Genomic DNA, 57671 nt, shown 5'->3' on the forward strand with positions numbered 1-57671 from the left:
TAGCCAACGCCGCGGCGGCGGCCACAATGGGAAGGACTTTTCGCTTTTTTCTGACCGCGGCTACCGGAATGCTCTGGGTTGGGCCTGGTTCCGGCTCCGCCCTGGGTACGGCGGTCGTCGCGATCGCGGCTTTCATTTCTTCTGCGCTCTGGAATCGGTCTTCCGGTTCGCGGCTGATGGATTTGAGAACTGCGTTTTGCAGACCCAGCGGGATGTCCCGGCAGATGCTTCGCGGCTCCGGAGGGTCAGTAAAGAGCTTGGCGTCGCGGATGGCGAACTCGTTTTCTCCCTTGAAAGGCAGCTCGCCGCACAGCATACAGAACAGAGTGGTGCCGACGGCGTAAATGTCGGCCAGTGCGTAGTTGGTGTCCTCGGACGAACTGAATTGCTCCGGCGCCATGTAGGCCGCCGTGCCGCAGGCCGTCCCGGCTATGGTCAGGTTGGGGTCCGCCTTCCCCTTCGCAATGCCGAAATCGATGACTTTCACGCGGCCGTTCTTGTCGACCATGATGTTACTGGGTTTGATATCGCGGTGATAAATACCCTTCTGATGGGCGAACTCGAGCGTGTCGAGAACCTCGACCATGATGCGTACCGCTTCGGCGACCGGCAGCCGACCGTGCTGGCTGAGCAGGTCGTCAAGAGCGACGCCGTCGATATACTCCATGGCGATTACGGTATCCTCGCCATGGCTGAAGAAATGTTTGATGCGGCACACGTTGGGGTGACCGTCCAGAAGGGCCAGCTTGTCCGCCTCCTGCTTGAAGCGCGCAACTAGCCGGGGATCGCTGAGTATCTTGAGGATGACCACGAGGTTGGGAACGTCCTTGTGAACGGCCAGGTATACTTTGGCCATCCCCCCTGCACCGACGGGCCTGAGAACCTTATAACTGCCGATGAACCGCTCTTCCATACCTTTTATATATTCAATTCCAAATCGCTATTCAAATAAAATCCCTGAGCACAAGCGGGCGCCCGAGGATGAGCTATCCTGCCGGACGACAACGGATTCAGCAATTCCCCGGGGACCGGGCCGTCCGGTCCCGGCAAATGACTCCGCAGCGATTGACCGGCCTGTCGGAATGACTTATAGTTATTGTTTCTGGCAAACACGGTTTAGCTGTGAGGGCAGTGATCATGCCGGAATTTCGTCAAAACCAGGCCACCAAGGAGTGGGTAATACTGGCCCCCGAGCGCGGCAAGCGGCCGTCGGATTTGAAAAAGGAGCAGGCTGAACGAGAATCTCCCGGGCCGTACAGCGAGGACTGTCCGTTCTGCGCCGGCAACGAAGACCGGACGGAAGAACCTGTCCTGGTCATCCCTGAAAAAGGGGACTGGCGGGTGCGAGTGGTTCCTAACAAGTACGCGGCGCTTCAGCCGGACCTGGCTCCCACGCGGACCCGGGTGGGGTCCTTCCTGGCCGCCAAGGGATTCGGGTTTGCGGAAGTCATCATTGAACATCCCAGGCATGATCAAACACCGGCCCTGATGTCCCCGCCGGAGGTGGCCGATTTCCTGTACGCCTACCGGCAACGCCAGCGCGAAATCAGCAGGCATGAGAAGATCAACCTGGTGACGGTTTTTCGGAACCATGGTCGGCGTGCCGGTACCTCTCTGGAACATCCTCACTCGCAGATTATCGCCACGCCGATAGTCCCGCCGCACGTTCGCTTTCCCATGGAGCAGGCCGTTCGGCACTACGACGAACATGGTACCTGCGTCTATTGCGACCTGGTCAGGGAGGAGTTGCGTCAGGAGGAGCGTGTTATCCTTGAGTCGGACAATTTTGTCGCCTTCTGTCCCTTCGCAGCCCGCTCGCCGTTCGAGATCAGGATCTATCCGAAGGAGCACCAGCCCAGCTTCATGCTCGTCGGAGACGATCAGGTGCGTGAACTGGCCGAAATCCTGCGCGATGTTCTCAACCGGCTCTATGTCGGCCTGAGCAACCCGGACTACAACTATATTCTCAGATCGTCACCGATCGGGGACGAGGATACCCGGTACTTGCACTGGTACATGGTCATTATCCCGAAGCTGTCTATACCGGCCGGCTTCGAGATCGGCTCCGGCATTTACATAAACACGATAGCCCCGGAAGAATCAGCGCGCTATCTGCGCGAGACAGAATGCGAGAGGTGAGCATGAAGAACAGACAGCGTCTTGCAGTGGTGTTGAGTTTGTGCGCTCTAGCCTTGATGAGCGCTACACCCGGACGGGCCTGCACCAGCCTGCTGGTAACCGGCGGGGCCTCGGCGGACGGATCGGTGATGATCACTTACACGTGCGACGGTGAGTTTCACCCGCACCTTGAGTATATGCCGCCGGCCGACTATGAACCGGGCGATTCTCTTGAAATCACTGACTGGCATGGCAACCAATTCGGCTGGATAGAGCAGGTGCCGCATACCTATGCCGTGGTCGGTATGATGAACGAACACCAGTTGACTATCGGTGAAACAACGTTCGACGGTCGCGAAGAGCTCCGCAATCGCGACGCTACGTTGAACTACTGGCACCTCATAAACCTGGCCCTGGCGCGAGCCAGGACGGCCCGGGAGGCGATCACGGTCATGACTGACCTGGTTGCAGCGTATGGTTACAGTTCTACCGGCGAATCGTTTTCACTGGCCGATCCCCGGGAAGCCTGGATACTCGAGATGATCGGGCCGGGTCCCGGTGGCACGGGGGCTGAGTGGGTGGCGGTCCGGGTTCCGGACGGCTATATCTCGGCCCACGCCAACCAGGCGAGAATCGGCGAGTTTCCCCTTGACGACCCGGACAACTGTCTGTACTCCGACAACGTCATCTCATTCGCCGTCGAGCGCGGCTACTATGACCCCGCGTCGGGCGAACCGTTTCGTTTCTGTGACGCGTACTGCCCCGCGATACCACGAAACCTGCGTTCGTGCGAAGCCCGCGTCTGGAGCCTTTTCCGCCGTGCCGCGCCTTCGATGAATCTCCCGCCCGACTACCATCGCGGCGTGCCGGATGCGGAACCGTACCCGCTGTGGATCAAGCCGGACCGGAAACTCTCCCTGGCGGACGTATTCAGTCTGATGCGTGATCATTACGAAGGCACCCCGTTTGACATGACGACCGGAATCGATGCCGGTCCCTACGGCTGCCCCTATCGCTGGCGCCCCCTGTCCTGGACTGTCGGCAGCGTTGAGTACAGGTGGGAACGCCCCATCTCGACGCAGCAGACCGGCTACTCGTTCGTTTCGCAGTCCCGCTCGTGGCTCGAGGATCCCGTGGGCGGCGTCTTCTGGTACGGCGTTGACGATACCTACATGACCTGCTATGTGCCGCTTTACTGCTGCATCGATGCCGTGCCGGAATCGTTCACCGTCGGAAGCCTTACGTCGTTTTCGTGGGAGTCAGCCTGGTGGGTCTTTAACTTCGTGGCCAACATCGCCAACCTCAAGTACTCGTACATGGCGCCTGAGGTCCTGGCTGTTCAGAATGAGCTTGAGGGCACGTTCCTGGCTCTGCAGCCGGCGGTCGAGAAAACGGCCCTTCAGCTCGTGGAAACGGATCGGGACCTGGCCAGGCGCTACCTGACCGATTATTCCGTGTCGCATGCCGAGATGGTCGTCAAACAGTGGCGTGCGCTGGGTGAACATTTGCTCACCACGTACAATGACGGATACGTCAAGGACGAAGAGGGAGACCCTGAAGAGAAAGGGTATCCGGAGACGTGGCTGCGCCGGGTTCTGAAATCCCGGCCGGATCAGTATCGAGTGCCGGTGCAGCGCACGGTGCAGGCTGATGAAGCGGCATCGGATTAGGTTCACGCCGGCGCTCGCATGGTTAGTCGTTTCCGGTACGCTTACGCGGTGGTCGTTTTTAAATGTGACAACACTGTGGGCACTCTCTAAATTAGAACCTGTGCGGCCAGTTCAGGAGGGCCTCAGGGATGGGTAGGTCGATAAGAGGGTATTTCCGTTTCGACGAGTTGGGAACCGGCTACAGGCACGAGATTCTGGGCGGCATCACAACGTTCGTCACGATGTCGTACATCGTCATTGTCAACCCCAAGATACTCGAGGCTGCGGGAATCCCCGTCGGGCCGTCAATGGTCGCGACTGCCCTGACCGCGTTTTTCGGAACGCTGGCGATGGGTCTCTTTGCCCGGCGTCCGTTCGCGATCGCGCCGTACATGGGGGAAAACGCTTTCATCGCCTATACCGTGGTGCAGGTGCTCGGGTACAGTTGGCAGACCGCGCTCGGCGCTATCTTCGTCGGCGGCGTGTTATTCACCGCCATCAGCGTTTTCGGGGTCCGGCGCTGGCTTGCCGATGCCATTCCCTCGTCCCTCAAGATTGCGTTTGCAGTTGGCATCGGCCTGTTCCTGACTTTCATCGGTCTGAACTCGACCGGGATCATTACTCTTGGTGTCGAGAGCGCCCCGGTGCACGTGGGGAACCTCCATGATACGGCCGTGATTCTGGCCGTGGTCTGCTTCCTGCTGGTGGCTCTGCTCCTGGTAAGAAAGGTGAGCGCCGCCATCCTTATAGGCATGCTCAGCGTTACTATCCTCGCTTTTGTCCTGAATGTCGCTGAAGTGCCGGAAGAGTGGGTCAGCATGCCTCCCAGCCTGGCTCCGATTCTGCTGAAGCTCGACATTCTCGGGGCGCTGAACTGGGGGTTCTTTTCGGTGATTCTGACCGTTCTGGTCATGGACTTCGTCGACACCACCGGAACTCTTATCGGCCTGTCGTACAAAGCCGGTCTGCTTGACGAACGGGGAAATCTGCCGGAGATCGAGAAGCCGATGATCTGTGATTCCGTGACGACGGTAGTGGGCGCGCTGCTGGGAACAACTACCGCCGGGACGTTCATCGAGTCGGCCACCGGCATCCAGGCCGGCGGTAGGTCCGGGTTTGCGTCGGTTGTGACGGCGGTGTTGTTTCTGTTGACGCTCTTTTTCGCGCCCTTCCTGACCGCTGTCCCTGCCTGTGCGTACGGTCCGGCCCTGATTGTGGTCGGCCTGCTTATGCTCTCGCCGATTACGCACCTCAATTACGAGGATTTGACGGAGGCCGTACCGGCTTTCTGCGTGATTGTCCTGATGAGTTTCACGTATAATCTCGGTATCGGCATCACGGGCGGGTTTCTCGTCTACCCGTTGATGAAGGTATTCGCCGGGCGCATCCGCGAAGTGCGTGCCGGGATGTGGCTTCTGGCCGCGCTCTCGGCTCTCTTTTTCATCTTCTACCCGTATTAGCGGCCGGCACGTCGGCTCCATATTGGGGCCGTCAGGGGACCGGCGCTTGACAAACCGGCCGTCGCGTCGCTTGTTTTGGTGATATGATGACCAAATGCAGACATGGCGCGGCCTGGCTGGCGCTTGTGGCCGTGCTGGCCGTTGTGCCGCAGGGATGCACGAACGCATCCGATGCCGACTCGGCCTATGCGAAGGCCCGGAAGGCGATGATTGACCGGCAGATCGCGTCCCGAGGAATCACCGACGAGCGCCTGCTTGCAGCTTTTGACCGGGTCGAACGTCATCGGTTTGTCGACAAGTCCCTGGCGCCCCTGGCTTACGCCGATCACCCCCTGCCGATTGGCCAGGGGCAGACGATCTCGCAACCGTACATCGTGGCGCTCATGACGCAGCTCCTGGACCTGAAGGAAACCGACACGGTCCTCGAAGTAGGTACCGGCAGCGGGTACCAGGCGGCCATCCTCGCCGAACTCTGTGCGCACGTGTTCACTATCGAAATAGTCGAGAGCCTCGGCCGGAGCGCGCGGACTCGGCTGGACGATCTCGGGTATACCAACGTAACTGTCCGCATCGGCGATGGATACCGAGGCTGGCCCGAAAACGCGCCGTTCGACGCCGTCGTTGTCACCTGTGCGCCGCCGGAGATACCGCAGCCGCTGCTCGATCAACTGGCCGAGGGCGGCAGGCTGGTCATCCCCGTGGGCACGAACTGGCAGGAGTTGATTCTCATTGTGAAGAAGGACGGCAAACTGACGAGGAAAAGCGTCACTGCGGTCAGGTTTGTGCCGATGACGGGGGAGAGCCAGGAAAAGAAGTAGTTATCGGGCGCCCGCACGCCGGGTCCCCGATTCGCCGGCTAAAAGTACACCCTGAACGAAACGTAGTACAGATCGGCATAAGTGCCGAATTCGGAATTGAACTCCATCGGAATGCCGCCCGAACCGGCACCGGGCAGGTGCTCCGGTTCCTTGCCGAACCCCACAAAGGCGCCGATCGCAAGGTAAACGTCTTTGGCGACGTTATACTCGGCGGCCGGGCCGATCAGGACGGACCAATCGGTCAGATTCACGAGCGCCTCACCGCTGGCGGTCACCAGGGGTGTGATCTGGTAGCTGACCCCCGGGATGGCGTAATGTCTCCCGAGCAGGTACACGGCCCCGTCAGTATAGGCAGGCGTGGAAGAAACGGCGTAGTAGTCTCCGGCGTCGAGCGCGCCTGCGGTGCTCAGGTGGTATTCGAGAAACGCATACGTATTCGGGCCGAGACTGTAGTCGAGTCCGACCGAAGCACGGAGGTAATCGTGACCGGAGTCACGGCCGGAGTCGGCCAGGGCGTCCGTGATAACGTACGCGCCCTCTACCCAGGCTCCGGCGCCGCCAACGGCGCGAGTGACATCCACACCGACCAACAAGTGTTCGCGAAACCCGACAAGGAGTGCGGCGAAGTCGGTGCGAAAGGCGTAATACCGACCCCGCAGGAAGAAGGCGCTTTTCTCAAACGCCAGGTCCTCGCCGCCCACGTAACCGATGTCAAGCTCTCCCATGAAGCCGAGCGGATAGCGCAGGCGCACGGCATCGACACCCACGCGGTCTTCGGTGTCAAGCTCGTTGAACGTGTAAGGTGCTATCACGTCGGTAGGGTTGACCGCGTGAGCGGAACCCCATGCGATGGGCTGCCGCCCGACTGTCAGGTCGAACCTCGGCATCGTGACGGTCAGCAGCAGCCGGTCAAGATCCTGGTAGACGGCAAAGCTCGCAACGTCGCCTTTGTCCTTCGGATACAAGCGGGCACGAAGGTCCGTAACGCGGTACCGTCCGGGGTCAATGCCGGTCGCGAACAGGTCGGTGTCGAAAAGTCGCCGGTCCTGAACGCGCGGCACCAGGTTGTACGCGGCGGTGAGGGTCAGCCGGTCGAGAGGTCTCCAGCGTGCCTGAAGCCGCAGTCGATTGCTGACCGCGCCCAGCAGCGGTACGTCGGTGTTCGAGGGAGGCGGCAGGACGAGGTCGGGGAAATCAAGGACGGTAGAGAAATTCTTGTAGTATCCGCCGAGGCTGAAAGTCTCCGAGGCTCCCGCCGGGCCGCAGATCGCAAGCAGCCCCCCTGCCGCAACTGCTGCGAGCGCCAACGTACCTGCAGCGCCGCGTCGAACGGCTTTCAAGTCGCGGATGTTCACGTTTCTGCTACTCCCTGGCTTCGTCGCTGTCGACCTGTCCATCCTTAAGGACAATGAGACGCCTGGCGCGCTTCATGATTCTCACGTCGTGCGTGGAGAATATGAAGGTAGTCCCGTTGGATTCGTTCAGGGATCGCATCATTTCAATCAGCTCAACGGCGGTTTTGGAGTCAAGATTCGCAGTCGGTTCGTCGGCCAGAACCAGCGCCGGTTGCGACACAATCGCCCGGGCCACGGCCACCCTCTGTTGCTGGCCGCCGGATAGCCTGGTCGGCAGGCGGTCGGCAAACCCCTCCAGCCCGAGTGTGTTCAGCACCCTGGCCACGCGCTCGTGTCGTTCCTTCTTGGGAACGTCCTGGAGCAGCATGATGTATTCAACGTTCTCCTCAACCGTCAGAACCGGAACCAGGTTGTAGGCCTGGAAAACAAAGCCGATGCGGTCGCGGCGAAAATCAGAGAGCTTCCTGCCACTCATGCTCGAGAGCAGCTGTCCGGCCAGCCATATCTGACCCGACGTCAGCGTGTCAAGCCCCGACATTACGTTGAGCAGCGTCGTCTTGCCCGAACCGGATGGTCCGACGATGGCCGTGAATTCGCCCCGGCGTATGGTAAGGTCGACGCCGCGCAGCGCCAGCACCGGTACGCCGTTATCGGAATACTCCTTGGTAACCTGCTCGGTGACGACGACCTCGTTGTTGACACGTGTATTCATAGCTACTCTCCTTACAGGCTCTTGCGCATGGCGGCGGCCGGTATGATTCTTGCGGCGAACGAAGCCGGGTACAGACTCACCAGGGCGGTGAACAAAAAGACGGCGATGGGATAGTATATGAATTGACTTACCTGCATCACGGGGTAGAGAAGCTCCGTGAACGTGACACCGGCAAAGTCAATCCCGCCGTAATCGAAACCAATCCGCATACTGATATAGGTGGCAACAAATCCGAGGATCACTCCCAGAACGATGCTGACCACCGCCAGGGCGCCCGCTTCGAGGACAATCAGTCGGCCGATGGCGAACGGGCTCGTGCCCACGGCCCGCATGACGCCGAACTCGTACATCCGTTCATAAAGGGACATGAACAGGGTATTGACAATGCCGAGCGCAACGACGCCGAACAGTATCAGGCCGACGAGCACCGTGCTGAAGCGTGATAGCTCGAAGGCCGCTTTCAGCTCGGGCAGGATCTCGGGCCAGCCGAGCGCCTGGTTGCCATCGGTGGAATAAGCATCCCAGAACGGCAGGGCGGTGTTCCGGCTGTACTTCGGATCGACGAAGGTGATGGCTATCTCGTGCACTTCCGTGCCCAGGTCGAGCATGCTCTGCGCCTTGCCCAGCCGGACGAACGCCATGCTCTGATCCATCTCGGCGATATTCAGGAAAAAGATGCCCGAGATACGGAACATCTCCTGAGCCAGGTCGCCCGTGTGCGCCTGGGCCGCGGTCACCACCACCCGATCACCCAACCGGACTTCGAGAAGCTCCGCGAGCTTGTTGCCGATGAGGATATCGCGCTCGCCGCCGCCGTCCAGGAAGTTGCCCTCAATGATTGCCTCGTCCACCTGCGACAGGTCAGGTTCGCGCCGGGGGTCGACCCCGACCATTGTCACGGCCGTCATGTTGGCCGGTGACGATATCATGGCGAAGGCCAGGGTGCGGGTTGTGAAGCTCTGAACCAGGGTGTCAGATTCGAGGCCTGCGACCACCCGGCCCGAGTTGTTGACGGTCTGATCGATAGCGAATGTCTCGCGAAACGCGGCGCTGTGAATCTGACCCTCACCCAGGAACGAGGCCGTCGCCGCCCTGATCATGTTGCGCTCCATCCCGACGACCAGGGCGTCGGTATAGATGAGCGCGGCCAGGCCGATGCCGATAGCGGTGCCGGCTATGAAAGTGCGCCGTTTGTTGCGCAACACGTTCCGCCAGGCCAGTTTGATGTACAGTCGCACGATGCATGCCTCCTAATGCGTCCGCATGGCCCTGGCCGGAGCTACGCGGGCGGCTTTAGTCGCCGGCAACATGGAAATGAGAATAGCCGACAGCACCACACTCACGCCCGGTATATAGAAACTCCGCGCGTTTATCTCGGTGAACATCTTCGTGAACACCACGCCGCCGTACGTGAAGGACACCGGCAGGGTGATCCCATGAATCGACAGGGCGTAATTGACGCCATAGCTGAGCGCGGCGCCGAGCACGACGGCGATTGCAGCCATAATCAGAACTTCCAGCAGTACCAGCCGGAAGATCTGCGCCGGGGCCGTGCCGATGGCGCGCAGCACCCCGTACTCCCGGGTCCGCTCCAGCACCGTCATCAGCACCGTATTGAGGACTCCGACGGCCACGACCAGAACGATGATGACCACCATTATCCAGCTGCCCTGCTGGTCGACCTTCATGGCGTGGTAAAACGACTTTGCAAACTCCTTCCACGTTTCGACCGCAAGGCCGTTGTCGCCCAGTGCGGCTTTAATGTCGGAAGCCAGGTCGGGCACGTCGTCCAGGTCATCGCCGATGACGGCGATCTCGTGAACGCGACCCTCGAGAACCAGCAGTTCCTGGGCATCGTGCAGGTGCAGGTAAAGGGCACTCTGGTCGCTTATGTTGCTGCCGGTGGCGACCAGGCCGACGATCGTGTACAGATCGTTGGCGATGGAACCGTCGGCGGCCTGAGACACGACAACGACCTCGTCGCCGATAGCCGCGTGCAGGGTTTTTGCCAGGCCCTCGCCCAGCACGGCCTCGCCGGCGGCCGACGGCGAAAAGCTCCGGCCCGATGTCACCTTCCTGTCAAAGCGCGTAGCAGCGCTTTCCCTCTCCGGATCGATGCCGATAATCCTCACTCCGGCACTCTTGTTGCCCACTGCCGCAAGACCGGCACAGAAGACCCGCGGCGCCCAGAATTCGACTCCGGGAACCCTCTCTATTGCGGCGCCAACCTCGTCATAGTCGCCGATCACCTTGTACAGCGACGGCCGGTCGAGGTACCCCTGGCCGTGCACCTGGATATGACCCAGCTGGTTTCGTGCAAACATGTCGATGATATACGAATACGAGCCGTCGGACCAGGCTATGGCTATGGCCGAAAGCGCAAACCCACCGAGCATGGTGAGCACGGTCAGAACGGTGCGCCGCTTCTGCCTGAATACGTTGCGGAGGGCGATTGTGAATATCATGAGCCGCGCCGTCCTTCACCGCTGCGATCTGAGGTGGCGCAGCGAAAAGATCTCTTCCTCAAACTGCGCGTCAAACTCGACCCTGGTGTACCGGATGAGCGTCCTGTGCCCCTCCTTGCGCTGCGGAACCATCTCCATGACCGCGGGCAACGTGCGTCCCCCCATCTCTCGTATGTCCCGGTAATGCAGCACGCGCACAAGGGCGCCCTTTTCGTCATAGTATTTCTGCCAGACGGGAAGGTGATCCCCCCGCCGCGCCGCAATGACGACGTTGCCCCAGACCACCGGCAAGTCCTCGCGCGGTATGCAGTTTATGTAAATCAGGTTATCGTCCGGGGCTTCAACCGTGACGAACTCGTACGTGTAGTCCTCGAACAACGAGAATTCCTTGACCAGGTCGTCGTTGGTGAAATCGGACCCCATCCACGAGCTCATCATCATGGACGGCGGGATTTTGATCACTTTGTCCGTCTTGGGCAGGTAGTTCCACATCTCGCTCTCGACGCGCAGGGTGGCCACGCCCCTCTCCTTCTTCGGGGACGTAATCCGAATGAACGTCCTGTCCAGGCCGAGGCTCCAGGCCTCCATGGCGAGCGTCCGCTGCCAGTGAGGGGTGACCACCTCCATCTCCAGTTCCGAGTAGCTCGACTCACTCCGGTACAACTGGTCGATTTCTTCGATAATGGCCCTGATCTCGGTCTCGTCGTTAGTCTGTGCCCCGGGCGTCAGGGCCAGGGCCGGGCAAACCAGAAGCACCAGGGCCAGGTGTTGTGACGGTCTCATGTCAGTATACCACTTACAAAAGTGTCATCGGTCTCTGCCGGTGGCAGCTCTCTATCCATTCATACACGTACAACGACAAACCTGACCCAAAGGCCGCCCGGCGCCGCAACCCGTCAGCGCGGAGTCGGCGGATCGGGCAGCGGCGGCAACGTCTTGGGATCTTCCTTCAGTTTCGCCTTCACGTACTCAATGGCCCTGTCGAGCTGATCGTCGTAATCTCGGGCCAGGCGGTCCGGCCGGTTCTCGACCTTCATATCCGGCTCCACGCCGATATTCTCCATGACCCACTTACCGTCTAAAGTGTAGATGGTGCCTCCGGGCACGGTATAGTACCCGCCGTCGACCAGGGGGTCAAAGCCTTCGATGCCCACGACGCCGCCCCAGGTCCGCGTGCCAATGAGCGGTCCGAGTCCGTAGTGGCGGAAGAAGTAGGCGAAGTAATCGCCGTCGGAGCAGGAGAACTCGTTGGTAAGCGTGGCCATGTGGGCGTTCAGGCCGGTACCGGAAACCGGGCGTTCCACGGTGTTGCGGGACATGCCCATGGCAGTAACCGGGCGCCGCAGGCGGTCGAGAATCAGGGAGGAGACAAAGCCGCCGCCGTTGTACCGGACGTCCACAATCAGGCCGGGCCGGCGTACCTGGTTGTAAAACATCTTGCTGAAGCGGACCAGGCCGAAGTCGTCCATGTCGGGAATGTGGATGTACCCGATCTGCCCGTCGGACAGCGAGTCAACGTACCGGCGTCGCTTTTCCACCCAGTTGAAATACCGGAGCGTCTCTTCGGAGGCCAGCGGTTTGATCGTGACCTCGCGTGCGCCCGACATCGTAGGCCGGTCGTTGACCGTCAACGTGATCTGCTTCCCGACCGTGTTCTCGGTCAGGGCGTAGGGGTTTGTAGCGGCGGTGATTTCCTCGCCGTTGATAGCCAGCAAATACTCTCCCTCTTTGACGTCTATTCCCGGCTCGCGGAGGGGGGAACGGAGCTGTTCGTCCCAGTTTTCGCCCACGAGAATACGCTTGATCCGTATTCTGTCGCTGGCGTGGTCGATTTCAAGGTCGGCGCCGAGCAGGCCGATTTCGCTGGGCGGTATGGACGGGTAGTCGCCGCCGCCCACATATGTATGAGAGCAGCACAGTTCACCGACCATCTCCCCGATTATATAAGTGAGGTCGAATCGATTAGACACATACGGTAGCAGGACGGCGTAGCGGTCACGCATTTTTGCCCAGTCGACGCCGTGCATGTTTCTGTCGTAGAAGTAATCTCGCTGCGCCCTCCAGACCTGGTTGAACATCTGCACGTATTCCGCCGGACGGTCAATTCTCGTTTCCATGCCGGACAGGTCGAGCGCCTTGTCCTTAAGGTCGGCTTCACTTCCCTCGATTGACACAATGTAGAAGGAGCTGTCCTTCTCTATAAACGCCTTCTGCTGGTCGGCCGACAGCCGGTACCCGCCGATACCGGAAAGAAACTCGTGACGCTTCCTCTCGTTGAGGTCGTACTTGTGCAGGATCCGTTCGTCCTGAGTCACGTTGCCGCGCAGACCGCGGATGGGGTTGGAAACGTAAAACACCGCGCCGGGTACGGCGGCCAGCCCGCTGTAATTGCCGGCCGGCAAATCGAACGCCACCTGACGGTCGAAGATACCGTTGAAATCCACCTTGACCTTCACGCCTGACTCTTTGTCCGGTTTTGCCTTCTCGGACTCCTTTTCGACTGACTTCTCTTCGGTCGGCGTGACTTCGTCGCTCCTGGGGGCAAACGGGGAAGGAGTGTCGGCGTCCAGAACGATCAGAAACAGGTTATCGATGGCGTTGTATACCATTGAAAATTCGTAGCTGCTCAGGATTGGATTGAAGTTGCGTTCAGAGAGAAAGTACAGGTACTTGCCGTCAGGGTCAAAAACCGGCGAATAGTCGTTGGTGAGAGCCGGCGTCACCTGGTGAACGGTATTATCGTCGAACGCATACATGAAAACGGCGCTGATGCGGCTATCGACGTCCTTGGAATAGCACACGTACCGGCTGTCGGGCGACCAGGCGGCATCTCGAATCGAGTTGTACTTCGCCCGGTCGATCTCGATCACCTTCTTGGTTTCAATATCGACGCAGTGCAGTTTGAGATTCTTGTCCGAGAATGCCAGCCTCCTGCTGTCCGGCGACCACACCGGGTCGAAACGGTGACAGTCGCCGCCGGTCGTCAACTGAACCGTCTCTGCACCATCGTGCGACGTCAGGTACAACTCATCTTCTCCGGTGGCATCGGAAAAATAAGCGATCCATTTGCCGTCGGGAGACCATCGGGGGTATGCCTCGTTGGCTCCCGGGCTGGCCGTCAGGTTTCGCACGTCACCTTCTTTGGCCGGGACGGTGAACAGATCGCCCCGGGCGCGCATGGCCGCCCGCTTGCCGTCGGGTGATATATCATAATCAATGACCCGGTCGGACACGCCGGCGAACTCGGGGCGCACTGCGTGGCGGTCGGTGGTCAGGGAGATGTTCAGCTTGTGCTGCGCCTCCGACGGCAGGTCCAGCACGTAGACGTAACCGCCGTTCTCGAACGCAATGCCGTCCGGGCCGAGGCTGGGCCAACGGACGTCGTATTCGGTAAACGATGTTACCTGGCGAAGCTCCCCGGTGGGAACGTCGTACGAGTACAGGTTCAGCGTGCCGGTTCTGTCGGAATTGAAATAGATCTTGTCCCCGTGCCACATGGGCATGTTGTCCGTGCCGGCCCAGTCGGTGATCTTCTCGGCCTCAAAGCTGTTCAGGTCGAAGATCCAGACATCCTGCGCCATGCCCCCCTTGTACCTTTTCCAGGTCCGGAAATCGCGATGGATGGGGCAGTAAGCCACTTTGTCGGTCCCGGGTGAGAAGCTGGTAAAGCCGGCCACGGCCATCGGCAGCGGCTCCGGCAAGCCGCCGGTCACGCTGACCAGATAGGCTCGGCCGTCCCACCAATCGTTGGTCTCCCGGCGCGATCGAAAGAGAACCCGCGAACCGTCCGGGTGCCAGCCCATGACGACATTTTCGGGCCCGAACCGTTCGCTGGTCTGCTGAATGCCGGGATGATACGTAAGCCGCACGGGCTCGCCGCCGATGACGGGCATCACGTAGACCGACCAGTCGCCATCGTACTGCCCCGTAAACGCGATCGCGCTCCCGTCCGGGGAGAACTTCGGAAAGAGTTCAAGACCCTCGTGCGTGGTCAGTTGTATAGCCTGGCCGCCGCCGCGAGACACCACGTAAATGTCGCCGGCGTAAACGAACGTAACCTTGTCTCCGGTGACATCGGGAAAACGAAGCAGGCGAGCCTCGTCAGCCAGCAGTGTGCCGCTCCACACGAGCAGAGCCGTCAGGGTCAATAGATGTAACCTCATATAGCCTCCGATCCTGATCCCAGGAACGTACTTTGTGTGCAAATAAGGGTTTTGAGCGACGCGGGTCAAGCAAAGCCGTGGCCGAACTGGGCCGATTCAGAGGTGGTTTGGAGGTTGCAACCGGCCTGCCCGTGAGCGGCGCGCAGGCGCCGATTCCGCTTTGCCTTTCCGCCGGATCGGCCGCCGCCAGTCCGGATGCTTTGGCCGGGCGCGTCTCGACCGTGGCCGAGGGCCGGCTGCGGGCAGGAAACGGACATAACCTGCGCGCGGCTCCTATTGACGCCGACCGCGCGCGTGCGTACTATCTCCTGCAGGAACCATGTGACTCGGAGGTAAAGATGCGCTTGGTAGGTCTTCAGACGCTGTTTCTTCTGTCAGTCGCGACAGCCGCCCCGGTGACCGCGTCGGGAGAAGCAGGGCCGTACCCCGCGGACGTCGCGGCTGTCCTCGAGGCTTCAGGAGAAAACCGCGCCGAGCTTGAGAAGGTGCTGCATAACTATGCGGCCCCCGCTGATTCGCTGAAACTGAGGGCGGCGTACTATCTTATCGGCAACATGGAAGGTCACAGCTACGTCACGTATGGACTTCACGATTCGGCCGGGGCCGAAGTAGCCTTTGACGTCCTTGACTACCCGGACTATGGTTCCCTCAGAGAGACGTTTGACACGCTGGAGTCGCAGTGGGGGACGCTGGAATTCGAGCGGCGGGAACCTTTGGCGGACATGCATTCCATTACGGCCGACTTCCTGGTAACGCAGATTGACTATGCCTTTCGCGCGTGGCGGGAAAAGCCGTGGGCCGCCGGGCTTTCGTTCGAAGCATTTTGCGAGTACGTGCTGCCTTTCCGCGGGAGCAACGAGCCCCTCGAACCCTGGCGCGCGGAGTTCTGGGATCGGTATGCGGACGTAGCCGACGGATCGGTCGACCCCTCCGATCCCGTAGCGGTAGCCCGGTTGATCAATGATGACATCAGATCCTGGTTCAGGTTTGACGAGCGCTACTACTATCACCCCACGGACCAGGGCCTGTCCGAAATGCTTGAGAATCAAATGGGCCGGTGCGAAGACATGACGAACATCACCATCTATGCGATGCGCGCCAACGGCCTGGCCGTCACCAGTGACTATACACCCTACTGGGCCGACGCCGGCAATAACCATGCCTGGAATGCCATCGTCACCGGCAGCGGTAAGGTGATCCCGTTCATGGGAGCTGAAAGTAATCCCGGGGAGTACCACTTGGCCCACAAAATGGCCAAAGTATACCGCAAGACTTACGGAAAACAGCCGGGCAACCTGACCTTTCAGGAACGAAAGCAGGAGAAAATCCCCCGCTGGCTGTCGGGCAAGAGCTATCTCGACGTCACTGCCGACTACACGGACGTCTGCGACGTGACGGTGACGTTTGACGGGCCGATACCCGATTCGGTTGATATCGCTTACCTCTGTGTTTTCAATTCCGGGGAGTGGCAGGCCATCCACTGGGGAACGATCAACAACGGCGCCGCTCTGTTTACCGACATGGGTGCGAACATAGCCTACCTCCCGGCGCTGTTCCTCAACGAAGAAGTCTATCCTTTCGGCGACCCGTTTATTCTCCGCTCTGACTGCTCTCCGGCCGATCTTGGGCCGGAAAGTGGTTCCCCCATCTCTGTGACGCTGGTTTCGGCAACGAGGCCGAAAGCGACGGCGGCCGCAGGCGCCGAGATGGAGGTCTTTCTTACCGCCGGGACGGCTTACGAACTGTTCTACTGGAGTGACGGGTGGCAGTCGGCGGGCACGTCGATTGCCGACGGCGGGCCGATGGTGATTGACGGCGTGCCGTCAGGTGCCCTGTACTGGCTTGTGCCTGAGGGTTCGAATCGTGAGAATGAGCGCATCTTTACTTTTGCAGGCGGCCAACAGGTATGGTGGTAAGAGGCCGGCCAGGGCCGGGGGCTGAAAGTCCGGGACTCAGTGGTACGTGGTGAGCGGGGGGGCTACTCGGTAGTGTGAAGGAACTGCGAGGGTTCCTTGGCGGCCGGTCGGTCGGCACCGAGGAACCATTCGACCCAGCGTGCCACGTTGTTGCGTCTGATTTCTGAGCGCAACAGGCGCATCCGACGTTGACGCTCCTCCGCCTGCATGATATAGGCAGAGTAGACAGCGTCCGCAGTCCCCTCCAGATCGTACGGATTTACGAGCAACGCCCCTCTGCCCAACTGGTCGGCCGCGCCCGCGAACTCGGACAGGACAAGCACACCCTGGTTGTCGATGGACGCGGCGCAGTACTCCTTGGCCACGAGATTCATGCCGTCCCGCAACGGAGTGATGAACGCAATCTCGCACGCTCGGTAGTGCCCCAGTAACTGCGTTCTGTCCAGTTCGCGAAACTCGTAATGAATGGGAGCCCAGCCCTGCCGTGAGAACCGCGCGTTTATGCGGCCCGCGAGGGCGTCGAGATCCCCTTTCAGCTGCTGGTATTCCGAGACGTTGGGGCGTGAAGGCACCACGATCTGGAGCAGCGTAATCTTGCCGTGCACCTCGGGGTACTTTTGAAGCATCTTTTCAAAAGCAAGGAAACGTTCCGGAATCCCTTTAGTGTAATCCAGTCGGTCCAGCCCCAGCACAAGTGTCTGCTCAGGGAAGTTCTCGTGCAGGTACCAGGCGGCGTCGGCCACCGCGCCGTCCTTCGCGCCCTCGCTGAACTCGTCGAAATCGATGCTGATGGGGTAGTGCCCGAGGATGATTTCGCGCTGATTGTACCGTATCACGGACTGGCGTTTGTAGGCTCCGCGCTGCGCCTCGGGTACGTGCCACTTCAGGCACTGGATGAAGTTACGCCGGTCACGCGCCGTCTGAAAACCGAGGTGATCATAATCAAGCATGGACTGAAGCAACTCCTGCTTCCACGGCAGGCGCCGAAACAGGTCCACGGAGGGGAACGGGATGTGCAGGAAGAAGCTCAGTTTCTGCCGGACGCCCAGTTCGCGCAGGAAATGGCCCGCCAGAAGAAGCTGATAATCATGTATCCAGATTAAGGCGTCTTCGCCGATGTTTGCCAGGACGGTTTCGGCAAATCGCCGGTTCACCTGTACGTACGTCTGCCAGTTGTCGGTGTCAAACGAGAACTGCCCCAAGAGATCGTGGAAAAGCGGCCACAGACTCTTGTTGGAGAAACCGCGGTAATATCTTGCGTTCTCCTCTTCACTGATCACGACCTGTTTAAGGTCGTAATCATGCGTGCGGCTGTAAGCCTCGAGCAGTTCCGCAGCGGGGGCCTCAGGCGGGCAGCCCGGCCAGCCGACCCAGACGCCGCGATTTCGCCGCATGATGGGCGCCAGGGCCGTTACCAGCCCTCCCGGGCTTGCCTTAACCTTCCACTCGTCGCCGTCCTTGTAGATTGCGATCGGGAGGCGGTTAGACACGACGAGCAATCTTCCGCCGGTCATCTAAATGCTCCTTGCTGTTCGTCGTTGCCAGGTTTCAGGCTTTGGCAAAACACTGATGATGTACGTCGGCGATTATCATTAAAGCCCTGTCAACGCTCCCAAGATACTGGTTTGCCGCTCCCGGCGCAAGCCTCAGGGGAGATTGGTGATATTCGCGGAGAGAGGCAAGCTCTTGTTACTCAACCGATTGCAACCACCGGTCAAGGAAAGCCAATAATTCTTCCGGTGGAGTCAGCCACAGATCGGCGGCGGTCGTGCGCTGCTGAGTTCGCACCAGCACTCGCAGCCCGCGGCCGGCCAGGGCCGCAAACGCATCCTCGTCGGTGCGATCATCACCGGCATAAGCCAGCGGGGCATCAGCCGGCAGCTCGCCGATCACCTGGTCGACGGCACGGGCCTTGTCTATTCCGGCAACTTTCAACTCAAGGCCGCCGTCGAACTCGTGTACTTCCAGGCCGAAGGTCGCGCTCGTCTCGCTCCATGCTCCGGTAACGCGTAAATGAATCTCGCGTCCTTCCGATGCGGGCAGTCCGCGCCAGTGAAAGGCCCGCGACGTTGCCTTCCTCTCGACCAAAGAGGTCAGGCCGGCTTCTTTTGCCCATGAGTCGATCCGGTCCAATCCGGCCGCAGCCTCCGGCGGCAGTTGCACGACCTGAATAGTGCCGTCGGGGAGACGTCGCTCGGCCCCGTGCATTCCCCAGATCTCAGGCGTGCCATCGAGAGCAAGCAGCGGGATTATGTCCTTGGCCTGGCGACCGCTTACGATGACGAGCCTGGTGGCCGTCACGCCCTGCAAGCGGTTGAGACGTTCGCGAATGCCCTGGTATGGTACGGCCCGATCACGATCGGGGACGAACGGTGCCAGCGTACCATCGTAATCCAGCATGAGAGCCGACCGATTCGACCGGGTCAGCACGTCGAAGAAGTGGTCGAGGTTAAAATCGGGATTGAGCAGCCGCATGAAGGGTAAGTTAACTCGCCATGAGATGATTGGCAAATCCCTTGCGAACGCCAAGCATCAGGGTGAGGTATTCGCGGAGGTGGCGGGTCAGGAGGAAATTCTCGATTACGAACCTCCGGGCGGTCTGCCCCATCCAGGTGGTTTTCTGCGGGTTGCGCAGCAGTTCGCGAATCCGCAACGCCGCCCCTTCGGGCGTGTTCACCAGATACCCCGTATGGTGATTGTGAACCTGAAGACGAATACCGCCGACGTTGCCTCCGATTACGGGCTTACCCTTCCACATGGCCTCCGTCACCGTGAGGCCGAAACCCTCCTGGGTCGACTTCTGAATTATGATAGTCGAGGCCCGTTGCAGAGCGTTGATGGCCCGGTGAGCGTTGGCCGGCAGATCCAGAATGTGAATCCGATCGTTTCCGGCGGCGCAATCTCTCACTTCGTCCAGCACGGCTGCTCCCTCCGGATCGTCAGTGGCGCCGCCGCCCGCCAGAACGAGGCGGGCGTTGATCGAACTGTTCAGCAGGGTGAACGCCTGGATGACGCCGACCGGGTCCTTGAACCGGTCGAAGCGGGAAATCTGGGTGAGGATGGGTAAGTCCTGCGGGACACCCAGGCTCTCCAGGGTCGAAGAGATCTCATTTTCGGTAAGTTCGCGATTCTTGTCGCTCAGCGGGTCGATCGAGGGGGCGATGATGAACTGGGGATGATTCAGCGACTGGGCGAAATCCGGCATGGAGAAGACAGAGGCATCGTATCCTGACACCTTTTCCCGGAGATAGTTCCAGACTTTGCGGTTGGGGCGGCTCACGTCGATATGGCAGCGCCAGATCCACTTGCCCCGGCGGTTGCCGCATAATTCCAGCAGGGCGGCCGGCTGCGGATCATGAATGAATACAAAGTCAGCCTGTTCAAGGACAGGCCGCAGGCTTTCGGCGTTGGCCGCCGCCGTCTGCTCGTAAAGGTCCAGCATCTGGCGCGTAAGGTGGACATCATTGCCCTGCAGGCCGTTGTGAAACGCCTTGGTCACCTGGTAATACTCGGGCGGTCCCTCAACCGTTTCCCACCTGGTGTTCAGGCCCAGGTCGTTCATGAGAGGAACCAGCCAGTTGAGGATTTCCGCCACGCCGCCGCCCAGACGGGTCGAATTCACGTGCACCACCTGCGCGCCGGCAACGTCTCTGGCCAGTTGCCTGAGCTGAGATATAGCGCTGGCCCCGGCAACGGCCTCGTAGCCTCTAAGAACTCGTTTCACGGGCCGGCTCCAGCGACAGGACGTTTTCTACAGCGCCAATAAGACGGCGTTTTAACTCCGGAAGGGTCAGGAAGTAAAAATCGATCCCCCGAAGGGCCCCGATCAGTGCCTCGGTGCCTTCCCCGAAACCACTCAGCCAGGCCGTGAAGTCATCTTGGTGGTCCGGTATCCGACGGCGTGCTTCCACGAAGTGGTAGTAGATGGAACTGAGGCTCAGGCGTGGCAGCTTCCTGCGTAGGTCCTGGGGGGAAAACAGCTTGCGATTGGTATTAAAGACCACCGTAACCGCCTGCATGAAGCGGAAATCGTCGCCCTTCTGAACCCACGGAATGTGCTGGACCTCGCTGAGGCGTTCATCGATCAGGTCGACCACCATGGTCCGAAGCGTCTCCAGATCGGGCAGCACGTACGGATTAATGATGCCAAGCCGCTCGGCCAGAACCCGGTCGCGCAGACCGCGTGATGCCCAGATGGCAAAGTCATTGCGGTACTCCGGGTCGTCAAACGAAGGCCGAATCACGGTCTCGCAAAAATGGTGAAAAAGGCATTCCACCGGGCACAGGAGAAGGCGTTCCCTGAGTTCCCGGAGATTCAGAGCGGTATCAACTCCGGCCATCCGCGAGACCAGCGTGCAGTCCTTGATCTCAAAGGGCATGTTAGTCTTTTCGGTTGCAGTTACCACGCGCTTTAGAATCATCCTGCATTCGGCCTGACCCGCGGCCGTTTGCTCTAAATGTTTGTTTCCTGGCCTGAGAAGCCACCGGGCGCGCTTGCGGATGGTACGTGAGGTCGGCTTAGTCTGCAGCCGCCGTCGCCCATGTAATTTTTACGTACTCTGCCTGCCGGTGCCGATTATGCGTTCGGCTTCCACTACTTCCGGGGGCTTCGGTCGTATTCTGCGGACACGGAACTCGACGCTGGCGACCGCGTGCAGGGGATGGTGCACCGTGGAATCTTTCAAGTATACGCTGAGAACGGAATCCGTGATCCGATAGCAGTCACGCTCCCACCGTCCCTGGAAGAAGTACTCATAGTCCTGGCCGCTGAGAAACCGGACTCTGAGCGCGTACTCGATGTCCTGGCTTCCCGGGGGCAGCAGACCGCAGATGGGGCACAGGCGCGGATTCACTCTTCCTCCGTCACCGCTCACGCGGGGCCGCCGGGTCAGCCGGACCAGTTCTTTCCGGAGACGGCCGTGGCGGCAGTGCAGGTATTCCTGGCCGGCCGTGCCCTGAAGCGAGCACTGGTGCATTTCGTTCGGAAGTTCACCCGGTCTTGGGCTGCATCCGGACGGTGCACCGAACAGCTTCTGCCACCAGTCAAAAAGCGTTCTGCCCGCCCGCTGCTTCAAGGATTCCCGCCTCTTCGTCTGTTCGTGATTGTCCGATTTCATCGTCTACACAGTCCTTGATGCCAAAACCAGCGAGTACCTCTTAGAATACAAACATCCGCTGTGACAGGCAAGCGGTTGTTCGCCCGCCGGCGTGGTTTCAGCGATCGGTACCCGGATTTGCGTATGCGTAAGTTCACCGGTTCGCAAGCCTCATAGTTTAAGGAATCTCATTTATGTCTCAACGTATTCACAATTCGCAGCCGGGATGCCCGCACCGCCGGCAGGAAGCCGCCGGCAATGCCCATTATCAGCGAGAATACGAGGGCCTTGACGGCGATGGCGGGCGATATGGAGAAGGAAAACGATATCTCGGCGAAAGTCGCGAAATTCGTCGTCGAAACGTCACGCAGCTGCAAAACATTGGCCAGCAGAACGCCCGCCAGTCCCCCGGCGAGACCGACAAATGACGATTCCACCAGAAAGGTCGCCAGGACCGTCGAACGGCCGAAGCCGAGAGCACGCAGGGTGCCGATTTCCCGCATCCGGTTGGCCACCGCCGCGTAGGCGGTGATCATGGCCCCGACTATCGCACCGAGGGAGAATATGATGGAGATGGCCATGCCGAGAATCTCGATGAAAGTCGTGAACGACCGGGACTGGCGACGATAGTACTCAATCTCCGGCATCACCTCGACCGTGAGCCGAGGGTCTGATTCCAGCCTGGTTTTCAGAAGATCGCCGTCGGCCGGATTGTCGAGCCGCAGAATAAAAGATGAGTAGACCGGCCGCTGAAAGGCGTCCATGAGCTGGTCGACATCACCCCAGATTTCCGATTCAAAGCCGGACCCGTCCGCCTCGAACAGCCCCACGACCGTCCAGTCGCGCATGCCGAACCTGACGGTTTCACCCAGGCCGCAGCCTTTGAAATTCTGCGCCACCTTGATTCCGGCGATGATCTCCGAGGTCCCGGGACGCCACATCCGCCCCTCGGCAAGCTTCACGCCCGGGCGGATCTCCATTGAGAGGTCGCTTACGCCGCGAACGGTTATGTTACTTTCGGCACTGCCTGAACGTTTTGGCTGGTTTATCAGGACTACCATCTCGGCGGCCAGCAGGGGCCTTCCGGACCGGCTGACGGCGATGGCCGGGTCAGCTTTTACAACGTCGGCCTGGTCTCGCCCGAGTATGGAGACGATCTCGGTGCTGGCCGACTGGCGGAGGACCACCAGGTTGGGCGCCTCGCCTGTCTCCACCAGGGCCTGAGTCAAACCGTGCGAGAGCATGAGTACCGCGCAGAAGACGAGAACCACCAGGGCGATTCCAGTGAGGGTCAGGATAAACGTGAGCCTGCGGGCAAAGCTGTTGCGCAGGGAGTAATGGAGCAGTACGAGCATAAAAGTACCTTCAGTCGATAGGCCGCAGGCCGTCCACTACCGGTGTCAGGAGTGCTCGCAGGGTGGGGAAGACGGCCGCAAGCAGGCCCACCGCCAGGGCGGCGGCCGCACCGAATATCAGGGTTGTCTCGGTCAGTGGTATTCTGGGCAGGAACCCCCCGGCGCCGGCTTCCAGCAGCGGCAGCACCAGGAACGCCAGGGCCAGTCCGAGGACGGCACCGGACGCGGCGACGAAAACTGACTCTCCAAAAACCAGGCCGATGATGTGGAAGGGGCGAAAGCCAAGCGTCTTCAGAAGAGCGTACTCGTTGGTTCGCTCCCTGGCCGCCATGGCCATGGTGTTTGCCAGCACGAGGAGGATAACGCCGATGACCAGTAGCGAAATGACTCGCAGGCCAAGAATTATCTGGCTCGACATGGAGACGAACGACAGGCGGAAGGCTTCTTCGGTTTCGGTCCTGGTCTCGGCCAAGGAGTTTTTGAACAACGCGTCTATCGCCCGGGACATTTCGGGGGCCCGACCCGGGTCATCGGTTTTGACGGCAATGGCCCCTATGTGTCCGGCCCGCGCGGGCGCCTCGGATTTCATTCGCTCGTCAATATAGTCGTAGCGGAAGAACCACTGTGACTCGTTGATATCGTCACGCGCGCCCGTATACACGCCCCGAATTATGAAATCCCAGTTCCCGGGGTAGATGTCGCCGATTATGCGCACCGCGTCACCCGGCTCCCAGCCGAACCGGTCGGCGAGACGGCGCCCTACGATCGCGGCGTTGCGCTCCCTGGTGAAGGCTTCCCACTGATCGGGCGGGATGACGTATTCCGGGTACAGGTCGAAAAAGGTCGTGTGGTCGACTGCAAATTTGGCGAAGAAATTCTTCTCGTCGATGTAGATGCCGTTGAACCACGTCGAATGCGTGACACCAGTGACACCCGGCACGTCGGCTATCCTGTCGACATAGGCAAGGGGCAGATCAAAGATGAGCGACACGGCGTTCCGCACGATCAGCCGGTCGGGCGAGGCCGCCCGCGAGTTCAGATACCAGGCGTCGATGGCGCTCCGGATCACGCAAAAGGCCGTGACCGCTATAGCCACCCCGAGGATCGTAAGCGACGTCCGCAGGGAGTGCCGGGTGGCGTTTTTCACTATGAGTTGAAAGACCCTCACGCGGCTGCCAGCTCCCCTTTATCCAGATGCTGGATGGCGTGCGCCTTCTCGGCCACGCGCGGATCGTGCGTCACGACGATTATGGTTTTCTGATACTCCCGGTTGAGGCGGACGAGCAGGTCCATAACGTCCTCGGCGGACTGCTTATCCAGGTCACCGGTGGGCTCGTCGGCCAGGATGATGTTCGGGTCAGTCACCAGGGCGCGCGCGATGGCCACGCGCTGCTCCTGGCCGCCCGAAAGCTGGTTCGGGTAATGCTTCATGCGGTCCTGCAAGCCGACTATGGACAATGCGGCCTCGACCTGGCGCCTGCGCTCAACCTTGTTCAGCCTGGTCAGGAGAAGGGGAAGCTCGACGTTTCCGAAGGCGTTCAGGACGGGCATCAGGTTGTAAAACTGGAACACAAAGCCGATGTGATGGCTGCGCCAGCGGGCCAGAGCCGACTCGCTCATACCGGAAATCTCGTTGCCGGAAACGGTCACGCGGCCTGCCGACGGTCGGTCGATCCCGGCCAGCAGGTTCAGCAGGGTGGTCTTGCCCGATCCTGACGGGCCCATGAGGACCTGAAACTCTCCGCGAGGAATGGTCAGGTTTATGCCGCGCAACACCGGGATTTCCAGCTTGCCGCGGTAATATGATTTGGAAACGTTTTCCACGTTGACTATCGATTGTTCCATGAATTACCCGAACTTTCAGGTTGATACTTCGATTTTCTGACCGGTCTTCATTTTGCCGGGAGGTGACAGAACCACCTGGTCGCCTGCCTCCAGTCCGCCGGTGACTTCGACCACCGTGCCCAGGTCGCGGCCGATTGAGACTGCAACCGCTGAAACCCGCCCACCGTCGACACGAAACACCAGACGGCCGCCGTCACGAACGGTGACCGCTTCTCTGGGTATGACCAGGGCGGAAGTCTGCACGCTCGAGTCGGGCTGCGCGGAGTTCGGCAGAAAAGTCACACGGGCCGACATTTCCGGCAGCACGCGCGCGTCTATCTCAGTGAAAGCCACCTTTGTTAGCACGGTCGCACGGGCGCGGTCGGCCGTCGGGACGATCTTCTTCACGTAAGCAGGGTAGCGCACAGCGGGATATGCATCGAGCACTATCTCACAGCGTTGGCCGACCTCCACCTTGTATATGTTTGACTCCGAGACATCGGCTTCAACTTCGAGCGAGGTCATGTCGGCAAGCGTCACGACTGAGCCCTTGGACGTGGGAGAGGAGGCAAACGGCGCCACGATCTCGCCGACGTCGGCATTCTTGCTCAGTACCGTGCCGCTGAAGGGCGCCCGGATGTAAGTGTTGTCAAGATTGACCTCGGCTACCCGGACGGCCGCCGCCATGGCGTCGACGTAAGCCAGCGCCGCTCTGTAGCGAGCCTCGGCGGCTTCGAGCTCAAAATCGGTGACCGCGCCGGAACGAAGCAGTTCTCTCTGTCGGCGATAGTTGCGGCCCGCATCGAGCGTGTCGACCTCCGCCCTCTTCAGGTTGGCCTGTTGAAGTTCCAGGCTGGCCCTGATGTCCTCGTTGTCCAGGGCGGCGATCGTCTCACCGGCCTGAACCCGATCGCCTTCCTCGAACCCCAGGTACTCCAGGCGACCGGTCCCTTTGGAGGCCACCTCGGCCTTGCGTTGAGCCACTACATAGCCCGTTGCGACCAGCTCAGCCGCAGCCTGTGAAGGGCTCATCGGGCGCGCAAATGCCGTCCTGACCTGCACCGCCGGTATGACGGCCTGCTTTAGTATCAAATAACCGACCACGGACGCAGCCGCGACAATGAGAACCACGCCCCACAACCACGCTTTGCTCCGGGGATGGTCGCCGAACTTCTTTTCGCTGTCTATGCGCAGTGACGCAACATCGGGCTTTTGCTGACTGTGTTCCATTCTGACGACTGTATCTGTTTCTTAAGGGTTGTTGCGAGAAACCGCTCACATACGAAACATTGGGTTGCGGTCAATGGTTCCGGCCGATTGGGCACACCCATACCGAAAGTCACGGCCCGGCAACCGGGGGAATTCGGGGAAAGCGGAAGCGGAGGAGTATACCGGGGCGGCTCCGGCTGTGGCTTTCTACCAGATGCCGAGTTTATCCTTGGCGAGATCGGAGCACATTTCCCTGGGGTCCCAGGGCGGGTCCCAGACCAGGATGATCTCAACCTTCGTAACACCTTCCACCTGGTCGACCGCCCGGTGCGCGGCCGTCATCAACATCTCACCGTATGGGCAGCCGGGGGTGGTGAGGGTCATTTTCACCGTAACTTCGCCCCCGTCGCCGATCACAACATCATAAACCAGCCCGAGATCGACGATGCCGATGCGTATCTCCGGATCCTGGACCGAACGCAGGGCGTCCAGCACGGCTTCGCTGGTCGGTGCGGCCATGATTATTCGCTGTCCTCCGTCGTCACGTCGGTCCTGCCTGCCGGCTGCCCGCTCTGGTAGCTTTTCAGACCTTCAATCAGGGTAATCCATGCCAACAGGGCGCACTTGATGCGCACCGGGAACTTGCGCACGCCCTGAAGCGCTTCGAGGTCCTCGAGTTCCTCGGGAAGGTCGGCGTCCTCGCCCTTGAGCATGCTTCGCACGACTTCGGCCAGTTTCCCTACTTCTTCGAAGGTCCTCCCCTTGACCGCTTCGGCCAGCATCGAGCCGGAGGCGACCGAGATGGCGCACCCCCGGCAGTCGACGTGGATGTCCTTCAGAACGTCATTCTCGAGTTCAATCTCCATGTCGATTTCGTCGCCGCAGGCGGGATTCTGCCCGCCTGAGGAGATGTCGGATTTTTCCAGCGGTTTCCTGCCACGGGGAGCCCGGTAATGGTCAAGAATGATGTCGCGGTACATTTCGTTCAGGGAGGAACTCATACGCCGAAGTATCTCCTCATCTCCAGCAGCGCCTCGCACAGGGCGTCTATGTCGGCCTCGTCGTTGTAAATATAAAGGGAGGCGCGGGCGGTGGCAACCTTTCCGAGGGTGCGCATAAGGGGCTGGGCACAGTGATGGCCCGCCCGGATGGCGATCCCCTTGGAGTCCAGGAAGGTGCTGATGTCGTGCGGATGGATATTCGCGTCCGTGAACGAGATCGCGCCGCCGCGGTTGGCGAAGTCCTGCGGTCCCTGGATCTCGACGCCCTTGATCGCGGAGAGGCGTTCGATGGCGTACCGGGTCAGCTGGATCTCGTGTTCGCGCACGTGCTCCATGCCGATTTCTTCCAGGTACGTCAGGGCAGCGTCGAAAGCGATAACCCCGGCGATGTCAGGCGTCCCGGCTTCGAACTTGTGCGGCAAATCGTTCCAGGTCACGCGGTCAAAGCGCACCTCGCGAATCATCTCGCCGCCGAAATTGAACGGGGTCATGTCATCGAGCAAATCGCGCCTGCCCCACAGGACGCCGACCCCGGTCGGCCCGAGCATTTTGTGCGACGAGAAGGCGTAGAAATCAGCGCCCAGTTCCTTGACGTCGACTGGCATTTGGGCCGCCGCCTGGGCGCCGTCAGCGACAACGACCGCACCTCTGGCGTGGGCTGCCGCGGCGATGTCCGACACCGCGTTGATGGTCCCGAGCACGTTGGACATGTGAGCGACCGCAACCACTTTCGTGCGCGGCGTGATGATGGTGTCGATATCGCTCAGGTTGAGGTGACCGCAGACGGTGATCGGAATCCGCTTGAGCACGGCCTTCCTTCTTTTCGCCAGCATGAACCACGGGACCATGTTGGAGTGGTGTTCCATCTCGGTGATGACGATTTCGTCGCCCTCACCGACGTGCTTATCACCCCAGCTATAGGAGACGAGATTGATCGACTCGGTGGTGCCTCGTGTAAACACGACTTCCTCGGGCCTGACGCCGCCGATGAAGCCGGCCGTGTGAGCGCGGGTGTGCTCGTATGAATTGGTCGCCCGCTCGGCCAGGGTGTGCAGGCCGCGGTGAATGTTGGCGTTGCTCTTGCGGTAGTATTCAATGACCGCGTTGATCACGGCCCGAGGTTTCTGTGAGGTTGCCGCGTTGTCCAGGTAGATCAGGCGATGGCCGTTCACCTGCTGGTCCAGGATGGGGAAATCAGCCTTGATTTTCTCTACGTCCAGTCCCGCCCGCCTGTCGCTTACCGTAAACGGCCTGTTTGAAGAATCCGGTGTCATATTGTATCCCCCGGGATGTCGTTCCTTCGCTTAGTCTTCGAGCGCGACATAAATACTGTCTCCCTCGACCTTCACTTCGAGTGTTTCCACCGGTACGACCGCCGGCGGAGCGGTGACGGCCCCCGATTTTGGGTCGAACCTGGCGCCGTGGGCACGGCACACAAGCTGGCCGTCGCTTATCTCGCCCTCGCTGAGCGGCACCGATTCGTGCGTGCATTCATCGACGACCGCGTAAAAACCTCCGGCCGCGTGGACGATCACGAACCGGTGAGGGCCGATTTCGAACCCCTTGAGCGTGCTCTCGGGAATGTCGGCCACCGACGCTACCTTGACGTATTCAGCCATCGTCTACATGTCCTCGAGCCGCCGCAGCACGAACGCCGTAATCCGGTCGCGCAGGTCGTCCGGCACCAGCTTCAGCGTCGGAGCCACAAAGCCAGACACGAGCATCCGCACGGCCTGATCCCGGCTGATCCCGCGACTGGCCAGGTAGAAGATAGAGTCCGGATCAACGGGGCCCAGCGTCGCGCCGTGCGAGCAACTCACGTCCTCGTTGAGTATCTCCAGCTCGGGAATGGTTTCGGCCCGCGTGCCCGGGCTGAGCAGCAGGTTGCGGTTTTCCTGGTACGCTTCGCAAACGCGGGCGTGCCTGTCTATCCGTATCAGCCCCGTGTAGGCCGATTGCGCCCGGTCCCGGAGAACTACCTTGAAGTCGATATTCGATACCGTCTGGCCGTGCGCGTGGTGGTGCAGAGTGTGGTTGTCGAAATGCTGGTGGCCCGTCCCAAAGAGGAGGCCGTACATCTTGCTCTCGGCCCCCTGGCCGTTCATGATGACGCCGAAGTTCTGTTTGCACAGGGTCGCGCCGAACACCAGGGGGATGGTCAGCATGTTGGCACCACGTTCGATCCTGGCCCGGTGCGTCAGGTAGGCCCGCATGCCCGGCCCCTGCCGTTGCAGCGTCACGTAGCGGGTCCGGCTGCCGGCAAGCCCGAACATCTCCACGGCGGCGTTGGCATACGAGAGCCCGGTTCCGTCGTTGGAGGAGCCGCCGCCGTACTCGTCGATCAGGGTCAGCTCGGCATTTCTGCCGACCACGACCAGCAGCCTGGGATACTGGACGGAACCGGCCGGGCCGGCTTCCCGCAGCAGATGGATCGGTTTTTCGACAACGCGGTTGTCGGGCACGAAAATGAAAATGCCGTCATTCCACAGTGCCCCGTTCATCGCTTCCATCTTTCCGGTCTGGCTGTTGACCAGGCCGTACAGATAGGGCTCTACAAGATCATGATGCTGCTCGACCGCCTTTGAAAGCGGCATGACCACCAGGCCCTGCGACGCCGGTTGATCCAGCCCGTAGCTCTTGATTTGACGTCCCCCGAGATCGGTCACAAGCCCTGCCAGGTGTCCGGATCTCAGATGTTCCAGCTCGATCTCCTCGACGGCGTCATGGTGATCGCCGAAAGGCGTATCGTCTTCGGACGGTTTGGCGAGAAACTTCGCCGGATCGGTGTACCGCCACAGGTGCAGACCCCGGCGAGGCAGAGGGGTACTGTTGAAACTCTCCTGCAGCGACCGCCGTTTCTGCCTGAGCCAGAGCGGCCCCTGTTCCAGAGCCGGAGCGGCGTCCGGGATCGTATATTCAGTCTTGCCGGTACTCATGATCAGCCTATTGACCCTTCCATTTCGAGTTCGATCAACCGGTTGAGCTCGACCGCATACTCGAGCGGCAATTCCTTCGTGAACGGCTCCATGAAGCCGTTGACGATCAGGAGCCGGGCTTCGTCTTCGCTCAGACCGCGACTGGTCAGGTAAAACAATTGCTCCTCGGCGACTTTGGAGACCCGGGCTTCGTGCTCGACACGCACCTGCTCGCAGTCGATTTCCATGGTAGGGTAGGTGTCGCTGCGGGCTTCCTGGCCGATCAGCAGGGCGTCGCACTCGACCGATACTTTGGAGTTATGGGCGTTCTTGTGCACCTTGACGAGGCCGCGGTACGAGGCCCGGCCGGCGTCCTTGGAGATGGACTTGGACGTGATCCGCGAGGACGTGCGCGGGGCCGCATGAATCACCTTGGCTCCGGCGTCCTGGTGCTGGCCGCTTCCGGCAAAGGCGACGGAGAGGATCTCCCCCCGGGCCCCTTCGCCCAGCAACTGGATGCAGGGGTATTTCATCGTCAGGCGCGACCCCAGGTTGCCGTCGACCCATTCGACGGTGGCATTGCTGTGAGCCGAGGCGCGCTTGGTGACCAGGTTGTAAATGTTACGAGACCAATTCTGGATGGTCGTGTACCGGATGCTGGCGCCTTCCATGGCGATCACTTCCACCACCGCCGAGTGCAGAGAATCGGTCGAGTATACCGGCGCCGTGCAGCCCTCGATATAGTGCACCCGGGCCCCTTTGTCGGCGATAATCAGCGTCCGCTCAAACTGGCCCATATTCTCGGCGTTGATGCGGAAATATGCCTGCAGCGGGACCTTGACGTCGACCCCGGGCGGAACGTAGATAAACGAACCGCCGGACCAAACGGCGGTGTTCAGGGCCGCAAACTTGTTGTCGCGAGTGGGAATGATCGAGCCGAAGTACTTCTCGACGATGTCCGGGTGCTCTCTCAGGCCGCTGTCCATGTCGAGAAAGACGATCCCCTGCTTCTTCAGGTCGTCGCGCATCGAGTGGTAGACCACCTCGGATTCATACTGGGCCGAGACGCCGCCGAGAAAATCTCTCTCCGCCTGCGGTATCCCGAGCCGGTCGAACGTCTTCTTTATATATTCGGGGACGTCATCCCAGCTCGTCTGCTGCTTCTCGATCGGCTTCATGAAATAGTAAATGTTATCAAAGTCGATCTCACTGAGCAGTTCCGTATTGCCCCACTGCGGGATCGGTTTGGAGTAGAACACTTCGAGAGCCTCGTGGCGGCGCTCGCTCATCCAGCGGGGCTCCTTTTTCATCCGGGAGATCATTTCCACTACTTCATGGTCCAGGCCCCTGGCCCCCTTGTGGAAGTAGTCCACCGGGTCCCGAAACCCGTACCTGGCGGCGTAATCCTCGTTGAGCGCCGTAAGGTCGCGCCTCTGGTCCTGCGCGGGCTTAGACATCGCTGACCTCCGCCTTACGCCCGAACTGTTTTTCCACCCAGTCGTAACCCTGCTCCTCCAGTTTGAGGGCCAGTTCGGGGCCGCCGGATGTCACAAATTGACCGTTCATCATGACGTGCACGTAGTCGGGTTTGACGTAGTTCAGGAGCCTCTGGTAGTGGGTTACCATCAATACACTGTTATTGGCCCCGCTGAACCGGTTGATTCCATCGGCCACCGTCTTGAGGGCGTCGATATCGAGCCCCGAATCCGTTTCGTCCAGAACGGCCATCTTCGGATTGAGAACCGACATCTGGAGGATCTCCACCCGCTTCTTTTCCCCGCCGGAGAAACCGTCGTTGAGGTACCGGGTGGCAAACGAGGGATCGATTGAGAGCTCCTTCATCTTGCTCTTGAGCAACTTCCTGAAGTCGGTCATGTCGGCGTCCTTGCCGCGATGTGCCTGCAGGGCGCTGCGCATGAAATTGGCCACCGACACGCCCGGGATCGCCAGGGGATACTGGAAAGCCAGAAAGAGCCCGGCCCGCGACCGCTCGTCGGCTTCCATCTCCAGAAGGTTCCGGCCGTCCAGAAAGGCCTCGCCCTGCGATATCCGGTACGACGGGTGGCCCATCAAGGCGTTGGAAAGAGAGGATTTGCCTGACCCGTTCGGCCCCATGATGGCGTGCACCTCTCCGGCGTGCACTGTCAGTGACACCCCCGAGACAACTTCCTTGCCCTCGATCTCTACGCGTACGTTCTTGAACGCCAGCAGTGCTCGTTTATGACTCATCATCTGTTCCTTGTGTCTATTCCTTGTCCTGAGTTGTGCGTTTGTAACGGTTTTCGTGCCGTTCGTGCGGACTGCTGCCCGCGCTGTCGGCCGGCGCATCCGAGCCCGCCTTCACACCCTGCTTGAACCGTTCTGCCGGCGCCGGGGCGTCTTCCAGAACGTCACGAAGGCTGGCGTTGGAGAGGAACGCCTGCACGTACCCGGCCAAGCCATCGAGCACCCCGTGGACCGAGCATCGATCACCATGCACACAGGTTTCGAGTTGCCCGGTGTATTTGCCGCAGTGGTTGGGATCGATCAGCGGTCCCCCCAGCGCGGTCAGTGCCTCATACAGCGTAATCTCCTCCGGGCGGCGGGCAATGCTGAATCCGCCGCCGCGCCCCCGTTCGGCCACGACAAGCCCCGCTTTGCGCAGGATAGATAACAGCTTGGACGCGTACGGCACGGACAGTCCCTCGATTTCGGCGATTTCAGAGATCGAGAGCTGGCCGCCGGGTCCGACTCGCGCCAGGCTGATCAGGCAGCGCAACCCGTATTCCTCTACTGCTGTAATTCTCATACGGTTACATGCTTTCGCTTACAGCCGTTCCCACCTATTGTACAAAAAGTTTACTCTTTTGTAAAGTATAATCTAACCGGTTTTTCGACATTTTTGTTCCGCTTTTTAGGGCCTTGAGTGATCTTTTCGCGCACCGGCGGCTCATCCCGGACTTGCCAGCCGGCGGCCGGGACTGTTTCTTGGCGGAGCAGGGCAGGTCATCCTGCAAAGGGCTGTCAACGGGTCGATACAGGCTGATGGATTTAGTAAATGTTATAGCGCTTGCCTTTGCTCTGGCCTTTGATGCCTTCGCGGTGGCGGTGGCGGTCGGTGTTCGGGCAGGGGAGTTGGAGCGCTGGTCCGTTTTTCGCCTTTCATTCCATTTCGGCTTCGCGCAGTTCGGCATGCCGGTAATTGGCTGGGAGGCTGGGGCGGTCATATTTGATCTCGTCGGGTCGGCCGGTAACTGGGTAGCCGGGGCCATTCTACTGACCATTGGCGGCCGGCTTATCTGGGAGCAGTTCAGGCCCGAACAGCGCCAGTGGAAGGGGGACCCTACCCGCGGCCTGAGCCTGCTGGCGCTGATGTTCGCGACCTCCATTGATGCCCTGGCAGCCGGGCTGTCTCTGGCGCTGGTGGGTGTGGACATTCTCTATCCGGCTGTGGTCATCGGTATCGTGGCGGCCGCGATGACCGTCGTCGGGTTGGTCTTTGGTCACGCGCTGGGACTCAGGTTCAGTCGGACTGCGGGAATCATAGGCGGCCTGCTGCTGATCGCGCTGGCCGTCAGGACGGTGATCTCGTAACGGCAACGTGCAAGGGTGCCGCATGTGACTGGTGTTCGCGAACAGGCCCGTTCACTCGCGTCCTGTGCGCGGCCGCTCGCTCCATGAAGGGAACGAATCGGTCTCCTCGTCGTGCGTGCGTTAGATAGATCGAAAATCCGCTTGCCAAAGGACGCAAGCGGGCTTATCGTTGTGAAATAATTCACACGCCAGGCGTTTACTCTGTAGCACGGTGGCAATGGAAATCCTCATATTTCGTGAGTCATAATGAAACAGTTACTTTCAGGAAACGAAGCGGTGGCCCGAGGCGCATACGAGGCGGGTGTGAAGCTTGCGGCCAGCTATCCCGGCACGCCCTCGACCGAGATTCTCGAGACCCTGGCCGCGCAGTACCGGTCCATTTACTCCCAATGGTCTCCCAATGAGAAGGTCGCCTTTGAGGTCGGTATCGGTGCCTCCCTGGGCGGGGCGCGGGCCCTGGTGGCCATGAAGCACGTCGGGCTTAATGTGGCCGCCGACCCGTTCATGACGTTTGCGTACACCGGCGTCAACGGGGGATTCGTGGTGGTTTCCGCTGATGACCCGGAGCTGCATTCCTCGCAGAACGAACAGGACAACCGATACTATGCCCGCTTCGCGCAGGTGCCGATGCTCGAGCCGGCGGACAGCCAGGAATCCAAGGACATGGTCATCACGGCTTTTGAGCTCTCGGAAGCGTTCGACATCCCGGTCATGCTGCGCATGACCACCCGCATATCGCACTCCAAGGGTGTCGTGTCGCTCGGCGAGGTGGCGGTGGCGCCGGAGCGGAAGTTCGTCAAGAATCCCCGGAAGTATGTAATGATTCCATCCAACGCCCGCGTCCGCCACGTTGCCCTGAGGGAACGGTTGGAGAAGCTGAGCAGGTTTACGGAGGAAACGCCGCTCAATTTCGTGGAGGACAACGGTTCCAGCATCGGCATTATCGCCGCAGGCGTCGCCTACCAGTACGCCAAGGAGGTTGCCCCGGACTTTGACTACTTCAAGATCGGCATGAGCTACCCGTTGCCGCTCAAGAAGATTGCCGACTTCGTTCGCGCCCACGAGCGCGTCATCGTGGTCGAGGAGCTCGAGCCGTTCATGGAGGACCAGATCAAAGTGGCCGGCTGCCACGTAAGAGGCAAGGAGTATTTTGGGCATCTCGGCGAGCTTTCGCCGCATCGCGTGGCCGAGGGGCTGAAGAAAGCCGGTGTCCTCGAATCGGTGACGGTGGCGTCCATCCCGCCCGAGGAAGGGATGTTTCCCCGGCCGCCGGTGCTCTGTCCGGGTTGCCCGCACCGGGGCGCTTTCATGGCTCTCAAGAAACTGGGTGTGGTGGCCACCGGCGACATCGGGTGCTATACGCTCGGCGTTCTGGAGCCGCTGGACGCCCTGGATTCCTGCATCTGCATGGGAGCCTCGATTGGCAGCGCCATCGGCATAGAGAAGGTCCAGGGTTCGGACAAGGGCACGGTGGCGGTGATCGGCGACTCCACTTTCCTGCACTCCGGCGTCACCGGGCTGATGGACGCCGTCTACAACAACAGCAACGTGACGGTCATCATTCTTGACAACCGCGCCACGGCCATGACGGGCGGTCAGCAGCATCCCGGAACGGGGCGCACCCTGATGGGGGAACAGGCGGGTCAGATCGACATCGGCACCCTGTGCAAGGCCCTCGGCGTCAAGAACTACCGCGATCTGGACCCCTATGACTACGAGGCTACGCTTAACGCCGTCAAGGAAGAGATAGCCCGGCCGGGCCCCTCGGTCATCCGCACCAGTCGCCCCTGCGTGCTGATGCCGAAACGCATCATGGATGAACCTTACGTGGTGGACCTGGAACTGTGCAACGCCTGTTCGGCCTGTTTCAGGATTTCCTGTCCGGCCATCGCGGCATCCAAAGAAACAAATAAGCGGGGTCATCCCAAGGCCGTCATAGATGAGACCGTGTGCACCGGCTGTACGCTGTGTGCCCAGATATGCCCAACAGAGGCGATTGTCCTCAGGAGCCAGTTTGTGGCACAGTAGGTGAGTGACTATGCAAGACAAAGACAACTACAGTATCCTGATAGTGGGAGTCGGCGGGCAGGGCGTGCTGCTGGCCTCCGAGATTATCTCCGAGGTTGCCATGACCGCCGGACTCGACGTGAAGAAGTCGGAGGTTCATGGCATGGCTCAGCGCGGCGGCGTCGTAACCTCGCACGTGCGCATCGGTCCCAGGGTGTACTCACCGACCATCGAGTACGGCAGCGCCGATATTCTCATCTCGTTTGAGCAGGCCGAGGGACTTCGCGCGGTCGACTGGCTCCGTAAGGACGGTATCGCCATCATCTCCGGCACGACCCTGATCCCGGCCATCGTCACGTCCTCCAGGAAGCACCACTATCCCGAGGACGCCATCGCACGTCTGAGGGAAAAGCTGGACCGCGTTATCCCGGTCCAGGCCGACAAGATTGCCGCCGAGATCGGCAATCCGCGACTGGTGAATACCATACTTCTGGGTGTCCTGTCCAACTACCTGCCGTTCGAGCGTGATCAGTGGACCGACACCATCAAGGCGAAAATCAAGGCCAGGCTGGTGGATATCAACCTGGAGGCGTTTGAACGCGGTCGGGCAATCAAGCTGGCTTCGGTCGGGGCATAGGAGCGGGATCGTGGCGGCATTGATGCTTATCATAAACCCGGGTTCGACTTCGACGAAGACGGCGCTGTTCGACGGCGACGGGAAAGTGGCCGAAGAGGTCGTCAGGCACGATCCCGCCGAACTGCGCCGGTTTGACAACGTGACGGATCAGTTCGACTACCGGATGCAGGCCATCGATCACTGGATTGACTCGCTCAAAGTCGATCCTGACCAGGTCAAGGCCGTGGTAGGGCGGGGCGCGCCCCTTCGACCGCTCGAAGGCGGCTCGTACGCGATAACCGATCAGATGCTCCAGGACTTGCGGACGGCCAGGTATTCCAACCACGCGTCCAACCTGGGGGCCATCATCGCACGGCATCTCGGCGAACGGTACGGCGTGCCGTCGCTGATATCGGACCCCGTCACGGTGGACAATTTTACGGACGTGGCGCGGGTGAGCGGTATCCCTGAGATAGAGCGCAAGTGTCGAGTGCATGCCTTGAACATCAAAGAAGTCTGTCGGCGCGAGGCCGCAAAGACCGGCAAGCGCCTGGACGAGGTCAACTACGTGGCCGTTCACATGGGCGGCGGGGTTTCCGTCGCGGCGCTGAGGCGCGGGCTTGTAATCGACGTCAACGACGCGCTGCTGGGAATGGGGCCGTTCTCTCCCGACCGCGCCGGTGCGCTGCCGATCGGCGGACTGGTCAAGCTCTGCTATTCGGGCAAGTACACCGAGAAGGAAATGACCGATAAACTGTCGAAGAAATCCGGCCTTGCGGCGTACGTCGGCAGCGGCGACCTGCGCGAGGTTGAGGAGATGATCGACAACGGTGACGAGAAGGCACTGCTGTACCTCGAGGCCATGGCCTACCAGATTGCCAAGGAGATCGGGTCTGCGGCAGTGGTCCTGGCCGGTGATTTCGAGGCGATCGTGCTGACCGGCGGGATGGCGTATTCGAAGCGCCTGGTCGACGAAATCACCGGGCGGGTGTCATTCTTTAAAAAGGTGGTGACCGTGCCCGGCGAGTTTGAAATGGAAGCGCTGGCGGCCGCCGGACGACGGTTCCTCGCGGGTGAAGATCAGTTGAAGGAATACTGAGAATCCTCTCACAGGCAGGTGGGGCGTGGATAACCAACCGATATACTCGTCGGACCAGTTGATTGAACGGGCCGTTGCCGTCGCTGAAGCAGGGCGCAAAAAAACCGTAGCGGTGGCGGCGGCGCAGGATGCCGACGTTATCGGCGCAGTGGCCGAGGCTCAGGCCGACGGGTTTCTCGACGGCATTCTGTTCGGCGATGAAGAGAAAATCAGGGCCATGGCCGGGGATCTGAAAATAAGCATCGACAATCTGACCGTGAAAGACGAGCCGGATCCCCTGGCGGCTGCTCATGCCGCGGCCAGACTCGCTTCGGAGAAAAAAGCCGACGCGATCATGAAAGGCTTCCTGCCGACGTCGGCCCTCCTGAAAGTAGTGCTCGATAAGCAGTACGGCCTGCGCGGACCGAACACTCTCTCGCACTGCGCCGTGCTTGACATCCCCGGGTACCATAAGCTGTTGAATTTCACCGACGGCGGCATGGTGGTGAGGCCGAATTCGGAGCAGAAATACCAGATCCTTGAGAATGCCGTTATGGTCGGCCGGGCGCTGGGATTGTCGCCGGTCAAGGTTGCCCTGTCGGCGGCCACCGACAAGTACACCGAGCGGATGCCGCACACCCTCTCGGACGTCGATACGGTCATACCGATGGTGCTCAAGCGTCTCGAAGACGTCGTCATCCAGGGGCCGCTCTCGCTGGATCTTGCGTCCTCCCGGTCGGTGGCGGAACGCCACACCAATACGGGGGAAGTCCTTGGTGACGCCGACATCTACGTGGTTGATTCCATTGAGGAAGGCAACATAATCGCCAAGTCGCTGATCCAGTTTGCCGAAGCCGTTTTCGCCGGCGTCATAGTCGGAGCGAGAGTCCCGGTTTCACTGGTCTCACGGACAGACACGGTGAAGAACAAAAAGGCTTCCCTGGCCCTGGCCTGCGTGATCGCGGACTACTACGTGCAAAACAGAATCTGGGAGAACTGAACGATGCTGCCGGAAATGGAAATCCCCGAGGTACACACGTTCGAGGCCGTACTCGAGCGCGCCGGACGCAAAGCGGCGGGCCTCAGGCCGAAGGCCGCCCTGATCGTGCCGTGCGAGATCGACGACCTCAAGGCGTTTGTGCGTGCCTGGCATGACCGGCTCATCGAGCCGGTCTTCATCGGCGACAAGGATCGGCTTATAAAGACTGCCGCCGAGCATCATATCGGCCTGGGCGAACCCCGTTTCGAAGACGTGAAGCAGCCTGACGAGGCGGTGACGGCGGCGGCCCGGATGGCGAAAGCCGGGGAGACCGACCTGATCGCCATGGGGCAGGTGCCGGTCGCCCGCATGCTCGCGCTGCTGTTTGCCTCCGACCAGGGTTTCCGACTGCCCGCCAGGACCGTCTCTCACGTCGCCGTGCTGAAACCCGAGAAGTATCGAAAACTGCTCCTGCTGACCGACAGTGCGGTGGTGGTGCAACCGGACCTCAAGAAAAAAGTCGATCTGATCAAGAACTTGGTTTTCGTCTCTGAGCGGATCGGCATCGCCGGCCCCAGGGTGGCCGTGGTGGGCGCGGTTGAAGTCATCTACCCGCAGATGCCGGCGACAGTGGAGGCGGCGGTGCTGGCCAAGATGGGAGAACGCGGGCAGATCAAAGGGGCCAGGGTCGACGGGCCGCTCTCCTTTGACGTGGCGGTGGACATGGCCGCCGCCTATGCCAAGGGCATCAAGGACTCACCCGTGGCCGGTCAGGCGGACGCTCTGGTAGCTCCCAACATCGAGGTTGCCAACGGCGTATACAATGCCATGACGCTATATGGTCGGTGCCAGATAGGCGGTGTGATCGTCGGTGGCAGGGTGCCTCTTGCGGTAAACGCCCGGGCCGATTCTGAGGCCGCGCGTTACAATTCGATCGTGCTTTCCGTTCTTGCCTGCTGATCCGACCTTTCGGTGCGGGCCGGGAGACGGCCGGGCCGCGTTTTCGGGTCGCCGGGCGCAAACTTTCCTTGACTGTGCCGTTTAACCCTATTATTATCAGTCAATTACGGCGATGCATTCGGAAGGGAGATAACGTGATTTACGGTATAATTATGGCTGGCGGCAAAGGTGAACGATTCTGGCCGCTGTCGCGATTGGACAGGCCCAAGCAATTCCTCAAGTTGACATCCGATATGACTATGCTTGACGAGACTATCGGACGTATCCAGATGATGATACCGCTCGAGAGGTTGCGCATTGTCACGGCCGAATCCATGGCCGGAATGGTTCTGGATTCAGCCGATTGCCTGAAGCCCGAGCACATCTTTGCCGAACCGTGCGGGCGAAACACCAGCCTGGCCATCGGGCTTGCAGCCGTGCACATCAGGCGTGCCGACCCGGAGGCCGTTATGGTCGTGCTCTCGGCCGATCATCTGATCCGACCGGCGGAGAAGCTGATCAAGATCCTCGAGGACGGCTGCCGCATTGCCGCCAAAGACGACGTGCTGATTACTGTCGGTATTGTGCCGACCCGTCCGGAGACGAGCTACGGGTATATCAAGTTGGGCAAGCCGTACCCGTTTGAAGGTGGAACCACCGTATACGAGGTCATGGCCTTTACCGAGAAACCGAAGACGGTGGTGGCCCAGGAATACTATTACAGTCACAAGTACCTGTGGAACGCGGGCATGTTCATCTGGACGGCGGAGTCCATTCTCAAGGCGCTGGCGGAGCATCGCGCCGACGTGTACGCCATGCTCATGGAGTACGCGGATGCCATCGGCACCGACGGGGAAGCGGATGCGCGCACCCGCCTCTACGAGAAGTCGCCCTCGATCTCGGTGGACTATGCGGTGCTGGAAAAAGCCGGGAACGTTCTGACCATGAAGGCGGACATCGTCTGGGACGACGTCGGCAGCTGGAATGCACTGGAACGATACAAGGAACGGGATTCCGACAACAACGTCGTCGTCGGCAGCGCGGTTCTGCATGACTCGTTCGAAACCACCGTGTTCAACGACAGTGAAGGCGTGGTCACGTGCCTCGGCGTTTCCGATCTCGTCGTGGTGCGTTCGTCGAACATAACACTGGTCGCCCACAAGACCAAGCTCCTACAGATAAAGGAGCTGCTGAACAAGCTCGGTGAAGATGAAGAAACTCGAAAGTATCTGTAGCCTGGTGTCCCTGCTGGTGGTCCTGGCGTGGGCGGCCTCGTGCACGTCTCCCCGGGCGGTGCGCCAGGAGGGCCGCACGGAAAGACCGCCGACCACGCTGGATGCCCGCGGTTTCAATCCACTCGAACTGCCGCGCGATACGGAAATCGTTCCCCTGGAGCACCCGCGTGCGGGCGCTGTGACCGGACGGCAGGCCCTGGTCGGCCCCGGGGACTTCACACCGGTAACGGATACGGCCGCTCCGGTAGCGCTGGACGTTCCGGAGGTGATCGACACCGTGAATAGCCAGGCCTACCGGGTGCAGATATTTACGAGCAAGCTGTTCGGTGAAGCGCGCCGGGCAGCGGTCATCGCCGAGGAGATCTTTGACCGCCCCGTCTTTGTTGACTACGAAGTGCCGTATTTCAAGGTCCGGGTCGGCAATTTCGACTCGCGCGACAGAGCCGAGGCCTATCTTCAGAAAACTCGGGCGGCCGGCTATAACAACGCGTGGGTCGTGATGGTTACCCTCAACGTCAGGGAAGCACCGGGATTGTATGAGAATCTGCCCATCCTTGGACCTTCCCCCGACAGCACCGTCTCAGACAGTGTTCAGTATGACGAAGATGGCTACTGAGCTGGTTGCAGTCAATCCCGCCAGCCCCGACGAGGCTGTCATTGAGCGCGCCGCCGGGCTGCTAAGCGAGGGAGGCCTGCTCGTCGTGCCCACCGAGACGCGGTACGGCCTGCTGACACGGTTTGACCGCCCGGAATCGCTCGTGCGCCTGTACCGGGTGAAGCGGCGCCCGACGACCGTTCCGACCGCGTTGTTCCTGACAGGCTACGAGGAGTTCTCGCAGTATGGGAAACGCAGTTCGATCACGGACCGGCTGGCAGTGGCGTTTCTGCCGGGGCCGCTCACTCTGGTGGTCGAAGCAACCACGGATCCGGGCGAACCGGTGGTCGTGGCTGGCAAGATAGGCCTCCGTGTGTCATCCTCGCGGATCGTGGCCTCTCTGCTTCAGAGCGTGGGTGTGCCGCTGACGGCTACTTCGGCAAACATCTCCGGCCAGACGGGCTCCGAGACGGCGACCGACATCGCCGCCGCGCTGGGCCCGGAGGTGGACCTGTATCTCGACGCCGGGCGCCTGGCCGGCCCCGTGTCGACCGTGGTCGATTGCTCCGGAGGCCACGCTCGCATACTGCGGGAGGGAGCCATATCAGCACCCATGATTGAACGGGCACTGGACAGACAGGACTAATCGTGGCCGAGAAATACACCATAATGTTCGTCTGCACAGGCAACACCTGCCGCTCGCCGATGGCCGAGGCGGCCCTGAGGACCCTGCTGGAGAAACGGCACCCGGGCACCTTCGAGATCATCTCCTCCGGGACGGCAGCGGCCGAGGGCTTTCCCGCTACCAGGTACGCGGCGGAGGCGGCCAGGATGTGGGACTGTGATCTCTCCGGCCACCGATCCCGGCAGCTCACCAGTCAGTTGATCGACCGCTCGGACCTGATCATCGCGATGGCGCCCGGGCACCTCGAGGAAGTTCTAAAACTTGCACCGGACGCCGCGGACCGCACATATTTGCTCAAGAATTTTCCGGATCCCTCGCCGGTCGGTGATCACGTGGAAGATCCGATCGGGCAGACGCTGAACAAGTATAACGAAACGTTCCTGGAAATCGGCGAATACATCGGCACTTTCATCGACGAGATTGTAAAAAGGATTGATGGATAGCGCAATGCCTGACAGGACATCGTGGCACAAGCTGCTGCTCACTCTGGTTGTGCTGGCCGGGGTGTTTCCGCTGCTCTATTTCGTTTCGGTGGAAATAGGCATCGCCGAGGCAGCCGGCATCGTCGACAGCAAACCGCTCGATTCGGCCGGATCGTTCGACCGCTTCGTTGAAAACGTCGCCTTCGGCGTCGGTGAGAAGCTGACCTTCGATGTCGGCTATGGTTTTATCAATGCCGGCAGCGCGACGATGGAGGTCACGCGCCTGATCGAATACCAGAACCGCCCGTGCTTCCAGATCGTGACCCGCGCCCAGTCGAACGGTTTCTTCTCCACATTCTTCAGGGTCGACGACCGGGTGGAATCGATCATGGACGCGGTGGGCCTCTTCAGCTGGCAGTTCGAGAAGAAGCTGCGCGAGGGTAACTACCGCTCGCATCGCAAGTACGCTTTCGACCAGAGGGGCAATTCAGTCGTCTATAAGGACGATACCATCTCGGTTACACCGCACGTGCAGGATGCGCTCTCGATGCTGTACTACGTCCGCACGCAGCCGCTCCAGGTGGGCAAGCCGGTCTTCGTGGAAAGCTTTGTCGACGGCCGGAGGATCTCGCTCGAAGTCCGCGTGCGCAGGAAGGAAACCGTGACGGTCGAGGCCGGGACGTTCGAGTGCTTCGTGGTGGAGCCGCTGACCAAGTCGGTCGGTATATTCAAACACGAGGGGAAATTGACGGTCTGGCTTACCGATGACCGGCTGAGGCTTCCGGTGCTGATGAAGTCAAAGGTAATCGTGGGGTCAATCTCCGCGGAACTGACTGACTACCGGCTCGGTGAAATCGGCGAGTTCTGAGCGCGCGACGACCCCGGCGGGATTCTCTCTTTTCCAGCGAGCCGCCAGAACTCTCCGGTGGCGGGCTTGACACCGGTGATCCGATTGCCAATAATAGGCGTTCTTATTTGTGCTCGGCCGGCGTGAGCGCCTGATGACCGGCCGAAGTGGACGAAAAATGGAGAGCGCAACATGGCTAAATTAGTGGAATGCGTGCCCAACTTCTCCGAGGGACGTCGCCCTGAGGTGATCGACGCTATATGCAAGGCGATAACGTCGGTGAAGGGAGTCACCCTGCTTGACGAGGAGATGGATGCCGACCACAACCGGGCGGTCGTTACTTTTGTCTGTCACCCCAATCAGGCCGTCGAAGCCGCCTTTCGCGGTTACCAGAAGGCGGCCGAGCTGATAGACATGAGAACGCATTCCGGCGAACACCCGCGTATGGGTGCCTGCGACGTCTGTCCCTTTATTCCGCTGTCGGACGTGACCGAGGAAGATGTCGTCGAGTTGGCCCACAAGCTTGGCCGGAGGGTAGGCGAAGAGTTGCAGATACCGGTCTACCTGTACGAAAACGCCGCCACTACGCCCAAGCGGAGGAACCTGGCCAGGGTCCGCACCGGTCAGTATGAAGGCATCCGGGATTCCATAGAGATTGATCCGTCGCGCAAGCCCGACTACGGTCCGGCCAGGATCAATCTCAAGGCCGGGGCCACCGCTATCGGTGTCCGCTTTCCCCTCATTGCTTTCAACGTCTACCTGGGCACAAACAAGAAGTGGATTGCCGACAAGATCGCCGATGCGGTCAGAAGCCTGCGGGGCGGGTACCGCTTTGTCAAGGCGCTCGGTTTTGAGATTAAAGAACGCGACCAGGTGCAGATATCGATGAACCTGGTCAACTATACCAGGACCCCGATATTCCGCGTCCTGGAGACCATCCGTAGCGAGGCCGCCCGTTACGGTGTCAACGTGACCTCCACGGAAATCGTCGGTCTTGTCCCCAATGACGCCATCCTCGACGTCGCTGATTTCTACCTGCAATTGGAGAATTTCTCCAAAGCGCAGGTCCTGGAGTCCAGGCTGCAGGAGGCCGGGACGGCCGGGAGTCAGCCCGGTGAGAGTTTCTACGACCAGGTGGCGTCCTCGTCTCCCGCCCCGGGCGGCGGGTCCGTAGCTGCATCGGCCGGAGCCCTCTCGGCCGCCCTGACGGCCATGGTGTGCCGGCTGACGGTGGGCAAGAAACAGTATGCGGACGTCAAAGACGAACTCAGCACGGTTCGCGACCGCGCGGACGACCTCCGCGAAGAACTTGTCACCCTGATCGAGACCGACAAGGAGGCCTTCAACGCCGTGATGGACGCGTACAAGCTTCCCAAGGGCACGGCGGAGCGCGACGAGGCCGTGCAGGAAGCCACCAAGCGGGCCGCCCTGGTCCCGCTTACGGTCATGCGCAAGGCCCTGGACGTCCTGACCATGGCGAGCACGGTAGCCCGGAAAGGGAACGAGAACTCGATAACGGACGCCGGGGTGGCCGGCCTGATGGGTCTGGCGGCGGTTCAGGGCGCCGGGTACAACGTTCGCATCAACCTGGTTTCGCTGAAGGATACCGAGACGGCGGCCCGGTTGAAAGCTGAAGCGCTCGACCTGATCGAGAAAGCCACGACCGTGGCTGAGGAGATCCAACAGTTGGTCGAAGAGAAACTATAGCTGATGCCGCAGTTCATAGACCTGCATTTGCACACCAGTTGTTCCGACGGCGTCCATGATCCGGAGCAGCTTCTGGTGCTCGTCAGGAAAGCCGACCTGGCGGCGTTCTCTCTGGCTGATCATGACACGCTCGATGGATACCGGGCGATAAGAGATATCGTTACGGATTCCGATCCCGAACTCATTGCCGGCATTGAGTTGTCCGTCTCCGTGAATGGTGAAGACCTGCACATGCTCGGCTACCTGCTTGACCCCGACAACAAGGTGCTGGTTTCGGCCCTCGGCGAGTTCCAGGAAAGGCGGAACCAACGCGGGCGCTTGATGGTTCAAAGGCTGAGAGACATGGGACTGGATATCACTTTCGAAGCCGTTGAGCGTGCCGCGGGCAGTGCGGTCATAGGCCGTCCGCACGTGGCCGACGCCATGTTCGAACTGGGCCTCGTCGGGAGGTACGAAGAAGCATTCTATAGGTACATTGGCAATGGTCGCCCGGCGTATGTGCCCAAGAGCAGGCTCGGGCCGCGCGACGCCGTTGAACTGATTCATCAGGCCGGCGGAGTGGCCGTGGTGGCCCACCCGATTGTGGCCGATATGTACCAGTATGTCGAGAGGCTTGCCGGTCTGGGCCTTGACGGGATCGAACTGTACCACTACATGCACAAGAGACACCACCGCAAGCAGTTGCGGGCCCTGGCCGATCGTTTCGGGCTGTTGGTGACAGGCGGCTCGGACTTTCACGGCCGGGAAGAGCGGAGCGCCGGTATCGGTTCGCAGAAAGTGCCCGCCGAGCTTCTCGAGACACTGAAACAGCGCGCCGAGCAGATACGGAGTCGAAATTGAACCGGGCCTTCTTCCTGTTGACGATCTTGCTTCACGCGGCCACAGTGCACGTCGCTGCCGAGACGCTGTCGCTGGAACGCCAGCGCGAGATAATCGAACTGTACCAGTACGTGACAGGTCAGCGCGAACGCCTGCCTGCCGCCCTGGCCCAGCTCGACGAAGAACAACGGCCGCCGATACGGTGCGGCACCATTGCCATTCTCGATTTCCTCGACAACTACGACCGGCTTGACCCGACGCTGCTTGCTTCGCTGGGCGTGACCACGCCGCCCCGGCCCGTCCTGGATTCCACGTATGACACGCCTTCGGGTATGATCCGCCTGCACTATTCTGCGGATGGAATTGACAAAGTCAGGTTCGCCGATGTCGACGTCAATGGCAACGGTGTCCCTGATTACGTGGAGAAGGTCGCCGGCATCGCCGACTCGGTGTATGACTTCACCGTCAACGTGCTCAAGTATCCTCCTCCTCTGCCCGACACCGCCTGCAGCAACGGCGGCGACGCACGAGTCGACATCTACATACGAAATCTCGGTTCGGACGTCTTTGGCCTGACCTGGGCTGATACGGCCTGTTCCGAAGATCCTGATTTGCAGTTCGTTCCGGGCTGGATTGAAATCGACAACGATTTCGTCGCTGTCAGCGCGTACAGGGACCGGCCGCTGGACGCCGTCCGCGTGACGCTGGCCCACGAGTTCTTTCATGCCGTACATTTCACGCTTGACTACACGGAATCACGGGAAATCGTCGAAATGACGGCGGTCTGGATGGAAGAACAGCAATACGACGAAATCAACGACTACTACACCCTGTTGCCGTACTTCTTCAACCCCATCAGTTGCATAGACGCGGGGGACGGCCTGGAGTGCGTGCGCCATCCCGGCCGGTCGCTGCAGAGCCAGGTACAGTACCACCATTACGCCTCGGTCCTCTTCCCGATCTTTCTGACGGAAGCGTATGGTCGCGACATTGTTCGTCACATGTGGATACGCTCCGGCGAACTCGGCCCCGGCACCCACTGGTTGCAGGCGGTTGAGGAGGCGCTCGATTCGGCCACCGGCCACTATGTCTGTGACAGCGGTTCGTTTGACACCGTCTGTCATGATTCGAGCTGGGCCGCGGAGAGCTTCGCGTCGGCGGTCCAGGATTTTGCCGTCTGGAATTACTTCACCGGGCCGTACTCGGACCAGGCTCCGAACGGGATCGGGTACAGCGAACGTCATGCCTATCCCACTATACCGGTGGAACAGATGCTGGTGGTGAATACGTACGGGGACACCCTTCTCAACGACAGCAACCCGCTTATCCCGGAAGTGAACGGTATCGTGTATGTCCGGTTCGAAGATATTCCGACCATTATCACCGACTACTGGGTCTGTGACAGCGGCTCGTTTGACAGCGTGTGCTACGACTCCAGCAACGTCATTGACACCGTGTTCAACGTCTGGGCCTCGTTGTCCAGACGCCCTGAGTACTGGGGAGCGGCCTTCATCCTGCAGATGGTAAACAACCCGGATTCCCACGAGGTGCTGTCAACGATCATCCCGGGCGACGGCGACCTGTTTGCGGACATCCCCGGAACGCCCCGGTATAACTCCATCACCATGGCCCTGACGCCGACGGCGGTTGATCCGATGATCTACTTCAACGGCCCGGCGGCTCCGTTCGGATATGCCCTGTGGGATGACTGGAGTCTCCCGATCCCCCCTGACCCCGCTTTGGTCAACCTTCCGGCGGCGTTGCTGGTGCCGTATCCCAACCCCGCCGTGGTATCTGGACACGGACCGCAGGCGGCAGACAGCGTTACTTTCCGGCTCGAAATTCCGACCGATTCACAGGCCGGGCTCGCTTACCTCGACCCGTACTACCAGGTTGACCTGTACACCGTGGCCGGCGAACTGATCCGCACGATCAAGCTGCCGGTGTCCGGCGAGCAGCTCGACCGCTACACCGGTCCGCCCGTCATTACGTATTCCACCGGCTGGGATATGAAAAACGAAAACGGTGATGACGTCGCTTCCGGCGTTTACCTCGTGTACGCCCACCTTTATTCGGACGTCAGCAGGAAGACGCTGCTGGCCGAAGACCGCACCAAGGTGGTTGTTCTCCGATGATCGGGGAACCCCGGATCATCACGCGGATTGCACTTTTCTCAGCCCTTGTCTATGTCCTCTCCTGGGCCTTCGCCCCGTATCCAAACGTCAACCTGATCTTCTTCGTCATCTTCACCGCCGGGTTCCTGTGGGGTGTAACTCCGGGGGTGCTCGTTGGCCTGATAGGGACCGGTCTATGGACGGCGTTCAATCCGTACGGTCCGGCCACCTGGCCGGTCATGCTGGCCCAGGTGAGTTCAGCCGCCGTCTGCGGTCTGGTGGGTGCCTGGTACGCGCGTACGTCCTGGCGGCGGCAGGGACCGGTGCGCCGGACTGCGACGCTCGTGATTGTCGCCGTCGTCTGTACCTATGCTTACTACCTCCCCGTCAGCGCCGTGGATGCCTGGGTGTTCCAGCCGTTCTGGCCGCGCTTCCTCACGAGCCTGGTGTGGTCGCTGGTTTCGGTCGTATCCAACGCGCTTATTTTCCCGTTGCTTTTCGGTGTCACGCGGTATTTATATGACAGGGAACAATCCCGGCTATGTCAAGACAGGCGGTAATCATATGCATCCTGGTTGCTCTCACTGGTTCGACGCCTCGGGCGGGCGCTGAAATCCACCGGTACCTGGGCACGGCGGCCTCGGATTCCACCGACGTCAGTGACACGCTTCCCCGACCGGATTCACTGACGCTCGATACCATCACTCCGGCTGACAGCACGAGCCTTTCAGATACGCTGACCGAGGCTCAACGAATGCTCTTCGAGTTCGAGGAACGGTACCGGCAACGCCAGAAGGAGCAGAAAACGGAGAGCCGGGAGCAGTTGTCCTGTTTCGACACTCTGGTACAGTATTTTGCATCGGAGCGACTAAACCAGCGGGACCGCGTCGCGTGGTCATTCTTTCGCGATCCGGGAGACTACTTCAAGTTTGATCCCGGCTACTTCGTGCTCGATCACCAGACGACGCCGATGCGGAAGACCGTCCAGCCGTTCGGGCTTTCCGGCAGCCGCCTGGACGTGATTCACAACGGGCTGCCGATTCGGCCGTTCGAGCATATTCCGGAACCGGACGGCCTCATCGATCTGAACGATGTCCCCACGGCCCTGGATCACGACGTTTTTCTTCTGGCGGGACCGATCGGAATGCTCTTCGGCGGACAGCAGGCAGTGGCCACGCTGGTGACGCGGCCGGCGCGGCCGGACGGCTACGTGCCGCAAAGCGCCTTTCTGGTCGACAAGGGCCCGTTTGCTTTCTCGTATGCCCGGGGTCGGTATTCAAAGAAGTTTACTGACGGCCGCGAGATTGACATGTCGATCGGCTACCGCAAGGCCGAGGGTGAGATACTGTCATCCTTCGACGATGCCTACCATTACTATGGCGACGTGTACCTGCCCGTCGGTGGCAGGCTGGCCGTGCAGGCCGGCGGCCAGTTGTACGACCGCGACGGCCGGCTGGCCGTGCGCCCGCAGGCCGGCGGCACGCTCCAGGCGCGCGACCGGTTCGATCGTTCTCTGAGGCTCGGCCTGGTCTGGCACGATTCGACCGGCACCACTCGGTACGACGTCGGCTACACGCATCTTCGCCAGGCTTCCTTTCTGACCCGCAGCTATGTCGCTACTTTCGACCAGGTCGGCCACGGCTTCTACGTTACGCGGGCGTGGATGGCCGGGGGATCGGTTTTTTTGGCCGAAATGAACGGCGATTACCTCGAGTATGAGTTCGGTCCCGACAATAGTACCGCCACGCGCTATACCGGGGCCCTGGCGGCCACGCTGGCTTCGACCGGCGCCCCCTATCGCTACGGGCTGCGGTTCCGTCAGCAGTACCTGGATGACTTCAAGATGCTGCCCTCGGCCACAGCCGTGCTTTTGCGCGAATCCGAACGGCTGTTTCTGCTCATGTCGGCCGGTTACTCCCAGCGGGCACCATCGTTGCACGAACTGTACCTGCCCTTTCTGGCCGCCGGCATTTACGGCAGGGGCCCGGGTGATTACGCCGATCACGGAAACACGGAACTCACCGTTGAAAAACAACTGGTCGGCTCCCTGGATCTCGAGTTGGGTCGCCGTGACAATGGCCTTGGCTTCCGGGTGGTGGCGGGTAAGATTTTTGACGGCATAGACTGGCAATACGAGCGCCGTGGGATTCAAGCCGTCTTCTCGCCGATCAACAGCGAACTTGATTTTGTCACCGTGTCCGGCCGCAAGGCCGTCCGCATCGCGGATTTTCTGCGCTTTCACGGTGGCGCCGCCTATCACTATCTCGTATACGAGAAGTTTGCCACCAGAGCGTATTCGCCTGATTTTCAGACTTTCTCCGGGATGGAGCTGCACCTCTTCTGGCCCCGGACACGCATCGACCTGTATGCCTACGGCGAGGTCGTGTACACCGGATCATACGATGGTTATGAGAAACAAGGCCTGGGTCGGGAAGCGGTGGCCAACGCCAAGCTGTCGTTCCGCATGGGGAGTTTTCGCTTCCACTACGTTTTTCAGAACATTCTGGGCAATGTCTACGAGACGCGCGAGGATTTCGTAAACCCCGGCCGGTACAGCTACTGGGGGTTCACCTGGGATTTCCTCAATTAGGCTCGCCGCCGGCCGGCCGTAACAAACGTGGACGGCGTCACTCGACTTGACACGGTGAGGCCGACCCGGTTTATTGGTGCAGCATGGAACTCAAGCTCACTCGTGAAGAGGCCTACCGGCTGGTCGAGCAGAAGATCGGCCGCAATAATCTCCTTAAGCACATCCTGGCGGTTGAGGCCGGGATGCGCCGCCTGGCCGAGCACCTTGGACAGGATCCCGAGTACTGGGGTCTGACCGGCCTGGTGCATGACCTTGACTACAACGAAACCAAGGACGATGAAGCACGGCATACCTATCTGACTCGCGAGTGGCTGACACCGTATGACCTTCCGGAAGAAATGCTCTACGCCATCAACGCCCATCCCGGGCACGCACCGTGCAGGAATCACTTGGACTGGGCGCTGTACTCGGTGGACCCCAGCACGGGTTTCCTGGTGGCCTGCGCGCTGATGCATCCGGGCAAGAAGCTTGATGCTTTCGACGCCGGTTTTATGATGCGTCGCTTCGCTGAAAAACGGTTCGCCGCCGGGGCCGAGCGGGAGAACATGGCGGCCTGCTCGAACCTCGGCTTGGAGCTTCAGGAGTTTCTTCTGTTGGTGCGCGACGGCATGTTATCCATTCGGGGCGAGCTGGGCCTGTGAGCCTCTCGGCGGCCTCGCGCCCGGCGGACCCGTCGGTGTGGCGCCGGGACGTTATCGGCTGGTCCCTGTACGACTTCGCCAACACCATCTACTCCATGAACATTGTCTCCCTCTACCTGAAACGGTATATCGTCGAGGACCTGGCTCTGGATGATCGCTATTTCGACATCCCCTTTGCGCTTTCCATGCTCCTGGCGGCTTTCCTGCTTCCGGCGCTGGGGGCCATGTCCGACCGCGCCACCAAGAAGAAACTGTTCCTGTTCCTCTTTACGCTTACCTGCTGCCTTGCGGTCGGTCTCCTGCCGCTGGTTCCGCCCGGGATGATAGCCCTGGGCCTTCTGCTGTTCGTCATCGCCAACTTCAGCTACGAGGCCGGGCAGCCGTTTTACAACGCGCTGCTCTACTCGGTTGCAGACGGGGTTCAGGCGCGTTTCGTCTCCGGAATCGGGGTCGCCTTCGGATACGTTGGCTCCATTCTCGGAATGATCATGGTGCTGCCCTTTGTGACCGGCAGCCTGTTCGGCTGGGAAATATGGTTTCTCGAAGGCAGCGGCAAACCCGGCGCTTTTCTGCCGTCGGCGGTGCTGTTTCTCCTTTTCGCCCTGCCGCTTTTTCTCTGGGTTCGGGAGGCACCGGCGATCAGTTCTGAGCCTGCCCGCCTGGGCGCCGCCTACCGTGCCGTCTGGGAGGGCGTTCGCCAGACCGGAAAGTATCCGGGTGTGCTTCGATTTCTCATCGCCGACTACTTCTTTGAGGATGCGGTGATGACCGTGATCCTCAACATCGGTATTTACTGCTCCATCGTGATCGGTCTTGCCGAGAGCCAGATCACGAGTTTCCTGGTGATTTCAACGGTGAGCGCCGTCGTCGGCTCGTTCATGATCGGCTGGCTGGCCAGGATCTGGTCGTTGAAAGTGCTGCTCACCGTGATCATCTGGGGGTGGATCGGCACCCTGGTGCTGTTTGTGGTCACCGACAGCCGCGCCGTCATCTGGGTTCTGGGGTCGATCATGGGAGTGCTTCTCGGCGGCCTGTGGACCACCACCCGGCCGCTGCTGGCTGAGCTGGTTCCGCGCCGCGACCTTGGCCGGTTTTTCGGCCTTTTCGCGCTTTCGGGCAGGGCCGCCGCCGTGGTGGGCCCGCTCGTCTGGACGACCGTCGTCTACTTCTGTCAGCCCGGTCGGGTCGGCGGGCGTATAATTGCAGACGCGTTCGGAGTCGGGCCCGGTGACGCTCGGGCCTTTGCTTACAAGCTGGGTGTGCTGAGTCTGGTGGTCGTCATGATTGTCGGGTTGGTCATATTCAGGAAAGTGCCGTCTTCACCGGGAGTTGCCGATGGGTAGAAAAGTCGGCGATTACTTCCACTATTCGGGGGCCATTCACATTCATACGACCGAGTCGGACGGCACCAAGTCACTTGAAGAAGTAATTGCGATCGGCCGCGAGGCGGACCTTGACTTCATGATGTTCGCCGATCACATGGGACTGACCAACCGGCGCGCCGGCGGGGAAGGAGTCTACGGCAAAACCCTTGTCGTTATAGGCTACGAGCACAACGATCCTGAGGACAGGCACCACTACATGATATTCGGCTCTCCCGACGTCTACCCGGGAACGATGAGCGTTGCCGAGTACGTTGCCGCCGGGTCGGCCGATGGAGCGCTGGGGATTATCGCGCACCCCGACGAGACTCGTCCCCGCGAGGGCAAGCACCCCCCGTATCCGTGGATTGACTGGTCCGTGCGCGGATACGACGGTATAGAGTTGTGGAACCAGATGTCGGAGTGGATGGAGAAGCTGCGCCCCTGGAACAAGCTCGCCATGGCTTTCTCGCCGAGAAAATCGATGGTCGGCCCGACCGCGAAGGTACTGAAGATCTGGGATGACGTCAGCCGGGCAGGAAAGCTGGTCGGAGTGGTCGGCGTGGACGCTCATGCGTTTCCGGTGAAAGTCGGCCCGCTGACCGTGACTATTTTCCCCTACAAGGTTCATTTTCGCTGCCTCAGGACGCACATCATCCTGCCCGAGCCGATGTCGCGCGACTTTGTCACGGCCCGGCGCCAGCTATATGACGCCCTGCGTAATTGCCGCGTGTTCTGCTCCAACATGCGCTGGGGTGTGGCCGACGATTTCCGGTTTTCCGCACGGAACGACAAGGAATACGCCATCTGTGGCGGTCGCCTCACGTCGGCCGACAACACCCGTCTTACTGTCCGGCTTCCCTCCGTCGCTACCGTTAAACTGGTGGCCAACGGCGAAACAGTGCTTCAGACCGTCTCAGACACGGTAGAGTATGCCGTTAAGATGCCCGGCATCTACCGGGTGGAAGCCTGGAAAGGTAAACGGAGCTGGATCCTCTCTAATCACATCCGGGTAGGGCTGTGAGGGAGTTGTTCTAGAATGAGCGGTCTCGTAGTTATCGACTTCTCCGACACGGCCGCGTCCTCGACCGAAAAAGATGCCGGTCACAAGCAGGTTGTCTGCAAGTTCATGCTCCTGTCGGTATCCGGTCTGGTGCATCTCGTGTTCGGTTCCGTTAAGAGATTCGCCTACCATGCCGATCTCGTCGACCGCTTTTGTACCGAGCGGGGGATTGCGGCGGTCTGGATGAAAAGGCCGGACGTGATGGAGGTTTTCGATCCGGAGGTCCGGCTGCTCGGCGGCGGCTGGATGAAAATCAATCGGGCACGTTCAGAGATAGACATCTACGGCCGCTCAACGGCGTACGGTCGCTTCGACGATGCGATGATCGAACGGGTCACCGGGTCGGATTCTTTTTTTGCCTCCTGCCGCGTGCGCATCCGCTGAGAAAGTCACTTCGAATCGTTCCGGCTCGGTGGCGGGCCCGGTTCAGGTGTGGTTGTGCCGACGTTTACGCAGGCGCGCGGCATCCTGAGGGCGAGGCGATCACGTCCTTACTAAGCACTTGTCTCCGTTGTGCTTGCGTTGTGTGCTAACGGGCATTATTTCCAGAAATCTGTTGACTTTGCATCCTACAACAGCTAAAGTAGGCACTGATGTGCCGGACGTGGGCCGGCCATACTTGCAAAACGAAATGTTTGAAACGTTTTACCCTATACTTTTCCTGGTGTTTCTGGCCTCGTTCCTGGCCCTGGCCATGGCCGCTATATCGGTCCTTCTAGGGCGACGGAGTCGGCTGGGAAAGAAAGGCCAGGCGTACGAGTGCGGAGTAGACCCCGTGGGCACCACCAAGGGCCCGGTGCCCATCAAGTTCTTCCTGATCGCCATCTCCTTCATTCTCTTTGACATCGAGGTGATATTCCTGCTGCCCTGGGCGGTCGTGGCGCGTGATCTCGGTATGTTCGGGTTCGTGGCTATTCTCATCTTTGTCGTCGTCATCCTTGTGGGTTACATCTATGAAGTCGGGCGGGGAGCACTGAAATGGGAATAGAAGAGAGAATCCCCGATTCCATCATTCTTACCACGCTCGACAAAATGGTTAACTGGGCTCACAAGCGCTCGATGTGGCCGCTGGGCTTCGGCCTGGCCTGTTGCGCCATCGAAATGATGTCTACGTTCATGGCCCACTATGATCTGGCGCGCTGGGGCATGGAGGTGATGCGGCCGTCCCCGCGACAGGCCGACCTGATGATAGTGGCCGGGCGGGTCTCGGTGAAAATGGCGCCGGTAGTCAAGACCCTCTATGAGCAGATGGCGAACCCCAAATGGGTCCTCGCCATGGGCGCCTGCGCCTCCTGTGGCGGGGTGTTCAATAATTACGCCATCCTTCAAGGCGTGGATCGCATTATCCCGGTCGATATCTACGTCCCGGGCTGCCCTCCGCGTCCCGAGCAACTGATGGACGGCATCCTGAAACTGCAAGAAAAACTGAAAACGGAGTCTGTCAAGGACCGTCGGGAAGAGTGGGGGCGCAAGACGGGCTGATGACCGCAGCCTTCGGTCGCCCTGACAGATTGTATCGGCTTTTGTGAATTTTTGAACAAGACTTCCGGGATGAAAGACCGAATCAGGGAATTCCTGCAGAGCCGTTTTGCCGAGGCGATCCTCCGCGAGGAAACCTTCAGGGGTGACCACTCATTCCATATCAGGCCCCAGGCACTCATGGACATATGCGAGGCGCTGTACCAGGACGACGAGCTTGACGTCAGGTATCTTGCCGATATCACCTCGGTCGACTGGATCGGCCACGAGGAGGACAAGAACGGCCGCTTCGAGGTCGTGTATAACCTGTATTCCCTGAAACACAAGTACCGCTTCTTTCTCAAGGCCTTTCTGCCCGGAGACGAGCCCCGGATTCAAAGCCTTACCAGTCTCTTCAACGGGGCCAACTGGCTGGAGAGAGAGGTCTGGGATATGATGGGCATTGTCTTCGTCGGGCACCCCGACCTCACCAAGATTCTGACGGCCGATGAACTGGAGGGGCACCCCCTCAGGCGTGATTTCCCCCTGACCTGGGAACAGCCGCAGTTCACCTGGAACAAAGACGAGCCGCCCGAGGTGATCAGGTAATGGACAAGAGAACCCTGACCATCAACATGGGGCCGCAGCATCCCTCGACGCACGGAGTTTTGCGAGTTGAGCTCGAGGTGGAGGGTGAGACGGTGATCAGGGCCAGACCCGTCATCGGTTACCTGCACACGGGCATTGAAAAGACGATGGAATCCAAGCTGTACCACAAGGCGATTCCCGCTACCGACCGCATGGATTATCTGGCGCCGATGTCGAACAACCTGGGCTACTGCCTGGCCGTTGAAAAGCTGATGGACATCGAGGTGCCCGAAAAGGTCAAATGGGCGCGCGTCATCCTGGCCGAACTGACCCGAATCAACTCGCACCTGGTGTGGGTAGGGACGCACGCGATGGATCTCGGCGCAGTCTCCATGGTTCTCTATGCCTTCCGGGAGCGGGAGATGGTGGTGGATGTCTACGAGGCGTGCGGCGGGCAGCGGATGATGACCAGCTACATCCGTATCGGCGGCCTGGCCCACGATCTGCCCGCGGATTTCGACCGGAAGGTCAGGAAGATCATAAAGGTGCTGCCGGACAAGCTGGAGGATTACGAGAAGCTCCTCACCTTCAACGAGATTTTCATAAACCGGACGAGGGGTGTGGCGGTGATTTCGGCCGAGGATGCCATTAACTACTCGCTTTCCGGCCCCATGTTGCGCGGCAGCGGCGTCAAACACGACCTCCGCAAGGACAACCCGTACAGCGGGTATGAGAACTTCGACTTCGAGATCCCGACCGGCCGGCACGGTGACGCCTACGACCGGTACAAGCTGCGCCTCGAGGAGATGCGGCAATCCATGAGGATCATGCAGCAGGCGCTTGACGGTATGCCCGAGGGCCCGTACCGGGCGCACGTCCCCGGCGTCGTGCTGCCGCCCAAGGAAGACGTGCTGCACAAAATGGAAGCAATGATCTATCACTTTAAGATCATCACCGACGGTTTCAAGGCGCCCCCCGGCGCCGTGTACCAGGCCATCGAGTCGCCCAAGGGTGAGATAGGTTTTTATATCTCGTCCGACGGCTCGAACAAGCCCAACCGGGTAAGAGTGCGGCCGCCCTCATTCGTTAATCTGGCCTCGCTGCCGGCGCTCGTCGAAGGACGGCTGCTCTCGGACGTGGTTTGCGCCATTGGATCGATTGACATCATCCTGGGAGAGGTTGACCGGTGATTCTGACTGAAGAGTCAATCGCGCGCATCAGGGGAAAGGCGTCGGCGTACCCGCACCGCAAGTCCGCCATACTGCCGGCGTTGACAATAGCCTGCCGCCAGGTCGGCTTTGTCAGTGACGAAATCTACCGGGAGATCTCGCGGGCCATCAACGTCCCGGAAGTGGAAATCGCCGAGGCGGCGACCTTTTACACCATGTTTCCCAAGAGGCCGACCGGCCGATACCTGATCCAGGTGTGTCATAACATATCGTGCGCCCTTCTCGGAGCCGACAGCCTGGTTGCGTACCTCGAAGAGAAACTCGGCATCAAGAAGGGTGAGACGACGAGCGACAAGCTCTTCACGCTCATTTCCGTGGAGTGTCTCGGTTCGTGCGCGACGGCCCCGATGATGCAGATAAACCAGGATTACCATGAAAACCTGACCCGCGAGAAGGTCGATCAGATCATCGATGAGTTGCGCGCGAAAGGGGAGACGGAGGCCAGGACGTGACGTTCTACTCGCCCGTCAGAACCAACGCCGCTTCCGTGGCCGGCAGTGACAAGTTGCATCTGTTCAGGCACGTCGAGGATCCGGGCCAGTTCAAGCTCGAGACATACGAGGCCCACGGGGGCTGGCAGGCATGGAAAAAGGCTCTCACCTCGATGACCGCCGAGCAGGTTATCGAAGAGGTCAAACAGTCCGGGCTGCGCGGTCGCGGCGGGGCCGGGTTTCCGGCCGGGATGAAATGGGGATTTGTGCCGAAGAACTCCCCCAAGCCCCGATACGTGATCTGCAACGCCGACGAGTCGGAACCCGGAACGTGCAAAGACCGGGTCATCCTGGAGCGCGACCCGCATGCCGTGATCGAGGGTATGGCCATTGCCGCTTACGCCATCGGCAGCCACCTGATGTTCTGCTACATCCGGGGCGAGTTCAACCACTGTATCGAGCGGGTAGAGGCGGCCCTGCAGGAGGCGTACGCCCGGGGCCACCTCGGCAAGAACATTTACGGCACGGGGTACGATCTCGACATGATCGTCCACACCGGTGGAGGGGCGTACATTTGCGGCGAGGAGACGGCGCTGCTGAATTCTCTCGAAGGGGAGAAGGGTCTGTCCCGCATCCGT

54 protein-coding genes and 1 pseudogene (2 of these 55 cut by a window edge) are annotated in these 57671 nt (G+C 60.3%); 31 read left to right on the forward strand and 24 right to left on the reverse strand.

The window, feature by feature from the left end; translation table 11 throughout:
• Positions 1-913: the 5' portion of a serine/threonine-protein kinase gene (locus tag VMY05_10190; protein ID HUV31443.1), read on the reverse strand. Its footprint begins 833 nt before the window's first position; 913 of the gene's 1746 nt are visible here — the first part of the coding sequence; the start codon lies at positions 911-913; its stop codon lies off the left edge, out of view.
• Positions 914-1137: 224 nt separating this feature from the next.
• Here VMY05_10190 and galT point away from each other — a divergent pair, with 224 nt between their 5' ends.
• The 4 genes from galT (at position 1138) to VMY05_10210 (ending at position 6045) form a co-directional block, all read left to right on the forward strand.
• Positions 1138-2139 (forward strand): galactose-1-phosphate uridylyltransferase, encoded by a 1002-nt coding sequence (galT, locus tag VMY05_10195; protein HUV31444.1) that lies wholly within the window; start codon positions 1138-1140, stop codon positions 2137-2139.
• A gap of 2 nt (positions 2140-2141) precedes the next feature.
• Positions 2142-3788: a C69 family dipeptidase gene (locus VMY05_10200; GenBank protein ID HUV31445.1), complete on the forward strand. Its 1647-nt coding sequence runs from the start codon at positions 2142-2144 to the stop codon at positions 3786-3788.
• A gap of 128 nt (positions 3789-3916) precedes the next feature.
• A complete protein-coding gene (locus VMY05_10205) occupies positions 3917-5227 on the forward strand; it encodes an NCS2 family permease (protein ID HUV31446.1) in 1311 nt (436 codons plus the stop codon).
• Positions 5228-5313: 86 nt separating this feature from the next.
• Complete coding sequence (locus VMY05_10210) at positions 5314-6045, forward strand: protein-L-isoaspartate(D-aspartate) O-methyltransferase (protein HUV31447.1); 732 nt, start codon at positions 5314-5316, stop codon at positions 6043-6045.
• 38 nt (positions 6046-6083) lie between these two features.
• On the opposite strand, the gene VMY05_10215 is transcribed toward VMY05_10210, so the two are convergent.
• The 6 genes from VMY05_10215 to VMY05_10240 form a co-directional block, all read right to left on the reverse strand.
• Positions 6084-7400: a hypothetical protein gene (locus tag VMY05_10215; protein ID HUV31448.1), complete on the reverse strand. Its 1317-nt coding sequence runs from the start codon at positions 7398-7400 to the stop codon at positions 6084-6086.
• A gap of 7 nt (positions 7401-7407) precedes the next feature.
• Complete coding sequence (locus tag VMY05_10220) at positions 7408-8112, reverse strand: ABC transporter ATP-binding protein (GenBank protein HUV31449.1); 705 nt, start codon at positions 8110-8112, stop codon at positions 7408-7410.
• An 11-nt stretch (positions 8113-8123) separates the two neighbouring features.
• On the reverse strand, positions 8124-9350 hold the full coding sequence (locus VMY05_10225; protein ID HUV31450.1) for an FtsX-like permease family protein: 1227 nt from the start codon (positions 9348-9350) through the stop codon (positions 8124-8126).
• Between the two features lie 12 nt (positions 9351-9362).
• Positions 9363-10577 (reverse strand): ABC transporter permease, encoded by a 1215-nt coding sequence (locus tag VMY05_10230; protein HUV31451.1) that lies wholly within the window; start codon positions 10575-10577, stop codon positions 9363-9365.
• Between the two features lie 15 nt (positions 10578-10592).
• A complete protein-coding gene (locus tag VMY05_10235) occupies positions 10593-11360 on the reverse strand; it encodes an outer membrane lipoprotein-sorting protein (GenBank protein ID HUV31452.1) in 768 nt (255 codons plus the stop codon).
• Positions 11361-11473: 113 nt separating this feature from the next.
• Positions 11474-14740, reverse strand: coding sequence for a S41 family peptidase (locus VMY05_10240; protein ID HUV31453.1), 3267 nt, complete (start codon positions 14738-14740; stop codon positions 11474-11476).
• Positions 14741-14847: 107 nt separating this feature from the next.
• On the opposite strand from VMY05_10240, the gene VMY05_10245 reads away from it, so the two are divergent.
• A complete protein-coding gene (locus VMY05_10245; GenBank protein HUV31454.1) occupies positions 14848-16656 on the forward strand; it encodes a transglutaminase-like domain-containing protein in 1809 nt (602 codons plus the stop codon).
• A 62-nt stretch (positions 16657-16718) separates the two neighbouring features.
• Here VMY05_10245 and VMY05_10250 read toward each other — a convergent pair whose 3' ends face one another.
• The 17 genes from VMY05_10250 to VMY05_10330 form a co-directional block, all read right to left on the reverse strand.
• On the reverse strand, positions 16719-18170 hold the full coding sequence (locus tag VMY05_10250; protein ID HUV31455.1) for a trehalose-6-phosphate synthase: 1452 nt from the start codon (positions 18168-18170) through the stop codon (positions 16719-16721).
• 175 nt (positions 18171-18345) lie between these two features.
• Positions 18346-19131: a trehalose-phosphatase gene (gene otsB / locus VMY05_10255; protein HUV31456.1), complete on the reverse strand. Its 786-nt coding sequence runs from the start codon at positions 19129-19131 to the stop codon at positions 18346-18348.
• Between the two features lie 10 nt (positions 19132-19141).
• Positions 19142-20380 (reverse strand): glycosyltransferase, encoded by a 1239-nt coding sequence (locus VMY05_10260; GenBank protein ID HUV31457.1) that lies wholly within the window; start codon positions 20378-20380, stop codon positions 19142-19144.
• Entirely contained in the window at positions 20364-21062 is a 699-nt protein-coding gene (locus VMY05_10265; protein HUV31458.1) for a DUF5752 family protein, read from the reverse strand. The genes VMY05_10260 and VMY05_10265 overlap by 17 nt, the downstream gene beginning before the upstream one ends.
• A gap of 144 nt (positions 21063-21206) precedes the next feature.
• The gene (locus tag VMY05_10270; protein HUV31459.1) at positions 21207-21773 is read right to left on the reverse strand and encodes a hypothetical protein; all 567 of its coding nucleotides are present in this window, start codon (positions 21771-21773) and stop codon (positions 21207-21209) included.
• Positions 21774-21940: 167 nt separating this feature from the next.
• On the reverse strand, positions 21941-23107 hold the full coding sequence (locus VMY05_10275; GenBank protein HUV31460.1) for an ABC transporter permease: 1167 nt from the start codon (positions 23105-23107) through the stop codon (positions 21941-21943).
• A 10-nt stretch (positions 23108-23117) separates the two neighbouring features.
• Complete coding sequence (locus VMY05_10280; GenBank protein ID HUV31461.1) at positions 23118-24275, reverse strand: FtsX-like permease family protein; 1158 nt, start codon at positions 24273-24275, stop codon at positions 23118-23120.
• On the reverse strand, positions 24272-24952 hold the full coding sequence (locus VMY05_10285) for an ABC transporter ATP-binding protein (protein ID HUV31462.1): 681 nt from the start codon (positions 24950-24952) through the stop codon (positions 24272-24274). The genes VMY05_10280 and VMY05_10285 overlap by 4 nt, the downstream gene beginning before the upstream one ends.
• A gap of 15 nt (positions 24953-24967) precedes the next feature.
• A complete protein-coding gene (locus VMY05_10290) occupies positions 24968-26161 on the reverse strand; it encodes an efflux RND transporter periplasmic adaptor subunit (protein HUV31463.1) in 1194 nt (397 codons plus the stop codon).
• A 186-nt stretch (positions 26162-26347) separates the two neighbouring features.
• Complete coding sequence (locus tag VMY05_10295; GenBank protein HUV31464.1) at positions 26348-26659, reverse strand: iron-sulfur cluster assembly protein; 312 nt, start codon at positions 26657-26659, stop codon at positions 26348-26350.
• A 2-nt stretch (positions 26660-26661) separates the two neighbouring features.
• Positions 26662-27141: an SUF system NifU family Fe-S cluster assembly protein gene (locus VMY05_10300; GenBank protein ID HUV31465.1), complete on the reverse strand. Its 480-nt coding sequence runs from the start codon at positions 27139-27141 to the stop codon at positions 26662-26664.
• Positions 27138-28415 carry a cysteine desulfurase gene (locus VMY05_10305; protein ID HUV31466.1) on the reverse strand — a complete coding sequence of 426 codons (1278 nt, stop codon included), beginning with the start codon at positions 28413-28415 and terminating at the stop codon, positions 27138-27140. Before VMY05_10305 ends, VMY05_10300 begins: the two co-directional genes overlap by 4 nt.
• A 30-nt stretch (positions 28416-28445) precedes the next feature.
• Entirely contained in the window at positions 28446-28760 is a 315-nt protein-coding gene (locus VMY05_10310) for a Rieske 2Fe-2S domain-containing protein (protein ID HUV31467.1), read from the reverse strand.
• 3 nt (positions 28761-28763) lie between these two features.
• Entirely contained in the window at positions 28764-30077 is a 1314-nt protein-coding gene (gene sufD, locus VMY05_10315; protein ID HUV31468.1) for a Fe-S cluster assembly protein SufD, read from the reverse strand.
• A gap of 2 nt (positions 30078-30079) precedes the next feature.
• Entirely contained in the window at positions 30080-31513 is a 1434-nt protein-coding gene (gene sufB, locus VMY05_10320; protein ID HUV31469.1) for a Fe-S cluster assembly protein SufB, read from the reverse strand.
• Complete coding sequence (sufC, locus tag VMY05_10325) at positions 31506-32285, reverse strand: Fe-S cluster assembly ATPase SufC (protein ID HUV31470.1); 780 nt, start codon at positions 32283-32285, stop codon at positions 31506-31508. Before sufC ends, sufB begins: the two co-directional genes overlap by 8 nt.
• A 16-nt stretch (positions 32286-32301) precedes the next feature.
• The gene (locus tag VMY05_10330; protein HUV31471.1) at positions 32302-32844 is read right to left on the reverse strand and encodes an Rrf2 family transcriptional regulator; all 543 of its coding nucleotides are present in this window, start codon (positions 32842-32844) and stop codon (positions 32302-32304) included.
• A gap of 236 nt (positions 32845-33080) precedes the next feature.
• Here VMY05_10330 and VMY05_10335 point away from each other — a divergent pair, with 236 nt between their 5' ends.
• The 26 genes and pseudogenes from VMY05_10335 to nuoF all read left to right on the forward strand — a co-directional run.
• Positions 33081-33629, forward strand: a complete 549-nt coding sequence (locus VMY05_10335) for a manganese efflux pump (GenBank protein ID HUV31472.1) — start codon at positions 33081-33083, stop codon at positions 33627-33629.
• 246 nt (positions 33630-33875) lie between these two features.
• On the forward strand, positions 33876-35657 hold the full coding sequence (gene iorA, locus VMY05_10340) for an indolepyruvate ferredoxin oxidoreductase subunit alpha (protein ID HUV31473.1): 1782 nt from the start codon (positions 33876-33878) through the stop codon (positions 35655-35657).
• A gap of 10 nt (positions 35658-35667) precedes the next feature.
• Positions 35668-36273 carry an indolepyruvate oxidoreductase subunit beta gene (locus VMY05_10345; GenBank protein ID HUV31474.1) on the forward strand — a complete coding sequence of 202 codons (606 nt, stop codon included), beginning with the start codon at positions 35668-35670 and terminating at the stop codon, positions 36271-36273.
• 10 nt (positions 36274-36283) lie between these two features.
• Positions 36284-37351, forward strand: coding sequence for a butyrate kinase (buk, locus tag VMY05_10350; protein ID HUV31475.1), 1068 nt, complete (start codon positions 36284-36286; stop codon positions 37349-37351).
• Positions 37352-37376: 25 nt separating this feature from the next.
• The gene (locus tag VMY05_10355) at positions 37377-38330 is read left to right on the forward strand and encodes a phosphate acyltransferase (GenBank protein HUV31476.1); all 954 of its coding nucleotides are present in this window, start codon (positions 37377-37379) and stop codon (positions 38328-38330) included.
• 3 nt (positions 38331-38333) lie between these two features.
• The gene (locus tag VMY05_10360; protein HUV31477.1) at positions 38334-39269 is read left to right on the forward strand and encodes a phosphate acyltransferase; all 936 of its coding nucleotides are present in this window, start codon (positions 38334-38336) and stop codon (positions 39267-39269) included.
• Positions 39270-39403: 134 nt separating this feature from the next.
• Positions 39404-40483: a sugar phosphate nucleotidyltransferase gene (locus VMY05_10365; GenBank protein ID HUV31478.1), complete on the forward strand. Its 1080-nt coding sequence runs from the start codon at positions 39404-39406 to the stop codon at positions 40481-40483.
• Complete coding sequence (locus VMY05_10370) at positions 40458-41099, forward strand: SPOR domain-containing protein (protein ID HUV31479.1); 642 nt, start codon at positions 40458-40460, stop codon at positions 41097-41099. The genes VMY05_10365 and VMY05_10370 overlap by 26 nt, the downstream gene beginning before the upstream one ends.
• Entirely contained in the window at positions 41089-41724 is a 636-nt protein-coding gene (locus tag VMY05_10375) for an L-threonylcarbamoyladenylate synthase (protein ID HUV31480.1), read from the forward strand. Before VMY05_10370 ends, VMY05_10375 begins: the two co-directional genes overlap by 11 nt.
• Positions 41725-41726: 2 nt before the next feature.
• Complete coding sequence (locus VMY05_10380) at positions 41727-42206, forward strand: low molecular weight protein arginine phosphatase (GenBank protein ID HUV31481.1); 480 nt, start codon at positions 41727-41729, stop codon at positions 42204-42206.
• A gap of 4 nt (positions 42207-42210) precedes the next feature.
• Complete coding sequence (locus tag VMY05_10385; protein HUV31482.1) at positions 42211-43053, forward strand: DUF3108 domain-containing protein; 843 nt, start codon at positions 42211-42213, stop codon at positions 43051-43053.
• A gap of 171 nt (positions 43054-43224) precedes the next feature.
• Positions 43225-44739, forward strand: a complete 1515-nt coding sequence (ftcD, locus tag VMY05_10390) for a glutamate formimidoyltransferase (protein HUV31483.1) — start codon at positions 43225-43227, stop codon at positions 44737-44739.
• A gap of 3 nt (positions 44740-44742) precedes the next feature.
• Positions 44743-45579: a PHP domain-containing protein gene (locus tag VMY05_10395; GenBank protein HUV31484.1), complete on the forward strand. Its 837-nt coding sequence runs from the start codon at positions 44743-44745 to the stop codon at positions 45577-45579.
• Positions 45576-47693 carry an MXAN_6640 family putative metalloprotease gene (locus VMY05_10400; GenBank protein HUV31485.1) on the forward strand — a complete coding sequence of 706 codons (2118 nt, stop codon included), beginning with the start codon at positions 45576-45578 and terminating at the stop codon, positions 47691-47693. The genes VMY05_10395 and VMY05_10400 overlap by 4 nt, the downstream gene beginning before the upstream one ends.
• Entirely contained in the window at positions 47690-48232 is a 543-nt protein-coding gene (locus VMY05_10405) for an ECF transporter S component (GenBank protein HUV31486.1), read from the forward strand. Before VMY05_10400 ends, VMY05_10405 begins: the two co-directional genes overlap by 4 nt.
• Positions 48214-50262, forward strand: a complete 2049-nt coding sequence (locus VMY05_10410; GenBank protein HUV31487.1) for a hypothetical protein — start codon at positions 48214-48216, stop codon at positions 50260-50262. The genes VMY05_10405 and VMY05_10410 overlap by 19 nt, the downstream gene beginning before the upstream one ends.
• 83 nt (positions 50263-50345) lie before the next feature.
• Complete coding sequence (locus VMY05_10415; protein HUV31488.1) at positions 50346-50903, forward strand: HDIG domain-containing protein; 558 nt, start codon at positions 50346-50348, stop codon at positions 50901-50903.
• Entirely contained in the window at positions 50900-52246 is a 1347-nt protein-coding gene (locus VMY05_10420) for an MFS transporter (protein HUV31489.1), read from the forward strand. The genes VMY05_10415 and VMY05_10420 overlap by 4 nt, the downstream gene beginning before the upstream one ends.
• Entirely contained in the window at positions 52239-53288 is a 1050-nt protein-coding gene (locus VMY05_10425) for a histidinol-phosphatase (GenBank protein ID HUV31490.1), read from the forward strand. The genes VMY05_10420 and VMY05_10425 overlap by 8 nt, the downstream gene beginning before the upstream one ends.
• A gap of 15 nt (positions 53289-53303) precedes the next feature.
• Positions 53304-53711 carry a hypothetical protein gene (locus VMY05_10430; protein HUV31491.1) on the forward strand — a complete coding sequence of 136 codons (408 nt, stop codon included), beginning with the start codon at positions 53304-53306 and terminating at the stop codon, positions 53709-53711.
• Positions 53712-53958: 247 nt separating this feature from the next.
• Entirely contained in the window at positions 53959-54315 is a 357-nt protein-coding gene (locus tag VMY05_10435; GenBank protein ID HUV31492.1) for an NADH-quinone oxidoreductase subunit A, read from the forward strand.
• A pseudogene (locus VMY05_10440) lies at positions 54306-54755 on the forward strand (NADH-quinone oxidoreductase subunit B family protein). The gene VMY05_10435 and the pseudogene VMY05_10440 overlap by 10 nt, the downstream one beginning before the upstream one ends.
• Before the next feature lie 123 nt (positions 54756-54878).
• Complete coding sequence (locus VMY05_10445) at positions 54879-55394, forward strand: NADH-quinone oxidoreductase subunit C (GenBank protein ID HUV31493.1); 516 nt, start codon at positions 54879-54881, stop codon at positions 55392-55394.
• Positions 55394-56563, forward strand: coding sequence for an NADH dehydrogenase (quinone) subunit D (gene nuoD / locus VMY05_10450; protein ID HUV31494.1), 1170 nt, complete (start codon positions 55394-55396; stop codon positions 56561-56563). Before VMY05_10445 ends, nuoD begins: the two co-directional genes overlap by 1 nt.
• The gene (gene nuoE / locus VMY05_10455) at positions 56560-57054 is read left to right on the forward strand and encodes an NADH-quinone oxidoreductase subunit NuoE (GenBank protein HUV31495.1); all 495 of its coding nucleotides are present in this window, start codon (positions 56560-56562) and stop codon (positions 57052-57054) included. The genes nuoD and nuoE overlap by 4 nt, the downstream gene beginning before the upstream one ends.
• Positions 57051-57671, forward strand: the 5' end (the start) of a protein-coding gene (gene nuoF / locus VMY05_10460) for an NADH-quinone oxidoreductase subunit NuoF (protein ID HUV31496.1). The gene runs 714 nt beyond the window's last position; 621 of the gene's 1335 nt are visible here — the first part of the coding sequence; it begins with the start codon at positions 57051-57053; the stop codon falls past the right edge of the window. The genes nuoE and nuoF overlap by 4 nt, the downstream gene beginning before the upstream one ends.

The organism is Acidobacteriota bacterium (assembly GCA_035529075.1).
GTDB lineage: Bacteria > Zixibacteria > MSB-5A5 > GN15 > FEB-12 > DATKXK01.

What these genes read in the sequence shown, in the direction of transcription:
- VMY05_10295 (HUV31464.1), bottom strand. Translation starts at nt 26,659, where the DNA reads ATGGCCGCACCGACCAGCGAAGCCGTGCTGGACGCCCTGCGTTCGGTC.
- VMY05_10335 (HUV31472.1), top strand. Translation starts at nt 33,081, where the DNA reads ATGGATTTAGTAAATGTTATAGCGCTTGCCTTTGCTCTGGCCTTTGAT.
- VMY05_10270 (HUV31459.1), bottom strand. Translation starts at nt 21,773, where the DNA reads ATGAAATCGGACAATCACGAACAGACGAAGAGGCGGGAATCCTTGAAG.
- VMY05_10385 (HUV31482.1), top strand. Translation starts at nt 42,211, where the DNA reads ATGCCTGACAGGACATCGTGGCACAAGCTGCTGCTCACTCTGGTTGTG.
- VMY05_10235 (HUV31452.1), bottom strand. Translation starts at nt 11,360, where the DNA reads ATGAGACCGTCACAACACCTGGCCCTGGTGCTTCTGGTTTGCCCGGCC.
- VMY05_10275 (HUV31460.1), bottom strand. Translation starts at nt 23,107, where the DNA reads ATGCTCGTACTGCTCCATTACTCCCTGCGCAACAGCTTTGCCCGCAGG.
- VMY05_10375 (HUV31480.1), top strand. Translation starts at nt 41,089, where the DNA reads ATGGCTACTGAGCTGGTTGCAGTCAATCCCGCCAGCCCCGACGAGGCT.
- nuoD (HUV31494.1), top strand. Translation starts at nt 55,394, where the DNA reads ATGGACAAGAGAACCCTGACCATCAACATGGGGCCGCAGCATCCCTCG.
- VMY05_10290 (HUV31463.1), bottom strand. Translation starts at nt 26,161, where the DNA reads ATGGAACACAGTCAGCAAAAGCCCGATGTTGCGTCACTGCGCATAGAC.
- VMY05_10250 (HUV31455.1), bottom strand. Translation starts at nt 18,170, where the DNA reads ATGACCGGCGGAAGATTGCTCGTCGTGTCTAACCGCCTCCCGATCGCA.
- VMY05_10405 (HUV31486.1), top strand. Translation starts at nt 47,690, where the DNA reads ATGATCGGGGAACCCCGGATCATCACGCGGATTGCACTTTTCTCAGCC.
- VMY05_10410 (HUV31487.1), top strand. Translation starts at nt 48,214, where the DNA reads ATGTCAAGACAGGCGGTAATCATATGCATCCTGGTTGCTCTCACTGGT.
- galT (HUV31444.1), top strand. Translation starts at nt 1,138, where the DNA reads ATGCCGGAATTTCGTCAAAACCAGGCCACCAAGGAGTGGGTAATACTG.
- VMY05_10330 (HUV31471.1), bottom strand. Translation starts at nt 32,844, where the DNA reads ATGAGAATTACAGCAGTAGAGGAATACGGGTTGCGCTGCCTGATCAGC.
- VMY05_10415 (HUV31488.1), top strand. Translation starts at nt 50,346, where the DNA reads ATGGAACTCAAGCTCACTCGTGAAGAGGCCTACCGGCTGGTCGAGCAG.
- VMY05_10220 (HUV31449.1), bottom strand. Translation starts at nt 8,112, where the DNA reads ATGAATACACGTGTCAACAACGAGGTCGTCGTCACCGAGCAGGTTACC.
- otsB (HUV31456.1), bottom strand. Translation starts at nt 19,131, where the DNA reads ATGCGGCTGCTCAATCCCGATTTTAACCTCGACCACTTCTTCGACGTG.
- VMY05_10395 (HUV31484.1), top strand. Translation starts at nt 44,743, where the DNA reads ATGCCGCAGTTCATAGACCTGCATTTGCACACCAGTTGTTCCGACGGC.
- VMY05_10425 (HUV31490.1), top strand. Translation starts at nt 52,239, where the DNA reads ATGGGTAGAAAAGTCGGCGATTACTTCCACTATTCGGGGGCCATTCAC.
- VMY05_10285 (HUV31462.1), bottom strand. Translation starts at nt 24,952, where the DNA reads ATGGAACAATCGATAGTCAACGTGGAAAACGTTTCCAAATCATATTAC.
- sufD (HUV31468.1), bottom strand. Translation starts at nt 30,077, where the DNA reads ATGAGTACCGGCAAGACTGAATATACGATCCCGGACGCCGCTCCGGCT.
- VMY05_10345 (HUV31474.1), top strand. Translation starts at nt 35,668, where the DNA reads ATGCAAGACAAAGACAACTACAGTATCCTGATAGTGGGAGTCGGCGGG.
- VMY05_10370 (HUV31479.1), top strand. Translation starts at nt 40,458, where the DNA reads ATGAAGAAACTCGAAAGTATCTGTAGCCTGGTGTCCCTGCTGGTGGTC.
- VMY05_10305 (HUV31466.1), bottom strand. Translation starts at nt 28,415, where the DNA reads ATGACACCGGATTCTTCAAACAGGCCGTTTACGGTAAGCGACAGGCGG.
- sufB (HUV31469.1), bottom strand. Translation starts at nt 31,513, where the DNA reads ATGTCTAAGCCCGCGCAGGACCAGAGGCGCGACCTTACGGCGCTCAAC.
- VMY05_10210 (HUV31447.1), top strand. Translation starts at nt 5,314, where the DNA reads ATGACCAAATGCAGACATGGCGCGGCCTGGCTGGCGCTTGTGGCCGTG.
- VMY05_10200 (HUV31445.1), top strand. Translation starts at nt 2,142, where the DNA reads ATGAAGAACAGACAGCGTCTTGCAGTGGTGTTGAGTTTGTGCGCTCTA.
- VMY05_10430 (HUV31491.1), top strand. Translation starts at nt 53,304, where the DNA reads ATGAGCGGTCTCGTAGTTATCGACTTCTCCGACACGGCCGCGTCCTCG.
- VMY05_10310 (HUV31467.1), bottom strand. Translation starts at nt 28,760, where the DNA reads ATGGCTGAATACGTCAAGGTAGCGTCGGTGGCCGACATTCCCGAGAGC.
- VMY05_10240 (HUV31453.1), bottom strand. Translation starts at nt 14,740, where the DNA reads ATGAGGTTACATCTATTGACCCTGACGGCTCTGCTCGTGTGGAGCGGC.
- iorA (HUV31473.1), top strand. Translation starts at nt 33,876, where the DNA reads ATGAAACAGTTACTTTCAGGAAACGAAGCGGTGGCCCGAGGCGCATAC.
- VMY05_10435 (HUV31492.1), top strand. Translation starts at nt 53,959, where the DNA reads ATGTTTGAAACGTTTTACCCTATACTTTTCCTGGTGTTTCTGGCCTCG.
- VMY05_10230 (HUV31451.1), bottom strand. Translation starts at nt 10,577, where the DNA reads ATGATATTCACAATCGCCCTCCGCAACGTATTCAGGCAGAAGCGGCGC.
- ftcD (HUV31483.1), top strand. Translation starts at nt 43,225, where the DNA reads ATGGCTAAATTAGTGGAATGCGTGCCCAACTTCTCCGAGGGACGTCGC.
- VMY05_10445 (HUV31493.1), top strand. Translation starts at nt 54,879, where the DNA reads ATGAAAGACCGAATCAGGGAATTCCTGCAGAGCCGTTTTGCCGAGGCG.
- VMY05_10205 (HUV31446.1), top strand. Translation starts at nt 3,917, where the DNA reads ATGGGTAGGTCGATAAGAGGGTATTTCCGTTTCGACGAGTTGGGAACC.
- sufC (HUV31470.1), bottom strand. Translation starts at nt 32,285, where the DNA reads ATGAGTCATAAACGAGCACTGCTGGCGTTCAAGAACGTACGCGTAGAG.
- VMY05_10300 (HUV31465.1), bottom strand. Translation starts at nt 27,141, where the DNA reads ATGAGTTCCTCCCTGAACGAAATGTACCGCGACATCATTCTTGACCAT.
- VMY05_10360 (HUV31477.1), top strand. Translation starts at nt 38,334, where the DNA reads ATGCTGCCGGAAATGGAAATCCCCGAGGTACACACGTTCGAGGCCGTA.